The organism is Bradyrhizobium genosp. L, assembly GCF_015624485.1.
Classification (GTDB): Bacteria; Pseudomonadota; Alphaproteobacteria; order Rhizobiales; family Xanthobacteraceae; genus Bradyrhizobium.
Genome location: NZ_CP061378.1, coordinates 3,511,464 through 3,569,134 on the forward strand (window position 1 = coordinate 3,511,464; position 57,671 = coordinate 3,569,134).

A 57,671-nucleotide genomic window follows, 5' to 3' on the forward strand; every position below is an offset into this window, starting at 1 on the left:
GGCGAGCGCGATCAGGATCGGATATTCGGTGCTGTCAGAGAAAAGATGAGGCGCGAGAAGCCCGGCGAAGATGCCGCCGACGAGGCCGCCGAACGACGTGCAGAGGAAGAAGTCGGTCAGGCGCGCAGCTTCGGGCCGGCGGGCATAGAGCTCGCCGTGGCACAGCAAGGCAAGGGCAAAGAACGCCGCGAGATTGAGCGCCATCGCGGCGGCCCAGAACACCTTGTCGCCGCCGATGCTGATGACGAGCGGCGCAACCAGGATCGGCGCGATCCGCGCCACCGTCGCATGGCTGATCCAGGGGGACTCGCTGAAGACCGCGACGAAGGTCAGGAGATAGAGCGCGAGCGGCACGACCCAGAGAAACGGCGCCGCCGCGATGTCGGTGGTCAGATAGGCGGTCACCGCGATGACGAGGCCGGATGGAACCGCCGCAAGCGCGATCCAGCGCAGCCGCTCGGGAACACTGGGGCTGGCGGTGTCGGAACTGCGAACCGCCGGCGCGGCCGCGGGCGTGGTGCGGCCGATTTGCAGCGCGAGCGCGGTCATCAGCAGGCAGAGCACGGCAAATCCGCAGGCCCACAGCCGTGCCTGCATGTCGAGCGTCAGGAACGGTTCGACGATCGTGGGGTAGGCAAGCAGCGCCGCAAACGAGCCGAGGTTGGATGCGGCGTAGAGCACGTAAGGATTGATCTTCGGGAATTGACTGGCCGCGAACCAGCTTTGCAGCAGCGGCGCACTTGCCGACAGGGTGAAGAAGGGCAGGCCGATCGAGACGGCGAACAGGCCGAACAGCCAGAGCGCGGTGCCGTCGGCGGGCGGCGTTCCCCAGCCGGGCGCGATCGCGATCGGCAGCGATACCGCAGTGATGCCGAGCAACGCGAGGTGGATCATCGAGGTCAAGCGCGGCGGCAACATCCGCGACAGCAGATGCGCGTAGGTGTAGCCGGCGAGCAGCACGGTCTGGAAGAACACCATCGCGACCGACCACACCGCAGGCGCGCCGCCGAGCTTCGGCAGCACCAGTTTGGCGAACATCGGCTGGATCGAGAACAGCAGCAGCGCCGACACGAACAGCGTCATCGCGTAGAGCGGCCGCGCCAGCCGCGCATGTGCGATCCGCAAGGCGGGCGGGCTCGGCAGGTCGATCGATCTATTTTCCAGGAGGGACATGACAGCGGCCAGCCGGTGCAATTTGAGCGCGCAAGGTAGAAAATCTCCCCCTAAGCAAAGCTTAATGTGAACGGCGCGGGCCGTCCTGGCGCGAAATTGCCGTGCCCATGCTTACGCTGCGCTTAAGCATCCGGTTAAACGTTCGCGGGCCCTTCGTCGCATTCAGCGATCGATCCGATAGAGCTTGGCGAAATCGCCGTCATAGAGCGGCGACAGCTTGGCGATGGTCTGAAATCCGGGCTGCGGATCGATCAGCAGCACGTAGTCGAAGTTCGCGCGCCACTGCACGAGATAGCGGGCGAACTTCAGGGTTTCCGCCGAGAACGGCTCGTTAGCCAGCTTGCTCCAATCGATCGGCTCGGTCAGCGGATGCGAGAGCCGGTCGAATGGCGGCAGGATGGTGATCGGCTGCTGCGCCGGGTTGGCGAACAAGAGCGGCCAGAACGCCTTTCGCTCGATCGGCAGCAGGGCCGGCAGGTGATTGGTGAGCCGATAAATCCCCGGCAGCACCCGACGCCCAGGCGGCGCGAAGGTCATCTCGCCGGTCGAACCGGTCGCGACCAGCACGCGCGCACCGGGCTCGACGCCGGCCATCGCCGCGCGCAGGTCGGCGAGGTCGCTGCGGGTGTCGATCCAGGTTGCGCCGACATAGCCGGCGCGGATCACAACCAACGCTGCAAGCGCGACGCCGAAGGTCACCGCCTCGCGCCGCGGAATCTGCGGCCGCAGGCCTGCGAACAGCATGAGTGCAATCATCACCGCCGCTCGCATGTCGATGTAGGAGCCGCCCTTCATCCGCAAGGGGGCCGCGATGTAGACGATGGCCAGCACGCCAAGGACGAGCAGCAGCCCGGGCGCGAGCGCGAGCTGACGGCGCATGGCGATCAGCGCGACCAGCACTGCGACGCCGGTCACGATCGTCAAGGGCGTGCTCATCAGGGCGAACGGGCTGAACAGCCGCATCAGCTTGACGACGACGCGCCATGCGCCAAGCGAGGTGTCGACGTCGCCGAATGGACTGAGCCGGTAGAGCACGAGCGCCGGGATCAGGGCGATCAGGAGCGGGACCGCCGCCTTCATCCCATCGCGCAGCGTCAGCGCGCCGGACGACCAGCGCTTCCACAGCGTCGCCGCTTCGTCGGCACCGATCAGCAGGAGCAGGAATGCGAGCCCGAAGATGTGGGTGAAGAAGGTCGCGACCGCGGCGATCGCACCGACCAGCGCCTTCCATCCCGGACGATCCCGCCTGCGCAACGCGATCCAGGCGGCGGCGCCGGCCAGCGCCAGGCCGAGCGCGAGCAGGAAATTCATGAAGCCCATGAAGAAGGCGGCGTTATAGGCGATCAGCCCCGAGGCCAGCGGCCAGTAGGAACGGCCGCCGAACACGACCCGATGATAGACCACGGCGCCGGCCACCGGCACCAACAGGCTCAAGGCCAACAGGATCCGGCCGCCAATGTGTGGATCGGTGACGCGCAGCAGGGCGGAACCGATGATGTCCATGCCGAGATTGGGCAGGATCGTCCAATGTGGCGCATACATCCGCGAGAGAACGGCATCGTCGGGATGCGCCAGGATGAAGAACCGCGCGAGATGGTTTGGATAGTCCGTGATCGGTGGAACTTCGATGACGAAGAGCGGAGCGACCAGGACGAACGCGAGCACCGTGGCCGCGGCCGGCCACAGCCATGCCGGCTGTTGCACTGATTGGATTTGGTGGGCAGCAGGCGTCTTTGTCAGGGGCGCGTGCATGGGGAGGCGAATTCCAACTTCCAAGTTCCTCGATAGCCTGCGGCGTATGCGGCTACCGGTCCTGATCTGCGGGCGCCAACAATTTAGCGCCAGCAATGTTGCTGACACCTTAAGTTGTGTCTGATGAGGCAATTGTCTGCGGCGATAGGACGCACGGAACTCGCGCGCGTGCAGCGGTTCCATTGACGTGCGATCCGATCGGGTTGAATCGCCGTCGCGCTTTAGCTTTTAATTCAGCATGTCTGCGTGCACATGCGGCCGCGTTCGTCGCGAAGGGAAAAATGCTTTGCACTTCTCCGGAACATGCTAGCGCGCGATCGAGACCGTCATGCCCGGTTCCAGGCCTGCCAATTGGCCCTGCGGATCGAGGCGCAAGCGGAGTGTGCTGCGGTCGTGATCGCCGATCACGCGCTCGGCCTGCCAGGTGGCGAAGATGCCGAGCGGCTGCAATTCGGTGATGACGGCCCGGATCGCATCGGCTGCGCCGGCGCGCGTGACGCTCGCTGTGCTTCCGATCGAGAGGCCGTTGAGATGGTCTTCGCGCACATTGAATGAGAGCCATTGCTGGCCTGCGGCCTCGACCATCAGGATCGGCTGGCCGGCACGCACGTTCTCGCCGACCTCCGCGGCGACGACGCTGACGACGCCGTCGGCCGGTGCGCGCAACACCATCTTGTCGAGCCGGCGCTCGAGCACCGCCACGGCGGCCGCGGCAGCACCGACCTGCGCATCGGCGATGGCGCGTTCCTCTTTGGTCGGACCTGCCGCCGCGGCATCGTAGTTTGCCTGGGCCGCGGTCACGTCAGCGCGGGCGCCGGCAACGTCGTTCACGGCCTGGTCGAGCGCCTGCTGGGTTTCAAAGTTCTGACGGGCCAGCGTGGTGGCCCTGGTGAGCTGCAGCTGGACATATTCGAGCCGCGCATTGGCCTTGGCGATCGCTGCCTGCAAGGCGTCGACCCGTTCACGGCGAACGCCGGCATAGACATTGTTGCGGTTCGCGACCGTTGCAGCCAGCGCAGCGCGCGCCTGGTCGGCCTGCGCGGTCAGTTCCACCGCGGAGAGCCTGGCCAGCACATCGCCGGCGTGCACCTGCGCGCCCTTGCCGACCTCGATCGAAACGAGCTGGCCGTTGACCTCCGGCTCGATCCTGACTTCGGTCGACCGCACGACACCGGAGAGCTGAACCTGCGCATCCGGGCGGCGCTCGACATAGACCACGACGCCCGCGATCAGCGCGAGCACGATCACAACCATGATGGCCCGGCTAGCTCTGCGCATGTTGCGATCCTCTCCTGACTGATATCGCCGAGATCACGGCGAGCACGAAATAGCCCAGCGCCAGACACCACAGCGCGAGCCAGTCATGCGAAACTTCCCAGATGCTGGCGCCCAATTGGTTGATGCGCACCAGGCCGTCGATCGCGGAGTCCGCCGGGAACAGCCGTCCGAACCCGACGGCAATGTCGGGGATCGCCTCGCGCGGCCAGGCGAAGCCGGCGGTGAAGAATTGCGGCAGGCTGGTCGCCAGCAACAGGATGGTGGCGTTCTCCGGTCGCGTGAACCAGGCCCCGACCGCCTGTCCCAAGAAGCTCGTCGCCAGCAGGAACACGGTTCCGAGCGCGAAGATCTGCGGCAGATGGCCGAGCGTCGAGAAGCCGTAGAAGCGCGGCAGCACGATCACGTAGAGCGCAAGCGCCGGCAGATAGATGGTCAGATGGGCAATGCCGCGGCCGAGCACGCCGGACAACGCGCCACGGCCGCGCGCCAGCGCCGTGCCGGTCAGCATCGCAGCACCGATCAGCAGCGTCTGCTGCAGGATCAGGATGAACGCCGCCGGCACCACATAGCTCGCATAGCCGCCGACCGGGTTGAAGATCGGCTGCAGCAGCACGTCGGCTGGGCTCGCGCTCGCCAGCTTGGCCTTGATCAGGCTGCCGTCGGTGCGTGCGCCGCGCGAAACCAGCTCCGACGTCAAGGTGCCGATCGCGCTCGCGACCCCGCTTGCGGTCGAGCGGAAGATGAAGAGGTAGGTGCCGTCGGCGTAGACCGGGATGTGCGCGGTGATGCCCTTGAGCACGTCACGCTCGGTATTCGCGGGGATATCGACGGCGGCAAAGGCCTCGCCGCGATCGATGGCGGTGCGCGCCTCGGCCAGCGTGCGGGCACGCACCGTCACGCTCAGCGCGCCGCTCGCGTCCAGCGTCTCGACGATCCGGCGGCTGAGTTCGCTCAGATCGTTGTCGACGACCGCGATGGGGAGCTTGCGCAGGATCTGGTTCAGATAGGGCTGCGGATAATAGACGCCGTAGACCAGCGGAGCCAGGATCAGCAGGCTGAAGGCGCTCTTCGCACCGAGCACGCGCCGCCACTCCGCCACGAACGCGCCGCCAATGCCCGGCTGCGTTTGGTCGATGACGGTTTCCTCAGCGGCGCGCGCGGTCGCAAACCAGCCGCTGCGCATCAGGCTCGCCATGCGCAGCAGAGCAAGGCCAGCAAACAGCAAAGCAAGGCCCGCCAGCGCGGCAAAGGGAGCAGCCGACTCCGAGACCGGCAATCCTCGTGCCGCTTGGCCGAGCAGGACGGCCATGTACCAGCGCAGCGGCAGGATCGAACCCCAGACCTGGGCAAAGGTGTTCATGCCGACGGTGGGGAAGCCGACGCCGGCATAGCCGAAGGCAGGAGAGGCGATCAGGCCGGCCAGTCCGAGCCCCGATGCGAGATCGCGGACCAGGAGTTGCAGCAACGCGCCCAGCGAGAGGTAGGCGACGATCAGCAGGCAGCCGGCCGCGATCATCAGCGGCACGTCGCCCCTGAAGGGCACTTGCAGCAGGCCCTCCAGCACCAGCGGTTCGGCCAGCATGATCAGCACGAACAGGCAGAACAGCGGCGCAAGCTTGCCGGCCAGCGCGGCAACCGGATCGCCGCCGGCGCTTTCCAGCCACTCCCGCGCATTGCGCCGACGGAATTCGGAACCGACCGAATAGCCCGCGGCCAGCGTGATCACGACATGGATGATGGTCGGCAGCAGCGCGCGCAGCAGGAACTGGGCGTAGTTCTTTTGCGGATTGACCAGCGCGATCGTCTCCGTGGTCAACGTCCCGATCGCGCTTGGTGCCGGTGCTGCGCGCTTGGCCGGTGCGGCCACGTTGGCCGCTGCGGTCAACGCATCGCTGAGGCCCGACGATGCAATGCCCGCCGCCGTCAGATATTGCTGGTTATAGAAGCCGACGACCTGCGGCCTGCGGCTGGCCTTGAGGTCGCGTTCGAAATCCGGCGGGATGTAGACCGCCGAGATCGATTTGCCGGACCGGATATCCTGCACGGCGGTCGTCAGCGTTCCGGTGCCGTCGACGATCTTCAGGCTCGGAGACGCCGCGACATATTGCGTCAGCGCGCGCGAGGCATCCGATTTGTCCTCGTCGACGACGGTGACGCCGAGCCCCCTGATCACCGGGTGGCTGAACACGGTCGTCAGCACCACGAACGCAAACAGCGGCACGCCGAAGATCAGCAGCAGCGCGACCCGATCGCGCAACAGCCAGCGGCATTCGCGCAGCGCGACCCGCCAGAATCCCGGCTGCGATCCCAGGTTCATTGTCGCGACCGCCAGTCGAGATAGGCGCTCATGCCCGGCCGCAGCTCCGGCACCGGCTGCACCGGGTAGGCGCGGATCGAGAACGTCCGCAAATCGAAATCGCCGGTGGCACGCGTGGCGCGCCAGCTGGCATATTCGCCCTTGGTCGCGATCAGTCTGACCTCGACCGTGACGCGGCGGTCGTCGAGCGCGGGAATCCGGACGTCGAACTTGTCGCCGACCTTCAGGCCCTTGACCAGGTCCTCGCGCAGATCGAAGTGCACCCAGAGATCGCCGAGATCGATCAGGGTCACCAGCGGCACGCCCGGCGAGACATATTCGCCCGGTTCGACATTGCGCTGGTAGACCTGCGCGGCGACGGGGGCATAGACCGCGAGCTGGTCGATGACCGATTGGACGCTCTGGATGTCCGCTTCGGCCTTCTCCACATTGGCCTTGGCGATGGCGCGTTCTTCCTTGGTGTAGCCGTTGACCGCCTGCTCATAGGCCGATTTGGCCTGGTCGAGCCCGCGCTCGCTCTCGTGCAGCGCATCGGTGGTCTGGTCGAGCCGCGCTTGCGGCGCATTGCCTTGCTCGGTCAATGTCTTGGTGCGGTCATAGGTCTTCTGCGCCAGCACCTGCGCGGCCTCCGCGCGCTGCATCTCCGCCTTGCGCGCGGCAATGGTCTCGACCCGCGTTCCGACCATGACATTGGCGAGCTGGGCAGTGGCAACCGCCGTTGCCGCTTTCATCTGGTCGAGCTTGGCGAGGGTCTCGGGATTGTCGATCTGCACCAGCACGGCGCCTGCGGCGACATTCTGACCGCGCTCGACCGGGATGTTCTTGACCCGGCCATCAACACGCGCGGCGATATCCAGCCGCGTCGCGTCGACTTCGCCCTGCACCAGCAGCGGCTGGGGCCGCAGCAGATAGAACACGGAAAGCGCGATGACGCCGGCGGCGATGGTGCCGACGATGATGGAGGGCGTGCGCGCCGCGGAATGCGCAGGCGGCTCTTTCGGCATCTCTCCGGCATTCGGCATCTCGGACACAGTTTGATCTTCCTTGCTCGGGGGCGCGTCCATGGCTCGCTCCGCTTGGTCCGTCGTTGGTGCATCACCGTGAGATGCCGACGACTATGCCTTGGCTGACGCGTGACCTGCAACTCGAATGCATCGTTTCCCCGTGCGCAAATCCGTTGCCGGTTCAACGGGCTGGCCGAACTGTCCTGAACGGCAACGCTTCTGACCGATTGAGCTAGCCGCGCGTCACCACGCTCGACGCAGTCGTTGGCTGTTGGACGGGCAGCACGGATCATCTCGAGGTGACCACGATGAAACGTCCGCCGTCGTGAGGCAGGTTCATTGAGGACCAACGGATGGTGACGCGGGCCTATCTTATACAGACCGCTGAGCAGCCGTGATTGCGCAGAAAAGAAATCAAAATAATCCAATTGTCGTCCGGGCGTTGAGGACTATTGTTCAGGCGCTGTTAGCGGCACCGCGCGTGCGGTGGCTTGGAACTCATTGGATGGAATAGTGATGTCAAAGCAAGGCTCCATCGCTCTTTCCAAGCGTGTCGTTCCGAACGGGACGCGGCACGGCGAGCAGGGCTTCACGCTCGTCGAAATGCTCGTCGTCATCGCCATCATCGGCCTGATCATGGGATTGGTCGGTCCGCGCGTGCTGAGCTACCTCAGCGAGTCGAAGGTCAAGGCCGCCCGGATCCAGATGCAGAGCTTCGCGAGCGCGCTCGACCTCTTCAGCCTCGATGCCGGCCGCTACCCGTCGAGCTCGGAAGGGCTTGCGGCGCTGGTGCAGCGGACCTCGGGCGTAAGCAGCTGGAATGGCCCTTACCTCAAGGGCGGCGTCGTTCCGAATGATCCGTGGAGCCATCCTTATATCTACCGGGCACCCGGCGAACACGGTCCCTACGATATCGTCTCCCTTGGTTCGGATGGCCAGGAGGGCGGCAGCGGGACTGCGCAGGACATCTCCCTCGACAAGCTGACCAGTAACGCCAGCGCCAGCAACGAATGATGGCGCGCGGCACGGCGCCGCGCTGTCCGCTATTTTCTTTGTGGGTGCAACGAGGGTTTGCCGGCGTCCGCCGGCGATCGTTGATCGGTCTGCGGCGGCGTCGCCGTGTTCGAGTCCGATTGGGCGTCGAGCCCGGCAAGCCAGCGATCGTCGGGTGCTGCCGGCGGGGCGCGGCGTCCCGGTCGATCGGTCATGATCGCGCCCATGGCGCGCAAATCGTCAGGCGTAAGCCACGCGATGTCGTGGGCGTGCGTCGTCACCATCTGTGCGATGATGCGCGGTGGAACGCCGAACCTGCTGACGATGCGGGCCATGGCGATGGTCGCCTCGCTGGTCTGCGCGGTTTCGTGGCCGAATTTGTCGGACACGCCGTGAACCCCGATCGCGGCGTCGAAGCTTGCGAACTTCTCGTTTCCCGCCGCGAACACGATGAAGCAGGCCGAGGCGCAACGCGATCCGGCCGCGACGATGGTCGGCAGCTTGGCCCGGTGGATCAGATTGGCAAGCTGCACCGCCTCGGCAAGGCTGCCGCCCGGTGAATCGAGGCGCACGGCGGAGATCAGGCGGTCGTGGTCGTTGGCCGCCTTGATCAGCGCCTCGGCCGCCTCGGCGTCGCCTTCGGCGACGTCGCCGCTGAGCGCGATGATGGTGACGTCGCCCTTGAGCGTCACGCTCTTCAAATCGGCCGCGGTCGCGGTCGTGCTGACCATGGCCGCTCCCAGCAGCCTCAGCATGGATGACAGCATCGTCATCGGCGCATCCGCCCGTCTCACTTGCGCGCGGCGGGTGGCGTAGCCGCCGCCGGTGCCTCAACGATCGTCGGGGCCCGTCGCATGCTGTCGAGGCGCTCGCGGAACTCCTCGGCGACGACCTGGGCGTCGTGCGGATTCCGCACGATCTTGGTGGTGACGAAGACGATGATCTCCGAGCGGGTCTTGCTGTCGCTCTTCTGGCTGAGCAGGTCGCCGAGATATTTGATCTCGTTGAGGCCGGGCAGCCCCGACACCGTCCGCTCGTCGTCCTCCTTGATCAGGCCGCCCAGCAGCACGGTCTGGCCGCTGCTGGTGGCGACCGTCGAGTGGATGCGCCGCTGCGAGATCGTCGGCGTCAGGTTCTGCGCGCTGGCACCGGCGGGATTGACGACGTTGGAGACCTCCTGCTCGATCTCGAGCTCGACCGATCCGTTCGGATGCACATGCGGCAGCACCTTCAGGATGATGCCGGTGTTCTGCCGGCTGATGCTGCTCGTCACGTTGAGCCCGGTGACCGTGCTGCCGGTCGAGATCGGCACCTGGTCACCGACTTCGAGGATTGCCGGCTCGTTGTCGGCGACCACCAGCGACGGGGCCGAGAGCACCTTGACGGTGGTCAGGGTGGACAGCGCGTTCAGCACCAGCTTGGGATTGGCCTCGGCGCCAAGCACGGCGTTGAAGCCGGGCAGCACGCGCGAGAGCAGGGCGGTCTGCGTCGCGGTCTGCGCGGCGGAAAACAGGCCGACCGATCCCTTGTCCTGGCCGGCGCCGGCGTTGGCGCTGGTCAGGTAAGCCTGCACGCCAAACTGCAGCGCGTCGGTCAGCGTCACCTCGGCGACCATCGCGTCGACCGCGACCTGCAGCCGCGGCCGGTCGAGCTGCTCCAGCGCGCGCTCGATCACCAGGTAATCTTCCTGGTTGGAATAGACCATGATCGAGTTGGTCGACTTGTCGGCGGTGATGCGGACATTCTGGAACACGCCGCGCGGCAGGTTGCCGAGATTGGCTTGGCCGGATCCCGCCGTGTCCTGGTCGTCGTCCTTGCGGTCGCCAAATCCAACCTGGGTCTTGTTGGCGCTGCCCGAGGTGTCGGTGGTGCTGCCTGAACTGGTCGTGCCTGGACTGGTGTTGTTGTTATTGTTGTTGGTGAGCGTGCCGCTGCCGAGCGAGTCGAGCCGCGACGTCGCTCCGTTCTGACCGGGCGTTGTCGGGCTGGTCTGGCTGTCACTGCCCGACTGCGAGGAGCGGCCGACGAACATCTCGTTGAGGATGCGTGCGATGTTGCGCGCGTTGCCGAAGCGCAGGCTGTAGACCCGCACCGTGGTGCCGGTGGGATCGGAGCGGTCCAGCCGCCGCACCCATTGGGTGGCGCGTTCCAGCACCTTGCTGTTCTTGCTCACCGCCAGCACCGCGTTCATCCGGGTCACCGGCTGGAACTTGATCACGCCCTGACCCTGGCCGCCATCGGCGGTGTCGAAGACCTTGTCGAGCTCGCGGATCATGGTCTCGGGCGCGGTCGATTTCAGCGGGTAGAGCCCGACCGACTGGTTGCGCAGCCACTCGACGTCGAGCTCGCCGATGACGCCGACGGCCGCCTGGCGCTCGGAGGCGGTGCCCTGGATCAGCAGCACGTTGCGCGCCTGATCGACGCGCACGGCGCCAGGCCGCGACAGGAAGTTCTCCGCCGTCTTGGCGATCGCCGCGGCGGACACGAAGCGCAACGGCACGATCGAGACGCCGTAACCCGGTTGTCCCGCGCCGATGCTTGCGGTGCCGGCGCCCGCGGCTTCCGGCATCGGCACGATACGGATCAGGCTGCCTTCGCGCAGCACCGCCGCATTCAGCACCCGCAGTGTGTTCTCGAAGATCGGCAGCACGTCCTTGCGTGGGATCGGTTGCGTCGAGGCCAGCGTGATGGTGCCCTGGACGCGCGGATCGATCACGTAGTTCAGCCCGAGGCTGTCACCGATCACGGACTTCACCACCGTCGCGAGATCGGCGTTCTCGAAGTTCAGCTCGACGCCGCCGCTCTCGGCCATGACATCGCTGTCGGCTGCGGTCGCGACCCGCGTTGCGGTCGCGGTGCCGGCGTCGCGCTGGGTCGAGCCCGGCGCGACATCCTGGTCGGCGCCGGGAAACACCATCGGCTGCGCCGCACGGGACGAGGATGCCGTCGCACCGGGCGCGCCGCCAGACGGGCCGTTCCAGTGCGCGCGCAGGTCGGCGTCGCGGATCGGGTCGGTGACCTGGTCGCGACCGGGCAGGTCGATGGCCTTGTCCATCATGCAGCCGCCGAGCAAGCCGGCGAGCGTCAGCCATGTGGCGGCCGCGACGCCCCGCGACGCTGCGCGCGGACGACGGTAACCTTCGAGAAGCTGCACGACCATTCTCCCTTCTCTTCGCCGGGACGCGGCGCTGCCAACGGCGACCCTCTCGTCAACGCGCATCGTTCGCCGCCTTCCAGCGACGATCGGCAGGCGTCAGGCTGCTGCCGGCGATATTTTCCACCTCGTTGACCAGCGCTTCGGCGCGGCCGATCAGCGCGTGGGCATAGGCCGGGTTGATCGGCCGGTGCGCGAAGGCTGCGCCATCGAGCTGCGCGTCGATCTCGCGCGCCAATGCGTCGCGCCTCGAGGTGATGGTGCCGATGCTGTCGAGATAGCGCTCATAGCCGGCGTCGCCGCCCTTGATGGCCTGGGTCGCGAGAGCAAGGCTGTTGCGGGCGAGCTGCCCGAGCGGCTCATTGAGCGTCTTCAGTGCGTGCGCCAGCGCGCTGTAGCTGTCCGGGTCGCTTGCGAGTTCCGCCGGCAGCGCGCTTGGCGCGAGCGCATCCACCAGCACGGTCCCGTCATGGACATAACGGTCGGTCAGTCCCAGCAGCGCCAGCAAAGTGGGGCGCAGGTCGGCATGACTGGAGACGATGTCGGCGGTCTCGCCGCGCCGCGCGACGCCGGGGCCGGCGATGCCGAACCAGCTGCCACCGAGCAGCTGGGCAATGTCGCCGCGCAGCCAAACGATATCGGGATTATCAGCGACGCAGGCCGGCGGCGCCGCGCAATCGGCGCGGCTGGCCGAGGTTCGGATCAGGTAATCGGGATCGCCGAACATCACGACATGGGGCGTGCGCGCGGGGCTTGCCGTGACCATGTGCATCAGCTGCAGCTGCGCACGGTCCGCAAGCATCGACGTCAGCCGGTCGCTCTTCCCGGTCACCGGGTTGAGGGCACTGAGCTTGCCGATGTCCTGCGCCAGCGTCCGCGTCAGCGGATCGGCGGATTGCGGATTGCCGCGGATGTAGAATGGCGGCGCGTTGCCGGCCTGGACGTCGAACGCGGTGACATTGCGGCGCTCGGTCGCGAGCAACCGATCGATCGCAGTGTCGATCGCGCCGACCGGTCCGTAGCTGCAGGGCATGGTGAGCCCGTCACAGGCTTGCGGGCTCGGCGGTCCCCCGACGAAGCGGTCGTTGCCGGTGGGCACGACGACAAACAAAGTGTTGCGTGTGGTGATGCCGTTGGCAGCGAGCCGGTCGATGAAGCGCTTGAACGCCGCGTCGTCGGCCGCGAGCCTTGCGACATGGGCGCGCTCGCCGGGGCCGAAGGCGCGCTTGCGGGCCGCAGCAGCGGGCGGTCGATGCGCGTTGCCGATCCCGACATAGACCACCGGCACGCCGGCCTCCAGCATCGCAGCCGCGTAACCGAGCGACTGCGCGGCCGTGGCCGCATCGATGCCGGGAAAGCCCGCGCGGCCAGCCGCGTCGTCGATGGGGTTGCCGATGAGATCCTTCACCGGGCCGGCCGATGAGATCACGGGCTGCACATTGCGGTTGCCGAACAGCGCGCTGTAGCCGGCATAGCCGCCGGGCTCGTCCGGCAACAGATCGGGCCGTGCATGGGCGTTGCTGCACAGCGGACTGCCGCGTGCGCAGTGGATGGCGATGCCGAACAGATCCGTGCGGGCTTTGAGCGGATCGGCGGTCGCGGCGCGTGCCTCGGCGGCGCCGAGCGTCGCGGCGATGTCTGCGTTGCCTTGCAGCGTCAGGCCCGTGATCGCGAACGCGCCGACGTCGCAGCCCGTGCTGGTGAACGGCACCCAGGGGGCGGGCACGGTCTTGCCGGTGTCGGCCAGCATCAGCGGCTTGCCGTCGGCGCCATCGGCGGCCCAATAGGCGAAGGCACTGGCGAAGCCGACGCTGCCATCGCTGCGGAATACGGCGCTGCTGTCACCGATCGGCACGCCCATGCGGTCGCCGTACAGGCCCGTCAGGATGGTGAGGGCGTCGGGTGCCGTCTGCGCCAGCGGCGAGATCTGGTGATTGCTGCCGATCATCCCTTCGCGCGCGAGGAAGTCGCGCAGGTGCGGCATCTGCTCGAGATCGGAGGGAACGTTCGGGGTGTCGCGGCGCAGATGCACATTGTCGAGCTCGATCTGCACCACGCGTGTGATCACACCGCCGCGCGAATGCAGCTCGCACGCGGCCAGCGCCTGACCCGCGCCCGTGCTGCACGCCAAGATGCAATCGAGGACCAGGAACAGGCCGCCGCGCAGCAGCGGCGCGAGGCCGGCAGGGATGCAACTCGAACGCATGACGCCACGTGTTTGACAGCGAAGTGTTTCGTCTCGGAAGTGTTTCGTCTCGATGGTCTTTGGTGTCGATGCAGGCCGCAGCGTCGACACGCCGTCCACCGCACCGCGCGGACTGTGTGCGGCTTCGATGACGTCGTCGTAACAACCGTCGCGGCACGCCGCGCATGGCGACAATGCCGGGCTGTGATTCGTCTTCACAGATTTGACGCATACACGTTGCGGCGCGCGGCATTTTGCATCGCGCGCGACGAGGAGGCTTGCAACGCGCACGCGTCTGGCGCAATGAGATTGTGGCACGCAGCGATGACGATCAGTCGACGTTCGTGCAGCAGGACGCTTGGACGGCGGGCGCATGTCGATCGCATTGCAAATGTTGATGGTCGTTCTGCTCTGCCTGAGCGTGCCATCGGTGCACGCGGCGGAGACGCCGGCGAGCACCGAGGCCGCAGCGGGCAATCCGGTCGGGCTGCAGCCGTTGCAGCAGCTGAGCGCGACCAAGGACAAGCCGTTGTTCACGCCGGCGCGCCGGCCGCCGCCGAAACCGGTTGCGCCGGTGGCGCGGCAGGAACCGCCGCCACCACCTCCACCGCCGCCGACCGTGGTGGTGCTCGGTATCGTCAGCGAGGATGGTGACGGCCGCGCCGCCATCCGCGCATCGGGCGCCAGTGACAAGGTGGTGCGGGTGCGGACTGGCGACGACGTCAGCGGCTGGAAAGTCGAGCGGATCGAGCCGCGCCGGCTGGTCCTGACCCAGGGCGAGCGCTCGGTCGATTTCGCCCTGTTTGGCGGAAGCACCAAGGTCGCCAAGTCCGCAAAAGCTGCGGAACGCCGCATCCCACGGCCCAAGGTCGTCATGCCGAACTGAATTGCGGTTGCTTTTCAGTCGGTTGTTTCGACCTCGGCGCGCGTTTTGGCAAACCGCGAACTCTCGGAAAATTTGAAATTTTTATGCGCGGTCGCTGCGCGTTAGGCCTTGCCGAACTGTCTAGGGAGATAGGGGAGGTGTCCTGAGCTGTCGGGGTGTGCCCGCTTTGAGCAAGCGGTCGCGCTGGGCGGTGCTGTGCGCCTTCACATTGACCTTGTCGGCACCGCGCCAGGCTGGTTCCAGGCTGGCCGGTGCGTTGTTGCGTGACGTCGTTTCGCATCACCGCTCCTTTGGAAGGCCCGCATGCATTCGCTTCCCCGCTCTCGTTCGACCTCGCGCCGTGGCCTGCTGCTGGCAGGCGTCAGTTCGATCGCGATCGCAATGAGTTCACAGGCGGTCGCGCGCCCGTTTGGCAACTGGGGCAACGGCGGCACCGCGGCGGCGCAAGCGGCGATGAGCGCGGCGCAACAGGCCGCGCAGCAGGCGCAACAGGCGGCGCAAAACACGCAGGCGTCGATGATGCGCGCGACGCAGGCGATCCAGGCCTTGCGGGCGGCGCAGAGCGCGGCGCGCGGGATTGCGGCGAGCGCGCCGAGCACGGTCGCGAACGGACTCAACGTCGGCGGCCTGGTGCCCGATAGCGGACTGAAGGCGCCCGGTGTCGCCAATCCCGTCACCACCTGGGTCGGTGCCAACACGCCGACACAAACCTCGAGCGGCGGCCAGACCACGGTCAACATCGATCAGACCCAGTCCCAGGCGGTGCTGAACTGGCAGTCGTTCAACGTCGGCAGGGATACCACGGTCAATTTCAACCAGCAGGGCAATTCGAGCTGGGCCGCACTCAACAAGGTCGCGCCGAATGTCGCGCCGAGCCAGCTCCTGGGCGCGATCAGGGCCGACGGCGCGGTGTATGTCATCAACCAGAACGGCATCGTGTTCGGTGGCAACAGCCAGATCAACGTCCATACGCTGATTGCTTCGACATTGGATCTGCCGTCGAAGCTGAGCGCCAACAACTATCAGGGCTTCCTGCAGAACGGATTGTTCTCGCTGCTCGGCGACGTCCCGGCCAGCGCCGGTGTCACGGGCACAGGTGCGGCGATCTTCAATCAGGGCGCCAACGGCAAGATCATCGTTGAGCCGGGCGCCGTGATCGACACCACGGGCAAGCTCAACGCCACCGGCGACGGCGGCTTCGTGGCGTTGCTCGCCGACGGCGGCGTCAGCAATGCCGGCAGCATCACCACGCAGAACGGCCAGATCATCCTCGCCTCGAACAACTCGCTCACGCTGGTCACGCCGCTATCGACCGCTGTCGGAACCAAGACCGCGATCCAGGTGGTCGGCGCCGGCGGGGGCCTCGTGAACAACGAGGTCGGCGGCCTGCTCACAGCCAACGACGGCGCGGTGACGCTCTCCGGCGGCGCGATCAACCAGCTCGGCGGTATCTTCGCCACCACCAGCACCACCCGCACCGGTTCGATCACCCTGAGTACGGTCTGCCCGGTCGGCGGCTGCGCGCCTGGCGCCAACGGCAACATCGTGTTGGGGGCGGCGAGCCTCACGGCGATCCTGCCGGACGAAACCAGCAGCACGCTGCCGACCGCGACGGCCAACTCCACGGTCACGGTCAACGGCGCCAGCACCGCGGCCGCATATTTCCAGGCGGTGCTGCAACCGACGATCAATATCCAGGCGACGGGCAATGTCGACCTGCAGGGCAGCGGCGCCGGCGGCGACGGTGCGCTGATCAAGGCGCCGAGCGCCGCGCTCACGATCAACGCCGGCAGCACCGGGACGGTTATGCTCGAGAACGGCAGCGCGATCGACCTCTCCGGTATCGCCGGCGTGACCTTGCCGATGTCGATCAACGAGATCAGCATCCTCGTGACGTCAGCCGAGGTCGCCGACAATCCGCTGTCCAAGGGTCTGATCGGCAAGACCGTCACGATCGATGCGCGCGTCGGCTCGCCGATTCTCAATGTCAGCGGCTATACCGGGCTGATCCCCGAGAGCATCGACCAGATTCTGACCGTCGGCGGCAATTTCACGACATCGGGAATCAACGTCGTGCAAAAGCCCGGCGCGGTCATCAACGTTTCCGGCGGCTATGTGCAGTACACCGGCGGCGTGATCACCACCTCACGCGTGGTCGGCGCCGACGGACGCTCCTATGATATCGGCAGTGCCAACCCGAACATTGCCTATCTCGGCGTCGGCGGCGGCTTTACCGTCCTGCACAAGATCAACGGCAAGGTCGATACGAGCCTGACTGAAGTCTATATCAGTCCGTTCGGCCGGAGTACCGCACATTACCAGGCGGGTTACGTCGCGGGCGCCAATGCCGGCTCCGTCACCGTGTCCGCCATCAACCCGATCGTCAATGACATCATCGGCGATGCGGTGGCCGGCGACCGGCAGCGCACGATGGCTGGATCGTCGAATCTCGCGGCGTCCGACCAGATGCCGACCGGTGCCTCGCTGAGCATCAACTTCACCAATCCTTCGGCCAATCAAGCCAATCAGAATCACGTGGTGCTGTTGCCGCAGGCGGACGCCGGGTCCGATCCGTACGGCCTCGGCAGCCTGAGCCTGGCGAATGCCTCCACCTGGACGCCGACGCTCGCCAATGGCGTGTTCCCGATCTTTACCGACGTGCTGTCGAACCCGTCGCTCGGCGCCGTCTCGATCAAGGGGGCACTCCAGCTCGACATGGCGAGCAATGCCGTCCTGTCGGTGCGCGCCGGCGGCAGCATCACACTGGATGGTGTCGGCACCATCGACGGCACGCTCAGTGCGCCGGCCGGCAAGATCAGCCTGACCGGTTTCACTTACGCCGCCGGCACGCCGCAGCTGCCGTCGACGCCCGCCGTGGTGATCGGGCCGACCGCCGTGCTCGACGTGCGCGGCCGCTGGGTCAACGACACGGGCAAGCAGCCGGATCAGCTCGAGGGCCAGGCCTTCGTCAACGGCGGCACCGTGAGCATCTCGACGCTCGCCGCCAGCACACAGTCCAGTGACGGCAGCTTCGTCGATGTGACCCAGAGCATCGTGCTGTCGTCCGGCAGCACGATCGACGTGTCCGGTGGCGGCTATGTCGACACGACCGGGAAGCTCAAGACCGGCTCCGACGGTTTGCCGGTCGGCAAGGGCGGCAGCCTGGCGCTTCAGACATACATGCCCAAAGGGCAGGGCAATCGTTGGGCTGGGTTTGGATCGGGGACCGGCAGCGGAATAACCCCGTACAACGTCGTTCCGACGGGGACCAACCATCCCGATCAGGCCAACGTGCTGCTGGACGGCACCATCTATGCCGGGGGCTTCGACGGCGGCGGCACGCTGACGCTGCAGGCGTCGACGATCATCGTCGATGGTGCGGCGACGGATGTCACGTCCTATCTCCCGACGGCCAAGGCGGGCGCGATCGCCACGCAGAGCGGCCAGCCAGCCACAAGTCTCGCCGTGTCGGATACGAAGTCCGGCCAGCTAGTCTTGCCGACATCATTCTTCACTAGCGGCGGCTTCTCGCAATACACGCTGAGCGACGTCTATGGCGGCACCACGGTCACCGCGGGCACGCAGCTGGTGCTGCAACAGCCGACCGCCATGCTGCCCAATGTTGCTGTCAATCAGATCCCGACCGGTGCATTGGTGCGCGACTTCGCGTCCGCAGGCCTTCTGCCCGACGGTTTGCGCAAGCCGGTCAGCTTGACCCTGGACGGGACCAGCGTCCTGGTCGACCGTGGCGCCGCGATCCAGGCCGATCCGCGGGCCACCATCACGCTGGTTGGCGGCAATGCCATCGGCGTGACCAGCAGCACGGATCAGGCCGGCAATGTGATCATCACCGTCACGCCCGTGCTGGGCGAGGTGAGCGTACTCGGCAGTGTCGTTGCGCCGGCCGGCGCCATCAACGTGTTCGGCAATGTCTCGATCGGCTCTGGCGCCGTGCTCGATGTCGGCGGCGTATTCCTGCCCAATCCGGCGGTGGTCGCCTATTCCACCGGCACGGTGCTCGACGGCGGCACCATCACGCTCGGCGGCAGCACGGTCGTGGTGCAGCCGGGCGCGCAGTTCGACCTGCAGGGCGCCGCCGTGACGGCGGACAGCAACCTGATCCAGGTGCAGCAGGCCGGATTCGGGCCGAGCCTAGTCGGGCAGGCAGCGTGGAGCAATGGTGGCAGCCTGCAGCTCGTGGGCACCAGCATCTATTTCGCCGGCAGCGTCAATGCTGCCGGCGGTGCGCCGCTCGCGAGCGGCGGCAGCCTGGTCATCGGCGATGTCGCCACTCCGAGCGCGGTCGCCGGCCTGCCGGCAAATTCATTCAACAACCTGCCCGACGCCATCGTGATCGAGCCGGATGGCCACGTCGCGGCAAATCTGCCTGCCGCCGGTGCAACGCCCGCAAGCGGAGCGTTCATCGGCGCCGATGCGCTCAGCAACAGCGGTTTTGATTCCATCACCCTGAACGCCAACCTCGCCGTTGCGTTTGCCGGTTCGGTGAATGTGGCGATCCCCGGGGCCCTGACCCTGCGCGCGGATGCGGGGAATTTCGTGCTGCTGCCTGCGAGCACCGGGCTGTTGCCGCCGGGCATCGACTTCAACGACACGGCGACGTTTGCGCCCAGCTGCGGCGCGAATTGCATCCCCGGCACCGGCGCCGCCACCGTGAGTCTGAGCGCCGGTTACGTTCGCCTTGTGGGATCCGACCCACGCTTTACGCCCAAGCTTCCGACCCTCGCAGACGGCACATTGAACATTTCGGCGCAATGGATCGATTTGCAGCGCGGGATTACGCTCCATAACGTGGCCAATGCCAACTTCAGCAGCGCCTCCGCCATCCGGCTGCTGCCGGATGATTATGGCTTGGTTACAAGCACCGGGGGCAGTGGGCTCCCGGCCTTCGCCGGAGCGTTGTTGGTGCCAGGCAACCTGACGCTGCGGGCAGCCGAGGTCTATCCGGTCAGCAACACCGATTTTCTCTTGATGTCGACCGGCACGCTTCCCGCCGCCAGCACCATCACCGTCGCGCAGAACGGTGCGCCGACCGCGCCGCTCTCGGCCGGCGGCGGTATCGTGGTCAGCGCGCGGACCATCGAGCAGGGCGGCACGCTTTGGGCCCCGCTCGGCAGTATCATCCTCGGGGTTCGCACCAGCAGCGATGTCCCGACCGGGATCACGACTGCCTTGCTCGAGATCAGTCGCTTCCTGACTTCGGGGCCGTTCACCCCGACCCAGAGCGTGACGCTGGACGCTGGCAGCCTGACCTCGGTGTCGGCGGCGGGCCTCGTGATTCCCGATGGCTACACGGTCGACGGCACCACCTGGTATCAGGGCGCTCCGAACGGCGCGGCGATCGATCCAGCCAGCATCATACCGCCGGTGCTCACGGCGCCGCCCGCCAAGTCGATCAGCCTGTTCGGCACCAGCGTCACCACCAGCGCGGGAGCGACGCTCGATCTCAGCGGCGGCGGCGACATCTATGCCACCGAATTCGTCGCCGGCACCGGCGGCACCCGCAACGTGCTCACGACCTACCAGCGCGATCCGGCGACGGGCAATATCACGCCGACCTATGCCGACGGGCGGCAGGTCTATGCGCTGGTCCCGAGTTATCAGGCGCCAGTGGCGGCCTACGATCCCAACTTCGCCTATGCTCCCAATCTTTCCGGCGTAAGCGCATCGGCCAACGGTGCGTTCCCCAGTGCGATCGCACCGGGCCAGACCGTCACGATCGGTGCGGGTGCCGGCGTTCCGGCGGGCACCTATACGCTGTTGCCCGGCATGTACGCGACGCTGCCCGGCGCCTACCGCGTCGTTCAGGTGGCAAGCAACGTCAATCCCGGCACGACCAAGAGCGTGACCAGCCCCGACGGCTCGCAATATGTGCTCGGCGCGCTCGGCAATGCGCTGTCCGGTACGCGGTCGTCGCAGACCGCGGTGTTCCAGCTGCAGTCGCAGTCGGTGTGGTCGAAATATTCCGAGATCAACATCACCTCGGGCACCACCTTCTTCAGCAATCAGGCGTTGGCCGCGAACCAGGCGCCGCCTCCGCTGCCGATCGACGGCGGTGTGCTGGTGCTCGGTGCCATCAACTCGCTGAAGCTCGGCGGCACCAATCTGTTCGCACCAGGCACCAGCACGCTCGCACCGGGCCTCGTCGGCGCCGGCGGCCAGGTTCAGATCGGCGGCAGCGAGATCCTGATCGCGCATCTGGATTCCGCGCAGTCCGCGCCGGCGGGCTACCTCGTGCTCGATCCCGATCAGATCTCCAATCTCGGGGCCGCCTCGGTGTTGATCGGCGGCACTGCCAGCGTGGTGAACGGCGTCCAGCAGATCGCCGCAACGGCGCTCGATCTCGAAGTCATGACCGACGCGTCGCATCCGCTCACGGGGCCGGAGCTGCTGCTGGTCTCGCTCGGCGGCAACGGCCGCGGCGTCGTGGTCGATGCCGGCAGCGTGATCCGTGCGGCCGGCTCGGTGCCGAAGGGCACCGATCGCGACATCGCCTTCGGCATCGATCCTGTCGCCATCGTGGGGTCGGATGGATCTGTGACCGGATACACCGCAGGCGTGAGCGGCGACGGCGCGCTGCTGCGCGTCTCCAACGGCACCATCGTCGACGTGACGCGGAACTTCGTCCCCGGGCAATACAGCGGGCCCGGCACGCTGCCGAGCGGCTCGACCGCGCTCGGCAAGTTCTCGGTCGGCGCCGGCGCGATCATCGACGGCGGCAACGCTTTGACCCTCGATAGCAGCGGCGGCGGCACGCTGGCTTCGAGCGCCGTCCTGAACGCCGGGAATTACGACATCGCCGGCTCGGTCATCAATATCGGCGGCGGCTCGACCGGCGTGGTGCTGAGCGCGACCGTGCTGGCGAACTTCAACGACGCGGTCTCGGTCCGGCTGCGCAGCGGATCGGTGATCAATCTCTATGACGCCAATGGATTGGAGATCGGCGATGCCGCGCATCCGATCGGCAAGCTGACCTTCGACAGCGCCGGGCTGTACGGGCAGGGCGGCAGCACCACGGTCAATGCCACCAACATCGATCTTGCCAACAGCCGCGGCGTGACCGGCACCGGCATCAGCGGGGCCGGCGGCACGCTGACCTTGAATGCGTCCTCGACCATCACCGAAGACGTCGGCGCCAAGAGCCTTGGCGGTTTCAGCCAGGTCAATTTCAACGCCGGCCAGGCGATCGCCTTCAGCGGCAATGGCAGCCTGGATTCCGGGCCGGTTGGCGCGGCCTCACTGACGTTCGATGTCAGCGGGGTCACGCTTGTGAACGGCGGCAGCGGCTACACCAGCGTCCCCACGGTGACGATCGGCGGCACCGGCGGATCCGGCGCGCAGGCGACGGCCTCGCTCGGCGTCGCCAGCATCGCGGTGAGCGCAGGAGGTACGGGCTACAGCAATGGCGACCAGGTCACCGTCATCGGGCCTGACGGCACCGGCTTCACCGGCACCGCGATCGTTGACGCAAGCGGCGCCATCACCGGCGTCAAGGTCACCTCGGCTGGCTCCGGCTTCACCGGCGCGATCACGGAGGTCGATGTCGCGAGTGCCACGGGCACCGGCGCCACGCTCACGGCGTCGCTCGGCGTCGTCAGCGTATCGGTGACCAACGCCGGCTCGGGCTACGCCGGCATTCCGACATTCTCGTTCACCGGCGGCGGCGGGACCGGCGCGATCGCGCAGGGCCTCGCGGCGGTGACCGGCATCACGCTCACCAATCCCGGCGACGGCTATCAGGGCGCGCCGACCGTGACCATCAGTGGCGGCGGCGGCACGAGCAGCAGCGCCGTGGCGACCGCATCGGGCGGCGTCGTCACCGGGCTCACGCTCACCAATGCCGGCTCGGGTTATTCCAGCCTGCCGACGGTGACCTTCTCCGGCGGTGGCGGCGGCGGCGCCAACATGACGCTGTCCGCGCCGATCGTCGTGGTCAACGGCGGTGCCGGGCAGTCGCTCACCACCCGGGGCCAGGTCAGCCTGGTCACCGGCGCGGGGACCGCACCCGCAAGCGATCCGAGCAATATCGGCGGCTCGCTCGCCGTCACCGCCGCCTCGATCACCGACACCGCCACCATCCGTGCGCTGTCCGGCACCGTCAATCTGGCGGCATTTGCCGGCGACGTGGTGCTCGGGGCAGGGGCCGTCATCGACGCCTCCGGCTCGCGCATCCAGATCCTCGATCTCATCCAGGACACGCCGGGCGGCAATGTGCGGTTGATGTCGACATCAGGCAATGTCGTGATCGACCCCGGCGCCAGCGTGAGCGTGGCGGCGGCCGGCAACGGCTTTGCCGGGTCGCTGTCGATCCTGGCTTCCAACACGGCGGTGCTCAACGGCACGCTCGACGGCCGCGCCGCCTTCAAGAGCGTCGGCGGCGATTTCACGTTGCAGGCGGGCAGCATCGATCCGTCGAGCACCTTGCCGCTCGACGCCTTCGCCGGCAGCTTCACGGTCCGCCGCGCAACCGGCGACATCACCATCGACGGCACGCTGGTCTCCAATCAGGTTCTGCTGGTCGCCGACACCGGCAACGTCACTGTCAACGGCACCATCGATGCGAGCGGCGGCCGCGGCCAGATCGCGCTGTATGGCGGGACCGGCGTCACGGTCAACGGCGGCGCCGTGCTCGATGTGTCCTGGCAGCCCTACGCCGCGAACGACCCGGCCTATGGCGGCGGCACGTCGGGGCTGGTGCAGAAGGGCGGCACCATCACCCTCGGCACCACCGGCACGCCCGACGGCACGCTCAACGCCACCTACGGCTACCAGAACGTCACGACATCGGGCACGATCAACGTTGCCGACGGTGCCAGGTTCAACGTCAGCGGCGGCCCCGGCGGAAGCAACATCGACAACACCGGCGGCTCGGTGATCATCCGCGCGCCGATCCTGACCGGCGGCAATGTCAATGCCAGCTTCAGCGGCACCGTCATCACCAACGCCGATGCATCCGGCAACGCCAGCGGTGGCGGCGTCGTGTTGAATGCCTATGCGGTGTGGAGCACCACTGACGGCTGCACGCTGGTCGCCGGCGGCTGCGGCGCGGTCGCCACGGTTGCGGCCTACAACGCGCTGACGCCGGACCAGCAGAAGCAGCTCAACCAGCATTTCGACGGCGTGATCGATCCGGCCGGCTTCTTCGATGCCACGCTCACCAATGGCAAGCCGAGCCAGATCATCTTCGCCGACGGCAACGGCCTCTATCCGGTCTCGACGCCCGACGCGCCCGCGGCCGGGGCCTACATGCCGCACGTCGATTTCTACCAAAGCGTATTGCAAAGCTTCGTCAACACGCCGTTCGACACGGCGGCGGTGACGGCGAACTTCGCCGGCGCCAGGCTGCAGGTCGGCGGCGGCGCCGCGGCGGCGCTGCCGTCGTCGATGCTGCATCTGCGGCCCGAGATCGACCTCGTCAATCCGAGCACGACCATCAACAACGGCAATATCACGGTCGCCAGCAACTGGAATTTCGGTTCCGGCGCCACGGTCGGCGGCACCACCACGCTCTACTACCGCACCACGGACGGCGGCGAGCCCGGCACGCTGCTGTTGCGCGCGCTCAACAACGTGCAGATCAACGCCACGATCAGCGATGGCTTCTATCTGCCGAACAATCAACAGGCGCCTGGTCTCAGCGCGGCGCAAGCGTATCTCAATGAACAAGGAACGGATGCATACGCGAACTATATCGCAATGTTTCCGGTTGACGCGACAGAGATACACTATAGTGCGTCGGTCGATGCATTGGTTCTTCTTGGCGTCGACCCGTCCCCGCTGGTGAATGCGGCGTTCTTCACGATTCCGGGCGTCTACAACGCCGACGTCGTGTTCGATACGCCGGTGCCAATGCAGAATTTCCATCTGCAGGCGCCCATCACGATCACCAGCAACGACCCACAGGTGATCGATCAATACAACCAGTTCTACGCTCAATACGTGAACATGTATCACGCCTATATGATCGAGATCGTGCAGGGCAACACGAATGCTGGTTCCGCCATCTGGTCGGCTCTGGGAATCAGCGGAGCGTTTGGTGGCTACTACGCTTACAACGATGTGCTGACTGTCGTGGCTTCGCAAGGTGGTCCAGGACTCCTTCCGCCTATGCCCGTGGTGCCGCCAAGTGCAATGAGCCCATACCTCTACTACGACATCAAATCCGGAGCCCGACCTGGGAGCGGCACGGACTACGTGTCGCAATGGGAGAATTACTTCTTCGGCGTCCTCGATGTGAATATCCAGAATTACTATCCCCTTGCATCCAATTTCCTACCAAGCCCGCCCCCAAATTTGGCCGCGGCGGTGGGCGGGACGCCGACGCTTGCCAACGCGGCCGGGGTCGATATTCCGCTGTGCCTTGGCTGCTTCGCGGTTGCGCCGCCGTCCGCGCCGCCGGCCTATACGACGCTTTTCACGAGCACATACGCGCCGCCACCGCCGCCGTCGCCATCGACGGCGCCGCCCGCCAACCAGGTCGCCAACAATCCGGCGCTGTATCAGGGCACGCCGGCCTTCAACACCACCGCGGCGACGCCGCTGATGCAGGTTGGTCTCGGAGGAAGCAAGGGTTCGTTCTCCTACGACTTCGTCGCCGGCGCGTCGTTCCGCGCGGACAACACGCCGTCGGTCGATCCAAACGCGGTAATCCAGGTGTCGTCGCTTTCGTCGACGGTCACCGGCAACGTCACGATCGACGGGCACACGTCGTATCAGGACTCCTTAGCCAAGAGCCTGGCCATCAACATCCCCACTCTGGTGCGCACCGGCACCGGCTCGATCACCATCGCAGCCGCCGGCAATGTCGAACTGCTCGATCAGATCGCGCCAGGTGCGGTCTATACCGCGGGTGCGCCCGCGGCCACGCCCTCGGACTTCAACGGGCCGACGCTGCCGACGTCGTATGCCAGCAATCCGAATGGCCTGCTCGGCACTCCGACCTGGGCCACCGGCGGTGGCGCGGTGACGGTGACGGCCGGCGGGTCGATCATCGGCATCGAGATGCCAACTGACACCGACGGCAGCCAGACCGGTATCGCCGGCGCTCCGACCGGGCAGTTGTGGAGCGCGTGGTACATCCACTATGGCAAGTCGAACGGCAGTGCGACGCCGTTTGCGGCTTGCGTGGCCGCAGGCTCGGTCGCGTGCCAGACCGCGGCCTGGATCAACTACGCCACCTTCTTCCAGGGCTTCGGCGCGCTGGGCGGCGGCAACATCACGCTATCGGCCGGGGCCGATGTCGTCGATATCGGCGCCTCGCTGCCGGAGACGCTGGTGGTCGGCGGCGGCTTTACCGCAGCCGATCCGGCGAAGGCGACCTATTATGGCGGAGGCAATCTCAGCGTCACGGCTGGCGGAAATCTCCAGAGCAGCGATTTCCTGGTCGGCCGCGGCGCCGGCCTGATCCGGGTCGGCGGAGCGGTCGAGGCCACCACCAGCAATCCGCTCAACCAGGGCAAGCCGACCAAGGGCATTTCGGTTGACCCCAACGTGAGACAAGTCACCGGCTCCTATGCGCTGCCGCTGCTGCTCGCGGTGCAGGATGGTTTCATTACGCTGACTGCCAACGGCTCGGTGACGCTCGGTAACATATACGACCCTGCCTCATTGCCGCTGAATGCCTCCGCGCAGACGCCGGTCGGCTCTCTGCCCGGCGGGAGCAGCGGGATCTGGAGCAACTTCTTCACCAGCTATGGTCCGGATAGCGGCGTTTCGCTGACCAGCCTCACCGGCGATGTGAACGCCCTGACTGTTTCTTCGTCGTCGTCGATCGGCGGTCTATTTGCGGTCAGGAACCCGACCGAAACTATTCAATACACGAGTATCGGGCAGTTGCTTCCTGCCACGCTCGATCTGTCGGCGCTGGGCGGCAACATGACCGTCAACACCGCCTCGAACGGCAGCGGGGGTGTCGGAAACGCCAACTTGATGTCGTATCCCACCCAGACCGGAGACGATACCGGAACCCTCAACCTGATCGCCTCCGGCTCCCTCAATCTTGGGTCTGGCTTCGCCATGCCCGATCTATCCGCACAATATATCGGCAATGCGAGCGCCCTGAACCTCTACATCAGTCCGCTCGGGATGCCGGCTCCCAACCTGACCCTGGCACTGCACGCGAACGATCCCGACCCGGTCATCATTGCCGCCGGCAAGGATCTCCGTCTCGTCGATCTCACGGTGATCAAGCCGGCGCGGATCGAGGCCGGCAACAACATCAATGGCGTAGCAGCCGGGGGTGGTGGCGCGACATTCGTCGGCCAGAACAACAGCGTCTCCGACATCACCAGCATTGTCGCCGGCAACGATCTCGTAAACGGCTCCTACGTGCTCTATGGCCCCGGCACTTTCGTGTTGCAGGCGGGACACGACCTTGGGCCGTTTGCGCAGTCGCCTGCTGCGCTAACAGCGAACCAGAGCGCAACTGGGGGCGTGGCCACGCTCGGCAATGGCAGCGCGTTGGGCAACTCGTTCGTGGGCCTCTTCACCAAGCCCTATCTGCCGGCGCAAGGTGCCGAGGTCGATCTACAGTTCGGTGTCAAGCCGGGCATCGACTATGCGGCGGCGATTGCGCAATACGTCAATCCGGCGGTGGCCGGCACCGGGGGCATCGACTTCCTCAGCGACATCGCTGCGATCCTCGGACAATCGCGAGACCAGGCCTGGGCGACCTTCCAGGGCCTTTCGCAGGCGCGGCAGCAGCTTTTGGTCAACCGTGCCTTCCTCGACTTCGTCATCCAGGTGGGCAAGGACTACAAGAATTCGGCGAGCCCCTATTTCGGGCAGTATGCGCGCGCCTATACCGCGATCTCCACCCTGTTCCCGGCGGGCCTCGGCTACACTGACAACAGCCTGAGTGTCGACGGCAATGCCGCGCCGAAGGTCGCGACCGGCAAGCTCAACATTGCCGGCTCCGTGCTCGAGACCCAGATGGGCGGCGACATCAACGTCATCGGGCCCGGCGGCGGCATCAATGTCGGGCACACCTCGCTCGACAGGCTGGCGCCGAACCAGGAGGGCATCCTGACGGTTGCCGGGGGCGATATCCGTGCCTTCGCCGACGACTCGATTCTGATCAACCAGAGCCGCATCATGACCGAGCAGGGCGGCAATATCGGCCTGTTCGTTGCGAACGGCGACATCAATGCAGGCTCCGGGCCGAAGACCTACGTCTCCAGCCCCTCGGTCAGCGAAATCTGCACGGTCGGCGGCTACTGCTATACCAACCCGCAAGGTTTGGTCACCGGTGCCGGCATCGCGGCGCTGCTGACGCTGCCGGGGCAGGATCCGACCAGGAGCAACGTCACGCTGATCGCGCCGCGCGGCACCATCGACCTCGGCTCGGCGGGTGTTCGCGGCAATGACGTCGTGTTCGTGGCGCTGGTCGTTCTCAACGCGTTCAACGTCCAGGCGACCGGCAACGTGGCAGGCCTTGCCTTCACGCAGCCACCCAGCACCGCGCTGACGGCGGTCAACAACAACGCGACCGCCGCGACCCAGCAAGCCGGCCAGCCGACCCAGAGCAAGACCAACGATCAGCCGTCCATCATCATCGTCGAGGTGCTGGGCTATGGCGGCAGCGGGGGTGATGACGCGGCGCCGGACAACAGCGACGACGATCGCCGCAAGAAGAAGCAGTAAACGGTCGGAAAATGCCGTCCGTCATTGCGATCCAACGGGTCGGCGCAAAGCGCCGCCCGATGACAGGCTCAGCGAAGCAATCCATGCCACCAGGTGACGAGATATGGATTGCTTCGTCGCTACCGCTCCTCGCAATGACGGGGATGGAGGTCTCATGACGTCGTCCAAGTCGATGGCGACTGCGCCATCTGTTCCGACTGCAGAGAGCGATCCGCTGTGGGCGCTGCTGGCGCCCGAGCGTCTCACCACCATCGTGGATATCGGTGCCAACCCGATCGGCGCCGACCTGCCTTACAAGCCGATGCTGGAGAGGCGGCTCTGCCGCTTGTTCGGATTCGAGCCGCAGCGCGCGGCGCTGGCCGAGCTGAACGCCCGCAAGAGTGAGCTCGAGACTTATCTGCCCTATGTCGTCGGCAATGGCGAGCAGGCCCGCCTGCGCGAATGCGCCTCGCCGGGGATGACAAGCCTGCTCGAGCCCGATCGCAACATGCTCAAGCACTTTCCCGGATTTCTCGAATGGGGGCGCGTCGTCGCCGACAGCAGGATCGAGACCCGCAAGCTCGACGATATCGGCGAGATCGACGCGATGGATTACCTCAAGATCGACGTGCAGGGGTCGGAGCTCGCGATCTTCCAGGGCGGCCGTCGCCGCCTTGCCGACGCCGTCATCGTCCAGACCGAGGTTTCGTTCCTGCCGTTCTACAAGAAGCAACCGCCGTTCGGCGAGATCGACCTCGAGCTGCGCAGCCAGGGCTTCGTTCCCCACAGCCTGGCCTCGATCGACCGCCGGATGATCTGGCCGTTGGTCGGTCCCGACAAGTTCGCGGCGATCAATCAGCTGGTCGAGGCCGACGCGGTCTATGTGCGCGACTTCACCAGGGCCGACGACATCGGCACCGAGCAGCTCAAGCATCTCGCCTTGTCGGCCCATCACTGCTACGGATCGCACGACCTCGCGGCGCTTTGCGTCCAGCATCTGATCAATCGCAAGGCGGTCGTCCCCGAAGCGGGCAGCCGCTATCTCGATCTGGTCCGCGCCACGCGCGCCGGCGCCGAGCTTCGCGCCGTCATGCAGGTGCCGCCGGCGACGACGTGAAGGGCGTTGCTTGCGCGGCGTCGCGTCGGTGACGCACTGCCGTCATTCCGGGCGGCGCGAAGCGACGAGCCCGGAATCCATCGTTCCATTGATGCCGCGGCCTGATGGATTCCGGGCTCGCGACTTCGTCGCGCCCCGGAATGACGGTGGATGGACTTGGTCCGGTGATCATCGCCGATAAAAAAACGGCCGGGTCTCGATCGAGGCCCGGCCGCCGAAGTCTTGATCGTGATCCGAAATTCGGATCACGATCTCATGTGCGTTTGCTTCCGCGCTTACTTCGCGCCGCCGATGACACCTTGGCAGCCGTCGGTCTGCGCACCCGATGCATTGTACGCCGCGATCGCGGTCGGCAGGCCGCCCGCAGCACTCGGCCGCAGGTAGGCGCCGATGACATTGCTCGCCCAGCCGCCGTCGAGCTCGTGGAAGCCGTTGTTACGGATGACTTGTGCGACATCGGGATCATACCCGGGTGAAGTGGCATTCGACGTCGCCGGGTTGTAGGGCGGCAGCGCGCTGATCGATCCAGCGTAGAGCCAGGCCAGCCAGTTCTTCAGTGTCGGCACCCGGACGCCGCTGCCGTCGCTGTAACAGCTGTAGACGTTGGCGTAGCTCACGCCCGTGAGCGCATAGTCGTTGGGCGATACAATCGGGATGCCGATCACGGACAGGCCGCTGTAGTCGACGCCGCCGATCACGGTCCCTGCGGCGTAAAGCTGCCCGTAGATATTCCAGGCATTGTAGCTACCGCTCAGCGGCGGAGGCGTGAGGCCGCTGAAGGCTTGCGCGACATTGTCTGGTGTCGGCGGGACGAAGTTCTGACCGGTCTGGCCGGGATGATAGACGCCGAGCAGGCGAAGTACTTCGTTCTGGATGCTGGCCGAGAGCGGAGCCGCGGCCGAAACCGTGTTGCCCGCGATTTCCTCGGTCACGGTCTGCGCATAGGGCTGGGTGAAGTCGGCGCTGAGATAGCCGATCCGGCCGGCGAAGTTCGAGCCGGTTCCGATCTTCAGCGCTTCGTGGTTGCTGCCGGAGGCGCTGATCCAGCGCGGATCGGGTCGCTCGGCATCGTCGTCCACATCGTATGGATCGCTGTTGTCGGACGCCTTCACCGCCTTGATGTTGCCGAGCAGTTTGGAGAATTTGCTCGAGGGCAGGTTTGCGGTGGTGCTGCCGCCAACACCGACGCCGGTGAAGATCTTCTTGTAGTTGTAGGTGCCGGTCGGATCGAGCAGCGGGCACATGTTGGCGAGATAGTTGGTGAGGATGTAGCTCGCGCCGGCATCATCCGCACGATAGACCACCTTGATCGGCAGGCGGCCGCTGGTATAGGCGACCGGGGTCAGGCTGCCGTTGGTGTTGTCGTCATAGAAGTGCTGGAACTGCTGCACACCGTTCTGGTCCAGGTAGGGGATCAGCGTCGAGGTGTCGTGCCAGTCCGTCACGGTCGCGGAGAAGATCGCGCAGAGCTGCGCGGTCGAGAGCTGGATCGCGCCGCCGGCCTGGGTGTTCGGCGACAACGCCGACTGGTTGGTCCAGGTGACGCCCGAGGCGGAGTTCGCGGTGTTGACCGCGATCGCGACCGGGACCTCCATCGCGGGGATCTGGATCGGCGCGCCGACGGCAGTGGTGCTGAAGCTCGCGGCCGAGCTGTTCAGCGCGGCGATCAGCAGCGTGTTCTGCCAGTTGGTCGACGGCAGGAAATTGCTGAACGAGACGGTGGTCAGGCTCGCGATCGAGCTGGCGAGCGGCAGGTCGCTGGTGGCGAAATCGATCCGCGGATACGGATAGGTCTTGAAGTTCGCATTGGCGGTGTCGCGGAACGGCGGCTTGGCCGACGGCTTGCGCACCAGCGCCGGTGCGGAATCCGGGCTGCCGCGGAACAGCTGGTGCGGATCGTTGGCGATATAGGCGCGCTGGCCGTTGCCGGCGCCGACCGCGGCGAACATCCCCTCGACGGCGGTGGAGAACTGCGTGCAGCTCGTCGGCAGCAGGTTCGGGCTCGGCGGCGCGATGGTGAAGCCCGATGAGAAGGTCTGGCCGTCGTTGGCCACCGTGGTGCCGGCATAGCAGTCGAACAGCTGGCGCAGCGCCAGCGACGACAGCGTGCTGCCGCCGCCGTAGATGCCGTTGGAGATCGTGGTCTGCGCCGCAGCCGGCTGCTGCGTGCCGAGGATGGCCGCTGCCGACAGCACGACCAGCGAGGTCGAGCCCAGCAGGCGCCCGAAGGATGTCGTCTTCATGTTCTTAACTCCCTGTTTGACGATGTGATGCGGCGCCGCGCGACCTGCCTCGTGGTCCCGGGACCGAAAGATCTTGCTCGTTGCGATGACGTGGAAAGCGATGAAGAAGACCTTCGCGGAAGTCCGTAAAACATGGTGCAGCAAGACGCGCAGGGCAGAACCCTCCGCGCCGTGTCGACGTCGACGCCAGTGCAGTGCTCACACCTCTTAGACAATTTGAATCGAGGCGAAGCGCAGCGGTGTTCGCCTTATTTTCGCAACTGCCGGCATCACGCACGGCGTTCGCGGGATCGCATTCTTTGCGTGTTGTCGCGGATGATAGTTCGAGGCCGGCAATCGACGATTACGCGAGTCGTCGCTGCAAATTCGTACCGCGCACCGAAGTCGGCCTTTGCTGGTTCGTTCAGACGAGCTGAACGGGGGGACTAAGGTCTGCTCAGGTATTTCATGCCCGAAGCGTCATTTGCGGTGACGCCTTGCGTGGCTGTTGAAAAAAGCCGGGCGCCCCGATGGAGGCGCCCGGCCGTGTTGTCGTTCGACGTCAGTCGGTCAGCTTACAGCGCGCCGGTGGCGCTCGAGCATCCGGTGCTGGCGGTGCCTGCCGCCGTGATCTTCGTGCTCAGGAAGCCGAGATACTTGGTCCTGATGGCACTCGCATAGGTGCTCGGTACCGGATTGAAGCCGGCGTTCTGCATCACAGTCGTGGGCCGGGTGTCGGTGGCGCTGTACAGCCAGGTCAGGAAGTTGACGATGCTGGTGACGCGGTTGGCGTCCGGTGCGACGCCCGCCGTAGTGCTGTAGCAGCTATAGAGGTCGAGGAAGGTCGTGCCGCTGAGCGGATAGGCTCCCGACACGTTGGTGAGCGGCAGCACCGCTTGACCGAACAGCGTCACGCCGCCCTGTGTGGTCGTGGCGGTGAAGGTGTTGTTGTAGATGTTGTAGTCGGCCCAGGTCCAGGTCGACGTAGCGGTCTGGAGCCTATTATCGCTCCAGGCGTTGAGCGCAGCGCCCGGGGTCGGGGCGATGAACGTCAGCGTGCCAGTGGTGTCGTTCGGCACCGTGGTGCCGGCGATGCGGAGCTGTTCGTTCTGCAGGGCTGCCGACAGCGGCGCGGTCACGCCGGCAACGGTGGTGGTGTAGGGATAGGTGAAGTCGGCGCTGACGTAGCCGACCCGGCCGCCCTTGGTCGAGTCATTCGAGCTGACCGCTGATGCGACGGCGCCGCTTCCGTTGCCACCGATCCAGGTCGCCGTGATGGTCGAGCCGTTGGTGCGGAAGGTGTTGACGTTGCTGATCAGGTTGCTGAAGCTGGTGCTCGGCAGATTGGTGGCACCGAAGATCGACTTGTACTTGTTGCTGTCGTTGGGATCGAGCAACGGGCAGACGTTGTGCAGATAGTTGGTCAGGATGAAGCTGGTGCCGCTGCCGTCCGAGCGATACGCCACCACGATAGCCTTGGACGTGGATGCGTAGGCCTGCGATCCGGAGCCGGAGGTCAGCGTGTTCGCGTCGCTGAAGGCGCCGAGTGTCGCCGTGCCACCGCTGGTCAAATAGGGGACCTTGTTGGCGGTGGTGTCATCCCAATCGGTCACCAGGCCGGAGAAGATCGCGCAGAGCTGGCCCGCGGTGAGCTGAATGGCGGCGCCCTGGTTGCTCTGGGTGCCGGGCAGCGTACCCGTGCCGGTGACGGCCGAGTGGAGCTGGTTGAGACCGCCGGTGTTGACGGCGATCGCGACGTTGACCTCGAACGCCGGGATCTGGATGACCGGGCCGAAGGCGGTCGGGTTGTAGCTGACCGCCGACGTGGTGGCAGCGACCGTGATCGACGCCAGCGCGGCATAGGTGGTCGTCGGCGAGCCCGGGACCATCCAGCCTTGCGTCGGGGTGAGGCCGAGCGAGACCGTCGTCAGTGTGGTGGCTCCGGCGGCGATCGCCAGCGGCGAGTCCGAGAGGCCGGCATCGACGCGCGGATACGGGTAGCTGCCGAACACCGTCGAGGGCGAACCGGTGTTGGCGAGGTCGATCAGCGACGGCTGCAGCGCGGGCAGGAACGAGTTGGTGGTCGTGGTGCCCGACGCGGGCGGAGTGATCGTGCCGCCGTACCACTGCTGCGGATTGTTGGCGATGTAGCCGCGGACGCCGTTGCCGGAGCCGACGCCGGAGTACAGGCCGTTCACCTGGGTGGTCGTGATGGTGTTGCACGCGGTCGTGATCCAGCCCGGTCCGGTGGTGGCGCCGATCTGGAAGCCGTCGCTGTAGGCAGTGCCCGCACCGACGTTACCGTGCGAGTAGCAGTCGAACAGCTGGCGGAACGCTTCCGAGGCGAGGGTGCTGCCGCCGAAGTAGATCGGACGGGTGGCCGCGGAGGCGCCGGCCTGCGCCGGCAGGGTACCGCCCGCCGAGGCGAGCAGCGCGAGCACCGAAGCGGTGCCGAACAGATATTTGGACGAAGATTGCAGTTTCATCTCACTCATCCTGTGTGGGTTGGTCACCGGACGTGCGTTGTCATCCCGTCGTTACGAGACTGCAAAGTAATCTTCAGATTAGTTGAAGTTATTTTGCCAGACTCTTCATGAATCCTTGTTCGATTCCAAGAAGAAGACAAATATCTCGCATATCGACGTCATGTCGTTGCCGCCGGTGATGGTCTTCACACCTGATAGACAACTCGACCTTTGGCTAAACGCAGAGATTATTTTCAGCGGTCATCCGAAATAGTACTTGGCAATACGACGCGAGATGATCTATGGACTGCAGGTCTATCGACGTCTCGCTCAACGAGCGATCTGAGATAGATACAATCTGCGCGCGATCTTCTGCCAAGCGGGGCCTCCCACATGGAAGACAATTCGAGCGGGCGACTTGCGATTCGCGTGGAGCATAGCGGCCATGCAATTCTGGCGCGGCCAACGCCGCAACCATTCGCAATTGGACGCGAAGAGCTTCCATCGTCGAACCTGAGGCGGGCGCAGGACCTGCATCAGCAGGGTGTCGCGCATGCGCGGCAGGATCGCTGGCGCCCGGCACTGCGCGCATTCAATGAGGCGGTGCGGCTGGCGCCCGAGCAAGCCGGCTTCAACTACTGCAAGGGCGTGGCGCTGTGCCGGTTCGACCGCTTCGACGATGCGCGCGAGGCGTTCATGGCGGAACTCAGGGTGACGCCGACCCATGCGCCGGCGCTCGCCGAGATCGGCACCTGCCTGGCACGCACCGGGCGCACGCGTGACGGCATCCCCTATCTCCAGGAAGGCCTGCGGCTGATGCCCAACATGCCGCTGGCCCGGCACAGCCTCGGCATTGCATTGCTCACCGAGAACCGGCGCAGCGAGGCGATCGAGGCGCTCGACAAATTGATCGCGCTCGATGCCGCCTATGTGGAGGCCTACCGCACCCGCGGCCTGGCCTATGTGATGGACGGCAAGTTCGACCTGGCGGTCGACGACCTCCGTGCCGCCTCCACCCTCGACAGCCAGAACTACAAGGCGATCCTCGAGCTCGGCATGAATTTCGGCGCGGCCGCGCGCGAGCAGCAGGCGGCGCGGCTGTTCGAGCTCGCCGCCGACAGCGCACCCGGCGTCGCCCTGCCGCAATATCTCTACGGCCACTTCCTGATCAATCACCGCCAGTTCGAGCGCGGGCTCGGCTATGTCGACCGTGCGCTCGCCATCGATCCGCTGCGCGCCGAACATCACGTGGCGCGGGGCTTCGGGGTGCTCGGGCAGGGGCGCGTCGAGGATGCCGTCGCCGCCTATCGGCGCGCCGGCGAGCTCGATCCTGCAAACGCCGCGATCGCCGGGACGCTGCTGTTCGCGCTCCAGCACAAGCCCGGCGTCACCCGCGAGGAGCTGTTGCGCGAGCACAGGCGCTGGGCGACGCTCTATCGTCCCGACGCGCCGATGGATCGGCTGGCCTTTCCGAACCTGCCGGATCCGACACGCAGGCCGCGGCTTGGCCTGGTGTCGGCCGACCTGCATCGCCACGCGGTGTCGTTCCTGGTGCTGCGTGCGTTCGAAGCGCTTGCTCCGCTTGGGTATGAGATCTGCTGCTACAAGACCGACAGCAAGCGGCTCGATGACGATTTCAGCGAACGCTACAAGGAAATTTCGCTCTCCTGGCGCGACGTGTCCGGAATGGACGATCTGGCGCTGGGGCGGCAGATCCGCGACGATCGCATCGATGTGCTGTTCGATCTCTCGGGCCACACCGCGGGCGGCCGGCTCTCTTTGTTTGCCGCGCGCACGGCGCCGATCCAGCTCGGCTGGGCCGGCTATGTCGGCACCGTCGGGCTCGACACCTATGACGGCCTGATCGCCGACCCCGTGGAGATCCCACCGGAGCACGATGCGACCTATGTCGAGCGGCCGATCCGCTTGCCGGATTGCTACGTCTGTTATCAGCCGCCCGAGAAGGCCCCCGAGGTGCCGCCGCTGCCGAGCTTGAATGGCGGCCGCTTCACCTTCGGCTGCTTCAACCGCCCCGCCAAGCTCAACGGCGAAGTCGGCAAGGCCTGGGCTCGCATTCTCGCGCAGGTCCCGAATTCGCGCATTCTGATGGTCTATGGCGGTCTCGGCGAGGCAAGCACGCGCGAGGCGATCTATCGCGTGCTCGGCGAGGGCGGCGTGCCGGCCGAGCGCGTCGAACTGGTGGGTGAAGCCGAGCAGCCGAAGCTGCTTCAGGCCTATGGCGAGGTCGACATTGCGCTGGATCCATTTCCCTATTCGGCGGGCGTGACCACGCTCGAGGCGATGTGGATGGGCGTCCCGACCGTGACCTTCGTCGGCGACACCTTCGCCGGCCGTCACTCGGCGGCCCATCTGACGGCTGCCGGGTTGGGCGGCTTCTGCACGCACAGCATCGACGATTATGTCGCGATGGCCGTCGGCTGGACGCATCGCCGCGAGGAGCTCGCTGAGCTGCGCGGCGGCCTGCGCGATCGCATCGCTGCCTCGCCGCTGTGCGATCCGCCGCGCTTCGCCGATAATTTGTCGCGCGAATTGATGCGGCTGTGGACCGAATGGTGCGCGGCGCGCACCGCGCGCGACGCGGCGTAGACGAGATCAGCGCCGCGACGGCCGAAGCAGGCGTGGACAAGCCAGGGGCAAGGACCGCATCGATGTCGAAAGCAGCGATCAGCGAGGCGCAGGCGGTGCGCGCCGGCCTGTCCATGTTGAACCAGGCTCCGTCGGAACGGCGCGTGGAGTTCGTCCAGACCATCGTCAACCGTGCGCTGGCGCTGCTGCGCGAAGGCCAGCTCGACAGCGCCGAGGTGTTGCTCGAAACCATGGAAGGCGAGCCTTTGGTGCGGCAGCGTGTGCTGCACCTTCGCGGCTTGATCGCCCTGCACCGCGACGAGGACGAGCGGGCGCTGGACCTGCTCGAGGAGGCGATCCAGCTCGATCCTTCGGACGGTGAGGCGCACGCCAATCTTGGCGTCCTCCTGCTCAAGGCGCGCCAGCATCCGCAGGCGCTGGCTGCCTATGCGGCCGCCCTGACGCTGCAGCCGGACAATGCGACGGCGCAGCTCGGGATGGCCCGCGCGCTGACGGCAGTGGATCTGACCGATTTCGCCGATGACGCATTCCGCGACCTGCGGGCAAGCGCGCCCGACGACATCAGGTCGGTGGTCGATTTCGCCACCTTGCTGAACGACATGGACCGCAACGACGAGGCCCTGGCGCTGTTGCGCGATGTCCTTGCACGGCATCCGGAACATGCGAACCTGCACACGATGCTGGCGATCTGCCTGTTCACGCGCGGCGACTGGCTGGCGGCCTGGGAAGAATTCGAATGGCGGCTGAAGGAGCCGCAGGTCAGCAAGCATCTGCTGCCGACCGATCGTCCGCAGTGGAAGGGCGAAGATCTCGCCGACAAGACGATCCTGCTGCAATTCGAGCAGGGTTTCGGCGATACCCTGCAATTCGTGCGCTACGCGCCGATGGTCAAGGCGCGCGGTGGTCGCGTGATCCTGCGCGCGCCGGCGTCATTGTTGTCGTTGCTGCGGACCGTCGCCGGCATCGACGCGGTGTTCGATGCAAAGGACGAGACGCCGGCATTCGACGTGCATGCGCCGCTGATGTCGCTTCCGCTGATCTTCGGAACGCAAAGCGAGACGGTTCCCGCCGCGGCTCCCTATGTCACTCCGGATCCGGCGCGCGTCGATCGATGGCGCGAGCGCCTGGGCGTCCACGCCGGGGCGTCCGTCGGCCTCGTCTGGCAAGGCAATCCGTCACACGCCTACGACTGGCGCCGCTCGCTTCCGCTTGATCGGCTGCGGCCTTTGCTCGATTGCCCGGGCGCGCGCTTCGTCAGCTTGCAAGTCGGCGCCGGACAGAATCAGGTGACGGAATTCGACGATGGCATCCTCAATGTCGGGCCGGAGATCGACACCGCGACCTTCGCCGATGCCGCGGCGATCATCGCCAACCTCGATCTCGTGATCACCATCGACAGCGCGATCGCGCACCTGGCCGGCGCGATGGGCAAGCCGGTCTGGATCCTGCTCGCCAGGGGCAACGATTGGCGCTGGCTCAAGGGCCGCGACGACACCCCCTGGTATCCGCAGGCACGGCTATTCCGGCAACGCAATCCGGGCGACTGGTCCGAAGTGATCCGGCAGCTTTGCTCGGCGCTGTGGTCGTTCGTCAGCGCCGCTGCGTCGCCGGAGCAGGAGAAGAAGGCCGCCGATCCTGTGCTCGCCGCGGCAACGGCAATGGCGACGCCGCGGTCCGTCGTGGAACCGGTGCTCTGCGACGCGCTATTCGTCGAGGCTTGCCGTCATCACAGAGCAGGCAATCTCGATCGCGCGCGGAAGATGTTCGAGCAGATTCTCGTGTTCGATCCCCGACACGTCAACACGCTGTGCAATCTCGGCGCGCTCGAGCTCGACACAGGCCATGGCGCGCGCGCGCTCCAACGGCTGCGGATCGCCGTGGAACTGGCGCCCGACCTGGTCCCGGTGCGGATCGGGCTTGCCGAGGCATTGATGGACGCCGGACGAACCGAACAGGCGCTCGCTCAGTACGCCAAGGCGATCGAACTCGCACCGCAGAATACCGGCGTGCATGTGGCCTACGCGACGGCGTTGCGAAAGCTCGGCGTCAACGGGCCGACAGGCATGCATGCCGACATGGTGAGGCGTCTGATCCATCAACATTACCGCAAGGCACTCGAACTCGCGCCCCGCGACGACGCGGCGCATGCCCAGTATGCACTTGCGCTGTGCGCGTTCGGCGATCTCGACGACGCCATGAACCACTTCATGGTGGCGACCAAGATCAATCAGCAGCAATCGTCGGAATTCTACGAAGCGCTCGGCCGCGCTTGTGCGACGCGCGGCAACGCGCAGGGCGCGGAGATCAGCCTGAAGCACGCCGTTTCGCTCGATCCGCAGCGCGCGACCGCGCATTGCGCGCTCGGCGATCTCTATCTCTCGGTCGAGCGTCCCGACGATGCGGAAACCAGTTTTCGCAAGGCGCTGACCATCGACGCAGAAAGTGCGGCAGCTCGGCAGGGAATCGAACGTGCGCAAACCTCGCTGCGAACCATGGCCGTCAGCGGAATGGCGTGACATGCGTGGCGTCGCGAGCGATCGCAGTCATGCTCGCGCAGAACGTTGCGCTGACGACGGAACTCGCCGGGCTGCGATCGTCGCGACGATCAGCGCAGTGTCATCACCGCTCGCCAAGTGCAGCAGAAATCAAATGTGTGTCATCGGTTGGTGCGAGGTGTGTCCCGAAGTAAGCACGCGTTGTGGTTTCATTGCTGTGTCATTAACAGCAGCTAGAAACGCCGCGACCGGATGGAAGCGTTTCAGATGCTGCGGTTGGGGATGGGGTCCCTGCAATGAGCGACACCACTCGAGCGGCGTTGCTCACGCTCCTCGTCGCAAGCTACGACGATCTCAAACAACGTTTGACGCGGCGGACCGGATCCGCCGATCTCGCCAACGAAGCCCTGCAGGATACCTTTCTGCGCTTGAGCAATGCGGATGGCATCGGACCGGTTCGCGATCTCCAGGCATATCTGTTCCGCGTCGCGATGAGCGCGATCAGCAACCGCCGCGTCGCAGAGCGGCGTCGTCGCACGGTGCGCGAGCCGGATCCGCTGTTCGATTTTCCGGACGAGACGCCCGGCCCGGACAGGATCATCGAGGCGCGATCGGAGATCGACGCGCTCAAGCGTTCGATCCAGGAATTGCCGACCCGTCGCCGGGAGATCTTCATGGCGATATGCGTTGACGAGGCGCCACTCAGAAACGTCGCGGAGCGCTTCGGCGTCAGCGTGCGCACGGTGCAGGTCGAGCTCAAGCAGGCGCTGGCGCATTGTGCGGTCTATCTCGATCGCAATGGGCGGATGTCCGGAGTTGCATTCCGCCGCAGAAGCCCGTTCGGCCAGCGCGATCTCGCAACGCGCGTTCGGTCGGGCGACGAGGATACGGTGCTGGCGCATCGAGTGCCGTTGAGCGACGGCAGGTGAGATGCGATGGAAGCGTACGCACACACCGCCGGAACTGTCGAGACGACCCGGCCGCGCCGCGCGCGCGAGCGGCGCCGCGTGCATCAGGCGCGTTCAGTACCAGGCCGTCTGCAGTCGCACGACGTAGTCGACCAGCCAGAGGGCCGGACACAGGAAGGCGCCGAACGGCAGCCTCGTCGTCCGCTCGACGGAATGGTCGCGCAGCCGGGCGAGCAGCACGGCGACCAGGGCCGCGCAACTGGCCAATCCGAAACACAAGGGAACAGCGTCGAGCGGGAGCCAGGCACCGATCGCGGCTGCGAGCTTGACGTCGCCGAGACCGATTCCTTCGCGCTGTCGCAGCCATTGGTAAATCCAGCGCAGCAGCCAGAGCCCTGCACCGACCAGGATGGAACCAGTCAATGCGGTGACGAACGCGCTCCAGCGATCGAACGGGTCGAGCACCGTCGCCGCAATCAGTCCGGCGAGCACGGCGCCTCCGGTGACGGCGTCCGGAAGCAAATAGTGGCGCGCATCGATATCGGCGCCCGCAACCATCAATGTGCCGAGAACGGTCGAGGCCAGGGCCTGCGGCCATGGCAACGTCGCCGCGCACAGCAGCGCGATGGTCGCAAACCCGCAAGCCAGCACGATGCGGTTGGGAAACAGCGTGTCCGGCATTGCATCGTCATCGGCGGGTCCGTCGATCGTCATTCTCGTCTCATATCACTTCGCGCTGTGGGCGGGCCATCGATGCCGCCCGTGTCGAGCGGGACTCTGCCATGGTAGCGCGGGAAAGCAATATGGCTGCGACGTCGGCCGTGCCGCCGATCGATTTCATGGCATATCTCGCCGGCAAGGGCGCGTTGCGCGACGGCAAGGACGACGGTGCCGGTCGTGGTCGCAACGCGGACGGATCGGCCGGCAGCGTCGATTGGAGCGCGGTCACGAAGCTCACGCCGTCCGCGCTGGCTGACGAACTGGCCAGTTTCTACCGGTGCGACCGGGTCCGCCGCGACGATCTGGTGGATGGACGCTTCGCTGGCAGCGAGATGTCGACGCGGTTCCTCAAGGAAGAGCGGCTGTTTCCCTACGAGAGCACGGCTGGAGCGTTGCATCTTGCCGTGGCCGCGCCGGTGGACCGTGAAACGTTGCGGGCGGTCGAGCTCGTGCTGCGCCGATCGATCGCACTCGCGGTGGCGACCGTCGATGATCTGGAGGCCGCACTTTCGCTGCGGCTGGAGCCCGATCGGCAGACCGACGCCGCGCCTGAAGCCGGCACCGGGGCGGGGGAGGACAACCTCGACAATCTGCGCGATCTCGCGCGCGGTGCGCCGGTGGTGCGGGCGCTCGACGATCTCCTGCGCCTGGCGGTGGAGCAGCGCGCGACCGATCTGCATATCGAGCCGGCCGGCAATGTGTTGCAGGTTCGGCTGCGCGTCGACGGCATGCTCAAGCACGTGCCGGCCCCGGCGATGAGCATGGCCAAGGGAATTCTCTCGCGCCTCAAGATCATGGCCGGTCTCAACATCACCGAGCGCCGTTTGGCGCAGGACGGGCGCGCGCACATCGTGGTCGGCGGCAACGAGATCGATCTCCGCGTCGCGACGATGCCGACGATGTACGGTGAATGCGCCGTCATCAGGCTGTTGCGCAAAGGCGCCGGCCTGGTGTCGCTCGACCAGATCGGCCTCAGCGCACGCGACGAGGCGATCCTGCGCAAGGCGTTGCAGGCCCCCTATGGAATGGTCATCGTCACCGGGCCGACCGGGTCGGGCAAGACGACGACGCTCGCGGCGTCGCTTGCGGTGATCAACGAGCCCACCCGCAAGATCCTGACCATCGAGGACCCCGTCGAGTATCAGATTCCGGGCATCACCCAGGCCCAGGTGCATCCGGGCATCGGACTGACGTTCGCATCCGCCCTGCGTTCGTTCATGCGGCTCGATCCCGACGTCATCATGGTGGGCGAAATGCGGGACTCCGAGACCGCCCATATCGGCGTTCATGCGGCGCTGACCGGCCATCTGGTGCTGACGACGCTGCACACCAACACCGCCGCCGGCGCCATCACGCGCATGATCGACATGGGGATCGAGAGCTTCCTGCTGGCGTCGTGCGCGCGGGTGATCGTGGCGCAGCGGCTGGTGCGGATTCTGTGCGACCACTGCAAGGAAAGCTACCGCTTGTCGGCTGCCGATATCGCGGCCGACGACCGCTACACTGCGCTCGGCATCGAGGCGGGGGAGGTGGTCTGCCGGCCCAAGGGGTGTGACTGGTGCAACGTCACCGGCTTCCGCGGCCGCAAGGGCGTGTTCGAGATCATGGAGATCGGCCCGGCGCTGCGACGCTCGATCGGCCCGAAGACCGATGCCTCGGAGCTCGAGGCCGCGGCCCGACGCGAGGGCATGATCTCGATGACCGAGGACGGTGTCACGAAACTGCGCGCCGGGCAGACCACGCTCGACGAAATCTTCCGCCTGACCATGAGCCTGTAGGGCGATCATGCCGCATTATCGCTATCGCGCGTTGACCAAGGCCGGAGAGGTCATTCTCGGCGACGTCGAGGCGCCCTCGCGCGAGGAGGTGCTGCGGCGGATCGAGTATCTCGGCCATCTGCCGGTCGAAGCCGAGATCGCGGGCCGCAAGGCGCTCAGTGCCGGCGTCTCGAGCGGGGGAGCTCCCCGGCAGCGCGAGCTGACGACCTTTCTTCGCCTGCTGGCGCTATTGCTGCGCTCCGGATTGACGCTGGAGGCGGCGCTGCAGACCTTGGAGGAGGACACCAACAAGGCGGTCGCTCGCTTTGCCGGCGGATTGCGCTCGGCGGTTTCGGGCGGCGACGGCTTTGCCGAGGCGCTGGAGCGATACAATCAGATCATCGAGCCGATCTACATCGCGATGGTGCGTGCCGGTGAGGCGTCAGGCAAGCTGGAAGTGGTGTTGCGGGCAATCGTCGAGGACCGGACGCGGCGCGAGCAGCTCTCGCAGCGGATCTCGGGCGCGATCCGCTATCCCATGTTCCTGGTCGGATCGGCCCTGGTCATCCTGTTCTTCTTCCTGCTCTATGTGGTGCCGCAGTTTGAATCGGTGTTCTCCGAGCTGCGCGGAAAACTCAATTCCGGCGCCGCATTCGCGCTCACGATGTCGACCTGGCTGCGCGCCCATCTCAACACCTTCCTCGGCAGCTGCGGCGCGGCGCTGTTGCTGGGTTGGTTGATCCTGCGCCAGCCGGCCGCGCGGGCGTCGCTGATGGCCGTGCTCGGCGCCATCCCCGGCGTGTCCGGGCCGATGCACGACCGCCGGACGGCCCGGTTCATCGGCACGCTCGGGCTTCTGGTCGAGAACGGCGTCGCATTGCCAGCCGCGCTGAAGATCCTGCGCGACATCATGACCGAGCCCCGCTATGCGGCGGCGGTCGAACAGGTGCACGAGCAGGTGCGGAATGGGCGCCGTTTCATCGAGGCGCTCGCCGAGAGCGACCTGGTGCCGCCGCTCGCGGTGCGCATGCTGCGCGTCGGCGACGAGACCGGCGATTTGTCGGCGATCGCGCATCACGCCGCGGAGCTTTATGAGCAACGGCTCGCCATCGGCCTCGACCGGCTGATGGGCGCGATCGGGCCGATCACCATCATCGCGGTCAGCATCGGCATCGGGACGCTGATCGTGTCGATCATGAGCGCGCTGCTCAGCATCACCGAGCTTGCGATGTAGGTGGGCCGATGACGCGAGCGAACGGCAGAGGTTGGTGCGCAGGGTTCACCCTGATCGAGATGATGGCGGTGATGCTGATCATCTCGATGCTGGCGTCGCTGGTGCTGGCCATGATTCCGGGCACCGGGCGCGGTCAGCTGAAGGCATTGACGCTGGAGAGCGCCGCGCTGCTGCGGCGCGAACGGCTCGCCGCGATCCTCTCCGGCGAAAGCCGCCGGGTGTCGCTCGACGGCAGTGCGCGGACGCTGGTCGGGCGCAGCGGGGTGATCGCCATTCCGCGCGACGTCGTGCTCGACGTGGTCGGGGTGGACGAAGTGTGGTCGGGACGCCAGGCGGTCGTCCGGTTCGAACCGGATGGCGCCTCCAGCGGCGCGGTGTTGAAGTTCTCGTGGGAGAATGTGCGCTATGAGGTCGACGTCAACTGGTATAACGGCCGCGTTGCGGTCGACCTGCCGTGAGCCGCGCGCGACGCGCGCCGGGTTCACCCTGATCGAGGCGCTGGTGGCGTTGGCGCTGCTGCTGGCGTTCGTGTCCGTGCTCGGTCCGCATCTGTTTTACGCGCGCCGCATCGCGGACAATATCGATGGTCGCGTCGCGGCCCAGACCTTGCTGCGCACGTTGCTCGATGCGCCGGTCGACCGGTCGCTCGTCGGAGACGGATCGCGTGACGGCGAGACCGGCGGCCTGCGCTGGTCGATCACGGCCGAGCCGATGTTCATCGATGCCATGGTGCCGCCGCCGCAACGCGACGTGCCGGCGGCGGCTGCGGCGGCTGCGGCGGACAAGAAGGCCGAGCCGAACGCCAAGCCTGAGAACTGGATCGCCTTCCATCTGGTCGCGACGGTGTCATGGGCGCCCGGACAGACGATCAGCGCCGATACGCTGCGGCTCGGATCGGGAGCCGAGCAATGACCGCACGCTTTCGCTTCGGGCTGCGTGCGGCGCCCGGTTTCACCTTGATCGAGGTGCTTGCCGCGGTCGCCATCGGCTCCGCCGTGATTGCCGCGACCGCGGCGCTGATCAACAATGTTGCGCTGAATTTCGATCGCAGGACCGGGCTTGCGGGACGGACGGACCAGTTGCTGCTCGCTGTCGACCGCCTCGCGGCGGACCTTGGATCGGCGCGTCAGGTGCAGCAGTCCAGCGCCGGCAGCGATGCGACGGCAGCCTTCAACGGCGATGCCACCGAGGTGAAGTTCATCACCGGCAGCGGCGCAACCGGTGGGAGCCTGGGCGAGGAGGTGGTCAGCCTGCAGGTCGAGGAGACCGACGGTGTCAACTGCCTGGTCCGGCGCCGCGCGAAATGGCGCGGGCAACGCACGCCGTTTGCGAGCGTCGCGCTGCAGGACCCGGTCCGCCTGATCGAAGGGCAGGTCGATATCGGCTTTGCATTTGCAAGCCCGGGTCCAGACGGGACGATGGCGTGGAGCGAGACGTGGAGCGGGAAGCCGTCCCTGCCGCGGCTGGTGCGACTGACGATCCGGGATCGCGCGAGCGGGGCTGATCTCCTGCCCGGCCTTCAGTTCGCCGTGCGCGCCGACGCACCGATCGCCTGCGCGCAGCCGGGCGCCAATGCCAAATGCGTCACCGGAGGCAAGTCCGACCCGTCGCCGCAGACCGCAGCGGCAAAGGACGCACCGGCAAAGGATGCGGCGGCAACGGACACGGCTGAAGGAGCACGCCAATGAGCAGCCGACGTACGCAACGTGGAATGGTTCTGCTCGCCGTGCTGTGGGCGATTGCGCTGTGCTCCGCGCTCGCCATGGCGACGTCGACGACGTTTCGCAGCCTCGCGGGGATCGTGCGGATCGATCGCGACCGGGTGCAGGCCGATGGGCTGACGACTGCGGGGATCGAGGCCGCCGCCGGCATTGTCGCGTCGCTGCATGACGCGCCGCTGACCGAGCGTGGCACCACCCTGACATTTCCGACCGGCTCGGTCCGTATCACCGTGAGCGACGAGGGCGGCCGCATCGACATCGGCCGGGCGCCGGTCGAGCTGTTGGCGTCACTGCTGCGCGATGTCGGTGCTGATGACGACGGTGCCGGCACGATGGCGCAGCGGATCGTCGCGCTCCGCGAAAAGGAAGGGCAGCCGCGGCCCGGTGATGCGCAGCAGAAGCCGAACGATGCGCAAGCGCAGCCGAACGATGCGGCGAAGTCGCAGGCCTCGGCGGACAAGCCTGACCAGCAGGCCGCGCCGGCGGCGTCGCCGTTCACCGACATCGCGCAGCTTGCGAGCGTTCCCGGCATGCAGCCGGAATGGATGGCCGCGATGGCGCCGATGATCACGGTGTTCGGCAGCGAGACCGTCAATCCGCTCACCGCGCCGGTTGCGGTGCTGCGGGCGTTGCCGTCCTTCGATGCCGCGCGGCTCGACAGCTTCCTCGAGATGCGCAGCGCGCGGCTGGCCGATCCCGAACGTCTCGGCTTCGTCCTTGGCGCGGCGCAGAAATATCTGAAGGTTCAAGCGCGACATGTCGTTGCAGTCGACCTCGTCGCCAGCACCACCGATGGCTACACCGCCGCCGCCAAGGCCTTCATCGTGCTGCTGCCCGAGGACAAGCAGCCGTATCGGGTCGTGGCCTGGACCCCGGTCTCGCCATTCGTCAGGGCAGGCGCCATGGCCTCGCTGGAGGCGCGCTAGTGAATATCGATGTGATCATGCGGCGTTGGATCGAGATCCTGGCTCAGCTGTGGTTGGGTTGGCAGGAGCGGCGCCGCGCCCGGCAGTGGATGAGGATCCGCAGCGACGGCGACGAATGGATCGTCGAGGACGCCAAGGGGGCGGTCAGGACGACGCCCGGTGCCGGCGCCGCGTTGCCGGATGAGATCCTCCGCGCCGCGCAGAAATCCTTCGTCGTTCTGCAGCTTCCCGCCGCCGATATCGTCTCGCGGGCGATGACCGTTCCGGCGCAGGCGCGGGACCTGCTCTCCGGCATCGTGCGCAATCAGTTCGAGCGGCTGTATCCGTGGCGGGCGAGCCAGGCCGCTTATGGCTTCGATGCCGTGGCCGGCGACGACCCGAACGTCCTCAATGTGCAGGTCCTTGCCACCTCGCGCGCCACGCTCGACGAGGCGTGCGGCGCGCTCGGCGTGCTGGGCTTGCGGGTCGACCGTGTCGTGGCGTGCGGCGGCCGCGCGGATGCAGCGCCTGAGATCACGCTGTGGTCCCGCCTTGCGGATGCGACCGACACCAGCCTGTCGCGGACACGCAGGACGATCGGCGGCCTGATGGCCGCGGCGGTCGGCGTGACCATCGTCGTGAACGTCTGGGCTTTCATGAGCGCGGCGTCCGCGGACAGCGAAAGCGACGAGGTCGGTGCGCGCATTGCGGCCCTGCAACGTCAGATCAAGGGCGCCTCCTCGCGCGCGCAGATCGCAGCGCTCCCCCCCGCCGAACGGGCGCAGGCCATGAAGGAAACCTCGCCGGTCGCGGTGGTCGTGGTCGAGGCACTGTCGCGCGCGCTTCCCGAGACGTCCTACCTGACGGAGCTGAACATGGATGGCCCGACCTTGCGCCTCGTCGGCCTGGCCGGCGACGCGCCGGCGCTGATCGCGCCGCTCGAACAGTCCGGGCACTTCAAGGATGTGCATTTCTTCGCGCCCACGACGCGCAATGCCGATGGCGGCCATTTCGTGTTTCACATCGAGGCGCGCGTCGAGCCGCACCTTGCGATCGATGGAGAGTGACCGGTGCTGAAAACGAAGCTCAATTTCATTCTCAAGCTCGATTTCGACCGCGATCAGGGCCTCGCGGTCGGGGCGTTCTGCGCGCTGCTGCTCGTCTGCGTGATCGCGATCGCGGGCGCGTTGCAGGCGAGGTCCAGTGCGGTCGCGCACCTCGCCGAGCAGCATGATGAGTTGGCGGCGCTGCAGGCGCGATCGCACCCGGCCGCCAATCGCGGCGCGCAGGCGCAAAACCGCGCCGCGCCGGCGACCGCCTTCCTGGATGCGCCGACCAGCGGCCTCGCCGCCGCGCAATTCCAGACCTACCTGTCCGACCTCGCCACCGGGCAGCACGCCGTCGTGGTCTCCTCCGGGGCTCCGGCTGATCGCGACGACAAGAGCGACGCGATCAAGCTGCAGATCTCGCTGAACGCCACGCTGCCGGCGCTGCAAGCCTTGCTCTATCGCCTCGAAAGCGGCGCGCCCTACGTCTTCGTCGACGCGTTGTTGATGCAGATGGGGGGATCCGGCGATCGCGCCGCCGCCGATCCGGTCCTGAAAGTCAATCTCACCGTGCACGCCTTCTGGCGTCGCAAGACCGCATGAGGCACGCCGTGCAGCCGATCACCTCGCGTCCCCGACGGGACAATCACAACGAGCAACGCCACAAAACTGCAAGACGCCGATGCTATGCTTTGCCGGCGGCAGAGACTGCGATGAAGCCAAGCAGCGCGTCACCCCACATGCACAGATCCTGTCGAAGGCTCGTTGCGATCGTGATGGCGGCGATGCTGTCCACGGCAGCGCACGCCGCCGAATTCACCATCGTCAATGCGTCCAACACGCCGCTCGAGCATCTCTACGTGTCGCCGTGCGGGGCCGGGCATTGGGGACCGGACCAGTTCGCAGGCGCCTTGCCGCCTTCGCGGTTCTTCACGGTCTCGAGCTTGGTTCCGGGCTGCTACGACATTCAATTTGTGGTTGCTCCCTGGAATAATTGTGTCATCGCCGGCGCCTCGCTCCGCCGCAACAGCGTCTGGAAGGTCACGCAGTGGACGGTGTTCGGCTCGCAGAGCGGCGATTGCTCGCACATCGCAGGCTACGTGCCCGCCGGTCGGCACCCCTGGATCTGGCAACCAAGCTCAGACATGAAGAGAGAGTGACGTGGCAAAAGTGTTGGTGACCGGCGGCGCCGGCTTTCTTGGCTCGCATCTGTGCGAGCGGCTGATGGATCAGGGCCACGACGTGCTGTGCGTGGACAATTACTTCACCGGCAGCAGGGCCAATATCGCGCACCTGATCGGCAGCTCCCGGTTCGAGATGATGCGTCACGACGTGACGTTTCCGCTCTATGTCGAGGTCGACCAGATCTACAATCTGGCGTGCCCGGCCTCGCCGATCCATTACCAGTTCGATCCGGTGCAGACCACCAAGACCAGCGTGCACGGCGCCATCAACATGCTCGGGCTCGCCAAGCGCGTGAAGGCGCGGATCCTGCAGGCGTCGACATCGGAAGTGTACGGCGATCCCGAAGTCCATCCGCAGGTCGAATCCTATTGGGGCCACGTCAATCCGGTCGGACGGCGGTCCTGCTACGACGAAGGCAAGCGCTGCGCCGAGACGCTGTTCTTCGACTATTGGCGCCAGCACGGCCTGAAGATCAAGGTGGTCAGGATCTTCAACACCTACGGCCCGCGCATGCATCCCAATGACGGCCGCGTGGTGTCGAACTTCATCGTGCAGGCATTGGCGGGGCAGGACATCACCATCTACGGCGATGGCCGCCAGACCCGCAGCTTCTGCTATGTCGACGACCTGATCGAGGCCATGATCCGGACCATGAACACGCCGGACGATTTCACCGGCCCGATCAACATCGGCAATCCCCGCGAATTCACCATCCGCGAGCTCGCCGAGCAGGTGATCGCGCTGACGGGAGCGCGCAGCAGGCTGGTGTTCGAGCCGTTGCCGTCGGACGATCCGCGGCAGCGCCAGCCGGATATCTCGCTGGCGCGCGCGGTGCTCGGCTGGGAGCCGACCATTCAGCTCGGCGAGGGGCTGGAGCGGACGATCGACTATTTCCGCGGCCAGTTGCGGGCCGCGGCGGAATAGCGGATCAGGCCGCGATCCCGGCGGCGCCGGCGATCAGCTCGAACGATCGCAGCCGCTTCTGGTGATCGTAGACGTCCGACACCACCATCAGCTCGTCGGCGCCGGTCTCCGTAACAAGCGCATCGATGCCGGCGCGAACCGTCTCGGGCGAACCGACGATGGAGCGCGCGAGCATCCGCATCGCCTGGGCCTTTTCTTGCGGCGACCAGTAGGTCTCGATGTCGTCGATCGGCGGCTGGCTCAGGCCGCGCGCGCCGCGGAAGATATTCGCAAACGACATCTGCTGCGTCGTCGCCAACCGGCGCGCTTCGTCGTCGGTCTCGGCGGCGACGATGTTGACGCCGACCATCGTGGTGGGACGATCGAGCTGCTCCGAGGGCTTGAAGCGCGCGCGATAGATCTGCAGCGCCTGGATCAGCAGCTCGGGCGCGAAATGCGAGGCGAAGGCGTAGGGCAGCCCGAGCTCGGCGGCGAGCATCGCGCCGAAGTTGCTCGATCCGAGAATCCACAGCGGCACGTCGGTGCCGGCGGCCGGCACCGCCTGGATGCGCTGGTTGGGACCGGCCGCCGCCAGGAAGGCCTGCACCTCGAGCACGTCCTGCGGAAAATTCTCGGCCGCTTCGGGCGTGCGGCGGAGCGCGCGCAGCGTGAGCTGATCCGTCCCCGGCGCGCGGCCGAGCCCGAGGTCGATGCGATCCGGGAACAGCCGCGCCAGCGTGCCGAACTGTTCGGCGATGACATAGGGCGCATGGTTCGGCAGCATGATGCCGCCGGCGCCGACGCGGATGGTCTTGGTGCCGGCTGCGATATGCCCGATCACGACCGCCGTCGCGGCGCTGGCGATGCCGGCCATGTTGTGGTGCTCCGCCACCCAGATGCGGCGATAGCCGAGGCGCTCGGCATGAACGGCGACGTCGCGCGCATTGTAGAGCGCGCCGCGCGCATCGGTATCCTGGGTGACGCGGACGAGATCGAGGATGGAGAGTGCGGGCACGGGGGCTTCCGGATCGGGAGGGGCGAAGACGTCAGCCCGATATGGATACGCCCGTGGTTCGGCTCAATGGGCCGTGGTGCTCGGGGCCGCGTTCAGCGGCGCGCCGCCGGTCGAAATCGGACCCGATGGCTTGGGCGCCCGAATCGGCGGCCGTCGCGGCGGCCTCGGCGCGGCTTGCGCGACCGGCGCACGCGGCGGCTCGGCCGCAGCCGCAGCTGGCGGTGGTGCGGCAGCCGGAGCGGGGCCCTGCATCGCGTCGACCTTCGACGTCAGGGCCGCCAATTGGTCGACGATGGTCTTCAGCTGCTCCTGCTGGTCGGCCACTGACCGACTAAGCGCGCCGAGGTCGTCCTCGAGCTTCTGCTGCGAGGCGAGCAGGTCCGGCAACGCCTCCTTGTCGCCCGCGACCGCCTTGTCGCCGGACACCGTGTTGCCCAGAGCCGGCACCAGCGGCGCGATCTGGGGCCATGCATAGACGCCCCCGGCGCCGAGGAGGGCCAGAATCACGATCAGCAGGAACCACGGCCAGCGGCGGCGGCGGGCAGGAATCGGGCTTGACGGCGGATGGCCGTACCATGCCTGGTCGGAATCGTTGCTCACCCCTGCTTCCTAATCCGCTTCGGCAGCTGTTGCAATCGATGCCGAGTTTGACCAATTTGCGAGCATGTCCCCTTCGTCCGGAGCCCCATTGGCGCCCAAATCCAGCTCAAGCGCCACCTCCCAACTGCTCGAGGAACTCGTCGCGCAAGCACCGGATGGTCCCGTCGATCTCGAATGGCTGCTCAGCAACCTGGACAGGCGCTCGTTCGGCCTGCTCCTGCTGCTGCTTGGGCTCCTGGTGATCATTCCCGGCGTCGCCACGATCGCGACCGTTGCGCTGCTGTTTCCGGCGGTCGAGATGATGCTCGGCCGCAGCGCGCCGTGGTTTCCGCGCTTCGTGGCGAAGCGGCAGTTCGACTTCAAGCGCTTCAAGCGATTCACCGTCCTGGTCCGCCCGATGCTGCAGGCGATCGAGCGCATCAGCCGGCCGCGCTGGGACGCGCGCCGCGACATGATCGACCGCCTGGTCGGCCTCGTCGTCTTCCTGCTGGCGTTCTCGGCCGGCTGGCCGTTCCCCCTGATCAACGTCATTCCGGGCATGGTGGTGGTGCTGATCGCGATCGCCTATTTGCAGGAGGACGGCCTGCTGCTGGCAATCGGAATGGCGGCGGCGCTCCTCTGCCTGCTCGGACTCGGCTGGACACTCTGGGCATCGGCCGGCGCGGTGATGAGCTGGATGGGGCTGTGAGGGAATTGTTGCCGCGAAGCGACGTGCCGCATGGTACGATGCGCCGCAGATGGGTTCCGTGAATGAAGCAGTTGGAATGACCGAAATTCAGAGCGTGGCGCCGGGCAACGGCGCGGACCGCAAAATGCCCCCGGGTGTCGTCGTTGAAGGTCCGCTGGTCGACGCCAAGTTTCTCGATTCCTACATCGCGTTCCCGATTCTGGTCGTGGGCTCGATCGCGGCGCTGGTCTGGGCCTTCACGCAAGGCATCGGCTGGATCGAGATCTCCGTCTTCCTCGGCACGTTCGCGTTGAGCACGGCCGGCATCGGCTTCATGCATCGCTACTTCGTCCACCGCAGCTTCCGCTGCGGTCCTGTGATGCGGACGTTGCTCGCCATGAATGCCACCATGACGGTGCAGGGCTCGATCCTCAAATGGGTCTCCAATCACCGCCGGCACCATCTTCACGCCGACAGGCCCGGCGACGTCCACAGCCCGTACTATGACGGCGCCGGCAACGATCATCCGAGCTTCCTGAAGGGGATGATGCATGCGCATGGCGGCTGGGTGTGGGACCGGCAGACCACCGATCCCGCCTACTACGCCAGGGATATCCTGGCCGACCCGATCGCGATGTTCTTCACCAGGACCCGCTGGTACTGGGTCGCGGCGTCGGCGGTGCTGATTCCGGGCGCGATCGGCTACGCGCTCGGCGGCGTGCACGCGATGATCGGCTGCGTCCTGTTCTCCGGCCTGCTGCGCAGCTACCTCATGACCATGGCGACCTCGCTGGTCAACTCGGTCTGCCACAGCGACGGCCGCTACGGCTACCGCCGCTTCGAGACCAACGACGGCACGACCAACGAGCTGGTGACCACGTTCCTCACTTTCGGCGAGGGGCTGCACAACAACCATCACCGCTTTCCGCGCGACGCCTATTTGTCGCGCGCCTGGTACGAGATCGACATCAACGGCCTGATCATTCTCGCGCTCGGCAAACTCGGGCTCGTGCACGACATCTTCCTGAGCCCGGTATCTGCCACCGAAGCCGTCGCCGTCGAGGACCCGCGCGAGGCCGCAGCCGACGACCTCGGCCCGTCCGGCGCAAGGTAGATTTGCCGGTCTATCCGGCGCCGCCGCGACTCGACATCTCCCGCCGGCCTGATCATGATCCCGCCCGACGTCGCGGCAAACAGCGGCGCTACGGGAGAGAGACATCATGCGTTGCATCACGCTCGCGGCGATCGCCGCGCTCGGCCTTGTTTCGGCCACGGCCGCATCAGCCGCCGACAAGAAGTACGACACCGGCGCCAGCGATACCGAAATCAAGATCGGGCAGACCATGCCCTACAGCGGCCCGGCCTCGGCCTATGGCACGCAGGGCAGGGCGGAGGCCGCTTACTGGAAGATGATCAACAGCCAGGGCGGCATCAACGGCCGCAAGATCACCTTCCTCAGCATGGACGACGGCTATAGCCCGCCGAAGACGGTGGAGCAGACCCGCAAGCTGGTCGAGCAGGACGAGGTGCTCGCCGATATCGGCTCACTGGGCACGCCGACCAACTCGTCGATCCAGAAATACCTCAACGGCAAGAAGATCCCGCATCTTCTGATCTCCACCGGCGCCTCGAAGTGGAACGATCCGAAGGAATTCCCCTGGACCACGCCGTTCTATCCGCCCTATGCGCAGGAAGCCAAGATCTACGGCAAGTATGTCGTCAAGGAGCTGCCCAACGCGAAGATCGGCGTGATCTATCAGAACGACGATTTCGGCAAGGACTACCTCAAGGGATTCAAGGAGGGCCTCGGCGACAAGGCCAACCTCATCGTCAAGGAGCTGAGCTACGAGGTCACCGATCCCACCATCGATTCCCAGATCGTCAACCTGAAGGCCGCCGGCGCCGACGTGCTGATGACGATCACGACGCCGAAGTTCGGCGCGCAGGCGATCCGCAAGGTCGCCGACCTCGGCTGGAAGCCGACGCATTTCATCGTCTCGGTCGCAAGCTCGATCGGCGGCGTGCTCGAGCCCGCAGGCCTGGATGCCTCCACCGGCCTGATCACGGCGCTGGCGACCAAGGTGGTCGGCGATCCCGCATGGGACGACGACCAGGGCGTCAAGGACTATCTCGCCTTCATGAAGCAGTGGTACCCCGAAGGCAACCCGATCGATGGCAGCAACCAGATCGGCTACCTCTCGGCGCAGTTCACCGCCATCATCCTGAAGAACTGCGGCGACGTGCTGACCCGCGAGAACCTGCTGAAGCAGGCAACCTCCATCAGCAAGGTCTCGCTGCCGCTCTTGCTGCCCGGCATCACGGTCTCGGTGTCGCCGACCAACTACTCGACGTTCGACACGTTCAAGCTCGCGAAGTTCGACGGCAAGACGTGGAAATTCTTCGGCGACAATATCAGCACGGCGGAACGGTGAGGGGCGCGCATTAGCCCCGCTCGTCATGCCCGGGCTTGTCCCGGGCATCCACGTCTTTGGTTCCCTCAGAAAAGAGGACGTGGATGGCCGGGACAAGCCCGGCCATGGCGCGCGGAAGCGTCACCGACGCGGGAGGCGAGGGTTAAGACATTGGTCATCTCTTTGCTTTCATTTTCACGGCCTCATCAAGCAGAGAGGCACCATGTCCGACATCACCATTCCCGGCGGAAAAATTCGTTCCTTCGTCGAGCGGATCGAGAACATCGACGGCGAATTGCAGGAACTGAACGAGCAGAAGAAGGAAGTTTTTTCCGAGGCGAAGGGCGAAGGTTTTGACGTGAAGATCCTCAAGGAGATCATCAAGCTACGCAAACAGGACCAGGATGAGCGCGACGAGCGGGAGTCATTGCTCGATCTCTACATGCGCGCGATGGAGACGGCGCCGGTGGACAAGGCCGCGAAAGCGGCGTGATATTCTTAGTGCGCTTGCTCGCAGGTGAAACGTAGTGCGGGTTAGCGAAGCCTAACCCGCAAGATTGAGAGTGGTGGATTACGCCTGCGGCTAGATCAAGCTGCGCGAGGAGAAAGATCGATGAAATGACCGCGAAGCCATGATTGAAGGTACTCCGTCAGCCGAGGAATGGCTCGGACTTGCCACATGACGGTGAGCAATATCTGGCGATAATCCCGCGTTCGCTCACGGACGAGATGATCGAGCAGCATGCCTGTTGCACGTTCCCGGTACGGTAGCGCCGAGTCATCGCTCCACAGGAGGTGGAGGAATTCGACCGCAACGCGAACATGTGACTCCGGCTCTGCCGCTGCCCCTCCAAGCATCTTGACGGTTTGCTTCAAGAAATAACCTGGACACTCGCCCGACCGAGCATCAATCGTAGCGGCGCGGACCAGCGTTTGCCCAGATACGCAGACATAGTTGTGCCCGGCACCGATTAGATGCGCCGACCATTTCACGTAGGTCTCGAAATCGAGCTTGCCACGGTTGTTTGCGATCATGAAGATCGGTTGCAGCCAACTGCTCCGAGTGACCCCGAGTTGCCTGCCGAAATCGCGGGTAGGCATGTCGTCCGTGACGAGCAGCAGACTTTTTTGCATCGATAGGATGACACTGTCGAAAATTTCCAGAGCGCTGTCGCGTCGGAATTCTCGCAGCGACTGGGGAGCCGTTTCGGGCACGATCAACGGGCAGATGATCGCGTGAGTCTTCGCCCATTCGATCGCCTGGTCGACGTCGGCCAGAAGTCCTTGGATATATTCGGGCGTCACCTCGGTAATGGCCATTTTGCCGTCGTCGTAGCGTGCGGTCTTGCTTCCGGTCTGGGCCGATTTGCTGATGCGCTCGCGTCGAGCTTGGAGACGGTCCATCGTGCTTTGGACTAGGTGGACGTTCCCGCAGAGCTCCATGACGGTGCTGAGCGCGCCGAGCCGCCAGCAGGTCCAATACGAATTGAGATCGAGAACGCAGCCCGAAGTCCCGTTCTCGAAGATGCTCGCGGTGGCGTTTCTCCTCTCTGGCTGTGTGCCGGCAGCGACTTTCAAGCGGATATCCTGCGAGGCCAAGCCTTCCGCCACGTCGATAGTGTCGCAACCGGTGCGATGTGCTAGAAGGGTCAGCGGCCACGGCCCTCTGACGTAGCTTTCCTGTTCTTGCTCGATCCAGTCGTGCTTGGCTTTGAGTTCGTCGAGCAGGGGCGCGAGACCTTCAGGCGTCGAGGCGTCGACGGAAATCGAGCGGATCGCGTTGATGCTCGGAAAGCGCGCTTCGTGGTTCGCCAACACGAAGTGATGCTTTGCCACGTATTTGTGGCGGATTCCCTTGATCGTGCCGGTCTTGCCGTTGACGGGGTTGGTGAACGATGCGCCCGCGGCCAGTCCTGTGACCGCCCTCACTAGCGGATGGTCGGGCTCCCAAGATTCGTCGTCGAGGCGCCGCAACTTGGCGTCGGTTTCGACGATGACGAACTGCTTCTCGCCGTCGTCGTATTCGATATCCACGGCGGCATCGTTGCCGACCACTTTCATATCCCAGGGACCATGCGCTTCCCCGATATTGCTCCCTTCCTGCAGCACCAATCCGTGGAAGCATAGCCAGGCCTGTGAGACTTCCCGATTTTCGAGGAAAAGCCTGTAAGCGTAGGCGACGGCGCGCTCGATGGGCACGAAATGGCCAAGCAGGGATGCGACGCGGAATTTGTCCGTCAATCGGGTGAATGGCAGTTTCTCGATCGGTCGTTCGAGTTCCTTGGTGACACCGTCGACCTGGTCGGAGCGCAGGAGAATCTCGACTTTCAGCAGTCGCGCTGGCGCGTTATCGGGATGACCACGGAGGAGTACGTCAATGGCGTTGCCGGCTTCCGGCAGATCGCCGATGTTCCACGAGTGAGTCGCACGCAACCATAGTATCTCGGCGTCCACGCGGACATCGGCCGAAGCGTTTGCAAGGGAAGTCCGGAAGGCCTCGTCGCGGCGGGCTTCAGCAAGGCAACTGAGATACAGACGCGTTATGGGGCTGAGAACCTGCAGGTCGACGATTGGTTCGAGGAGTCTAGCGGCTTCGTCGGGTAGATCCTGGTTGCTCATCTCGTCGGCGACGAGGTACCGTGAGAGGTTGCTTGAAAGTGTGAGTTCGCTCGCACCGAGCTCGGTCAGGTGGGCATGCCGCTGCGTTTCTTCGACCCCCTTGCGGGCGTCGCGTCGCAATCCGAGCAGTTCGGACAGCAGTTTTCCATCCGGCAGATCGGCCAGCCCCGCGATGGCGGCTTCGATACGGTCGTTGTCGCCTGTGCGAAGGCCAATTTCTCCAAGGATTCGCCATTTCAGTTCGATCAGGTCTTCGCGATCCTGCGGATCGACCGACTCCGCGATCCTGATCGCCTCGCCGGTGTCATGCCGCGACGTCAGTTCGGCGAACAGGAGTCGGCTTTCAGCTTCCGATTCATCCCGAAGAGTGGCCTCGGCCTCGCCGAACCGGTCTAGAGCGGCCTGGCACAAAGCCAGCAGTCTCCGCAGATGTGGATGACCGGGAAGCGTCGGCAGCGAGCGGATCAGAAGAGCTTCGGCTTCGGTTTGGCGACCCGTAAGTCTAAGCAGCACGGCCGCGTTGTTCACGGAAGCCATGAGATCGTGCTTGTCCGCGTAACCGTCGTTGAGACACATGTTGGCCATCGCCAACATTTCGCTGGCTGCACGATCGATATCTGCGCGGGTCACGACGCCGGGCCTGCCAAAGAACGCACCCGGACCCAGTGCCAGTTCGAGGACGGCGAGGGCGTCG

The 57,671-nt window shown here is 65.9% G+C and carries 35 protein-coding genes (2 of these 35 cut by a window edge); 21 read left to right on the top strand and 14 right to left on the bottom strand.

Annotated elements, in window-relative coordinates:
* The 5 genes from IC762_RS16465 to IC762_RS16485 form a co-directional block, all read right to left on the bottom strand.
* Positions 1-1,173, bottom strand: partial view of a fused MFS/spermidine synthase gene (locus IC762_RS16465; protein ID WP_195789812.1) — the 5' portion only. The gene continues 1,089 nt to the left of window position 1, outside the view; 1,173 of the gene's 2,262 nt are visible here — the first part of the coding sequence; the start codon lies at positions 1,171-1,173; its stop codon lies off the left edge, out of view.
* Between the two features lie 162 nt (positions 1,174-1,335).
* Positions 1,336-2,877 carry a hypothetical protein gene (locus tag IC762_RS16470; protein ID WP_246801589.1) on the bottom strand — a complete coding sequence of 514 codons (1,542 nt, stop codon included), beginning with the start codon at positions 2,875-2,877 and terminating at the stop codon, positions 1,336-1,338.
* A 354-nt stretch (positions 2,878-3,231) separates the two neighbouring features.
* A complete protein-coding gene (locus IC762_RS16475; protein WP_246801591.1) occupies positions 3,232-4,203 on the bottom strand; it encodes an HlyD family secretion protein in 972 nt (323 codons plus the stop codon).
* Positions 4,190-6,520: an ABC transporter permease gene (locus IC762_RS16480; protein ID WP_195789813.1), complete on the bottom strand. Its 2,331-nt coding sequence runs from the start codon at positions 6,518-6,520 to the stop codon at positions 4,190-4,192. The genes IC762_RS16475 and IC762_RS16480 overlap by 14 nt, the downstream gene beginning before the upstream one ends.
* Complete coding sequence (locus tag IC762_RS16485) at positions 6,517-7,584, bottom strand: HlyD family secretion protein (protein WP_195789814.1); 1,068 nt, start codon at positions 7,582-7,584, stop codon at positions 6,517-6,519. Before IC762_RS16485 ends, IC762_RS16480 begins: the two co-directional genes overlap by 4 nt.
* A 456-nt stretch (positions 7,585-8,040) precedes the next feature.
* Here IC762_RS16485 and gspG point away from each other — a divergent pair, with 456 nt between their 5' ends.
* The gene (gene gspG / locus IC762_RS16490; RefSeq protein ID WP_195789815.1) at positions 8,041-8,538 is read left to right on the top strand and encodes a type II secretion system major pseudopilin GspG; all 498 of its coding nucleotides are present in this window, start codon (positions 8,041-8,043) and stop codon (positions 8,536-8,538) included.
* Between the two features lie 29 nt (positions 8,539-8,567).
* Here the strand turns inward: gspG and IC762_RS16495 are convergent, their stop codons facing one another.
* From IC762_RS16495 to IC762_RS16505, 3 genes are read right to left on the bottom strand one after another with little or no spacing between them, the layout of a single operon-like run.
* Positions 8,568-9,248 carry an ATP-dependent Clp protease proteolytic subunit gene (locus IC762_RS16495; RefSeq protein ID WP_195789816.1) on the bottom strand — a complete coding sequence of 227 codons (681 nt, stop codon included), beginning with the start codon at positions 9,246-9,248 and terminating at the stop codon, positions 8,568-8,570.
* Positions 9,249-9,307: 59 nt separating this feature from the next.
* Positions 9,308-11,671: a type II secretion system secretin GspD gene (gspD, locus tag IC762_RS16500; protein WP_246801592.1), complete on the bottom strand. Its 2,364-nt coding sequence runs from the start codon at positions 11,669-11,671 to the stop codon at positions 9,308-9,310.
* A gap of 55 nt (positions 11,672-11,726) precedes the next feature.
* Positions 11,727-14,147, bottom strand: a complete 2,421-nt coding sequence (locus IC762_RS16505; RefSeq protein WP_195789818.1) for a hypothetical protein — start codon at positions 14,145-14,147, stop codon at positions 11,727-11,729.
* 100 nt (positions 14,148-14,247) lie between these two features.
* Here IC762_RS16505 and IC762_RS16510 point away from each other — a divergent pair, with 100 nt between their 5' ends.
* From IC762_RS16510 to IC762_RS16520, 3 genes are all read left to right on the top strand, one after another.
* Positions 14,248-14,742 carry a hypothetical protein gene (locus IC762_RS16510; RefSeq protein WP_195789819.1) on the top strand — a complete coding sequence of 165 codons (495 nt, stop codon included), beginning with the start codon at positions 14,248-14,250 and terminating at the stop codon, positions 14,740-14,742.
* Positions 14,743-15,045: 303 nt separating this feature from the next.
* Entirely contained in the window at positions 15,046-28,401 is a 13,356-nt protein-coding gene (locus IC762_RS16515; RefSeq protein ID WP_195789820.1) for a filamentous haemagglutinin family protein, read from the top strand.
* 154 nt (positions 28,402-28,555) lie between these two features.
* Positions 28,556-29,497, top strand: a complete 942-nt coding sequence (locus tag IC762_RS16520; RefSeq protein WP_210338452.1) for an FkbM family methyltransferase — start codon at positions 28,556-28,558, stop codon at positions 29,495-29,497.
* Positions 29,498-29,772: 275 nt separating this feature from the next.
* Here IC762_RS16520 and IC762_RS16525 read toward each other — a convergent pair whose 3' ends face one another.
* Both IC762_RS16525 and IC762_RS16530 read right to left on the bottom strand, forming a co-directional pair.
* Positions 29,773-31,740 (bottom strand): substrate-binding domain-containing protein, encoded by a 1,968-nt coding sequence (locus tag IC762_RS16525; protein WP_195789821.1) that lies wholly within the window; start codon positions 31,738-31,740, stop codon positions 29,773-29,775.
* A 554-nt stretch (positions 31,741-32,294) separates the two neighbouring features.
* Positions 32,295-34,205: a substrate-binding domain-containing protein gene (locus IC762_RS16530; RefSeq protein ID WP_195789822.1), complete on the bottom strand. Its 1,911-nt coding sequence runs from the start codon at positions 34,203-34,205 to the stop codon at positions 32,295-32,297.
* 372 nt (positions 34,206-34,577) lie between these two features.
* On the opposite strand from IC762_RS16530, the gene IC762_RS16535 reads away from it, so the two are divergent.
* From IC762_RS16535 to IC762_RS16545, 3 genes are all read left to right on the top strand, one after another.
* A complete protein-coding gene (locus IC762_RS16535; RefSeq protein WP_195789823.1) occupies positions 34,578-36,791 on the top strand; it encodes a tetratricopeptide repeat protein in 2,214 nt (737 codons plus the stop codon).
* Between the two features lie 62 nt (positions 36,792-36,853).
* A complete protein-coding gene (locus tag IC762_RS16540) occupies positions 36,854-39,307 on the top strand; it encodes a tetratricopeptide repeat protein (RefSeq protein ID WP_195789824.1) in 2,454 nt (817 codons plus the stop codon).
* A 275-nt stretch (positions 39,308-39,582) separates the two neighbouring features.
* Complete coding sequence (locus tag IC762_RS16545) at positions 39,583-40,215, top strand: RNA polymerase sigma factor (RefSeq protein WP_195789825.1); 633 nt, start codon at positions 39,583-39,585, stop codon at positions 40,213-40,215.
* Positions 40,216-40,308: 93 nt separating this feature from the next.
* Here the strand turns inward: IC762_RS16545 and IC762_RS16550 are convergent, their stop codons facing one another.
* Positions 40,309-40,875 carry a prepilin peptidase gene (locus IC762_RS16550; protein WP_246801593.1) on the bottom strand — a complete coding sequence of 189 codons (567 nt, stop codon included), beginning with the start codon at positions 40,873-40,875 and terminating at the stop codon, positions 40,309-40,311.
* Positions 40,876-40,997: 122 nt separating this feature from the next.
* On the opposite strand from IC762_RS16550, the gene IC762_RS16555 reads away from it, so the two are divergent.
* From IC762_RS16555 to IC762_RS16600, 10 genes are all read left to right on the top strand, one after another.
* A complete protein-coding gene (locus tag IC762_RS16555) occupies positions 40,998-42,692 on the top strand; it encodes a GspE/PulE family protein (protein ID WP_195789827.1) in 1,695 nt (564 codons plus the stop codon).
* A gap of 7 nt (positions 42,693-42,699) precedes the next feature.
* The gene (locus IC762_RS16560) at positions 42,700-43,905 is read left to right on the top strand and encodes a type II secretion system F family protein (RefSeq protein WP_195789828.1); all 1,206 of its coding nucleotides are present in this window, start codon (positions 42,700-42,702) and stop codon (positions 43,903-43,905) included.
* An 8-nt stretch (positions 43,906-43,913) separates the two neighbouring features.
* On the top strand, positions 43,914-44,363 hold the full coding sequence (locus IC762_RS16565; protein WP_195789829.1) for a prepilin-type N-terminal cleavage/methylation domain-containing protein: 450 nt from the start codon (positions 43,914-43,916) through the stop codon (positions 44,361-44,363).
* Positions 44,344-44,817, top strand: a complete 474-nt coding sequence (locus tag IC762_RS16570) for a prepilin-type N-terminal cleavage/methylation domain-containing protein (protein ID WP_195789830.1) — start codon at positions 44,344-44,346, stop codon at positions 44,815-44,817. The genes IC762_RS16565 and IC762_RS16570 overlap by 20 nt, the downstream gene beginning before the upstream one ends.
* Entirely contained in the window at positions 44,814-45,593 is a 780-nt protein-coding gene (locus tag IC762_RS16575) for a PulJ/GspJ family protein (RefSeq protein WP_195789831.1), read from the top strand. Before IC762_RS16570 ends, IC762_RS16575 begins: the two co-directional genes overlap by 4 nt.
* On the top strand, positions 45,590-46,552 hold the full coding sequence (locus IC762_RS16580; RefSeq protein ID WP_195789832.1) for a general secretion pathway protein GspK: 963 nt from the start codon (positions 45,590-45,592) through the stop codon (positions 46,550-46,552). Before IC762_RS16575 ends, IC762_RS16580 begins: the two co-directional genes overlap by 4 nt.
* Positions 46,552-47,598, top strand: coding sequence for a PilN domain-containing protein (locus IC762_RS16585; RefSeq protein ID WP_195789833.1), 1,047 nt, complete (start codon positions 46,552-46,554; stop codon positions 47,596-47,598). Before IC762_RS16580 ends, IC762_RS16585 begins: the two co-directional genes overlap by 1 nt.
* A 3-nt stretch (positions 47,599-47,601) precedes the next feature.
* Positions 47,602-48,180 carry a type II secretion system protein GspM gene (gspM, locus tag IC762_RS16590; RefSeq protein WP_195789834.1) on the top strand — a complete coding sequence of 193 codons (579 nt, stop codon included), beginning with the start codon at positions 47,602-47,604 and terminating at the stop codon, positions 48,178-48,180.
* A gap of 173 nt (positions 48,181-48,353) precedes the next feature.
* Positions 48,354-48,737: a hypothetical protein gene (locus IC762_RS16595; protein WP_195789835.1), complete on the top strand. Its 384-nt coding sequence runs from the start codon at positions 48,354-48,356 to the stop codon at positions 48,735-48,737.
* Position 48,738: 1 nt separating this feature from the next.
* Positions 48,739-49,686 (top strand): UDP-glucuronic acid decarboxylase family protein, encoded by a 948-nt coding sequence (locus IC762_RS16600; RefSeq protein ID WP_195789836.1) that lies wholly within the window; start codon positions 48,739-48,741, stop codon positions 49,684-49,686.
* Between the two features lie 4 nt (positions 49,687-49,690).
* Here the strand turns inward: IC762_RS16600 and IC762_RS16605 are convergent, their stop codons facing one another.
* Positions 49,691-50,680: an LLM class flavin-dependent oxidoreductase gene (locus IC762_RS16605; protein WP_195789837.1), complete on the bottom strand. Its 990-nt coding sequence runs from the start codon at positions 50,678-50,680 to the stop codon at positions 49,691-49,693.
* Between the two features lie 63 nt (positions 50,681-50,743).
* Positions 50,744-51,280 (bottom strand): hypothetical protein, encoded by a 537-nt coding sequence (locus IC762_RS16610; protein ID WP_195789838.1) that lies wholly within the window; start codon positions 51,278-51,280, stop codon positions 50,744-50,746.
* A gap of 88 nt (positions 51,281-51,368) precedes the next feature.
* Between IC762_RS16610 and IC762_RS16615 the strand changes: the two genes are divergently transcribed.
* The 4 genes from IC762_RS16615 to IC762_RS16630 all read left to right on the top strand — a co-directional run bounded on the left by IC762_RS16615 (position 51,369) and on the right by IC762_RS16630 (position 54,851).
* On the top strand, positions 51,369-51,968 hold the full coding sequence (locus IC762_RS16615; RefSeq protein ID WP_195789839.1) for an exopolysaccharide biosynthesis protein: 600 nt from the start codon (positions 51,369-51,371) through the stop codon (positions 51,966-51,968).
* A 76-nt stretch (positions 51,969-52,044) separates the two neighbouring features.
* Complete coding sequence (locus IC762_RS16620; RefSeq protein WP_195789840.1) at positions 52,045-53,061, top strand: acyl-CoA desaturase; 1,017 nt, start codon at positions 52,045-52,047, stop codon at positions 53,059-53,061.
* Positions 53,062-53,167: 106 nt separating this feature from the next.
* The gene (locus tag IC762_RS16625; protein ID WP_195789841.1) at positions 53,168-54,379 is read left to right on the top strand and encodes an ABC transporter substrate-binding protein; all 1,212 of its coding nucleotides are present in this window, start codon (positions 53,168-53,170) and stop codon (positions 54,377-54,379) included.
* A gap of 202 nt (positions 54,380-54,581) precedes the next feature.
* On the top strand, positions 54,582-54,851 hold the full coding sequence (locus IC762_RS16630; protein WP_195789842.1) for a DUF2312 domain-containing protein: 270 nt from the start codon (positions 54,582-54,584) through the stop codon (positions 54,849-54,851).
* 95 nt (positions 54,852-54,946) lie between these two features.
* Here IC762_RS16630 and IC762_RS16635 read toward each other — a convergent pair whose 3' ends face one another.
* Positions 54,947-57,671: the 3' portion of a PIN domain-containing protein gene (locus IC762_RS16635; protein ID WP_195789843.1), read on the bottom strand. 1,208 nt of this gene lie beyond the right edge of the window; only the last 2,725 of its 3,933 coding nucleotides appear in the window; the start codon falls outside the window, past its right edge; its stop codon occupies positions 54,947-54,949.

Coding starts and splice junctions, on each gene's coding strand:
- IC762_RS16510 (WP_195789819.1), top strand. CDS start 14,248: ATGTTGATGGTCGTTCTGCTCTGCCTGAGCGTGCCATCGGTGCACGCG.
- IC762_RS16480 (WP_195789813.1), bottom strand. CDS start 6,520: ATGAACCTGGGATCGCAGCCGGGATTCTGGCGGGTCGCGCTGCGCGAA.
- gspG (WP_195789815.1), top strand. CDS start 8,041: ATGTCAAAGCAAGGCTCCATCGCTCTTTCCAAGCGTGTCGTTCCGAAC.
- IC762_RS16515 (WP_195789820.1), top strand. CDS start 15,046: ATGCATTCGCTTCCCCGCTCTCGTTCGACCTCGCGCCGTGGCCTGCTG.
- IC762_RS16520 (WP_210338452.1), top strand. CDS start 28,556: ATGACGTCGTCCAAGTCGATGGCGACTGCGCCATCTGTTCCGACTGCA.
- IC762_RS16555 (WP_195789827.1), top strand. CDS start 40,998: ATGGCTGCGACGTCGGCCGTGCCGCCGATCGATTTCATGGCATATCTC.
- IC762_RS16575 (WP_195789831.1), top strand. CDS start 44,814: ATGACCGCACGCTTTCGCTTCGGGCTGCGTGCGGCGCCCGGTTTCACC.
- IC762_RS16550 (WP_246801593.1), bottom strand. CDS start 40,875: ATGCCGGACACGCTGTTTCCCAACCGCATCGTGCTGGCTTGCGGGTTT.
- IC762_RS16630 (WP_195789842.1), top strand. CDS start 54,582: ATGTCCGACATCACCATTCCCGGCGGAAAAATTCGTTCCTTCGTCGAG.
- IC762_RS16495 (WP_195789816.1), bottom strand. CDS start 9,248: ATGGTCAGCACGACCGCGACCGCGGCCGATTTGAAGAGCGTGACGCTC.
- IC762_RS16530 (WP_195789822.1), bottom strand. CDS start 34,205: ATGAAACTGCAATCTTCGTCCAAATATCTGTTCGGCACCGCTTCGGTG.
- IC762_RS16580 (WP_195789832.1), top strand. CDS start 45,590: ATGAGCAGCCGACGTACGCAACGTGGAATGGTTCTGCTCGCCGTGCTG.
- IC762_RS16485 (WP_195789814.1), bottom strand. CDS start 7,584: ATGGACGCGCCCCCGAGCAAGGAAGATCAAACTGTGTCCGAGATGCCG.
- IC762_RS16595 (WP_195789835.1), top strand. CDS start 48,354: ATGGCGGCGATGCTGTCCACGGCAGCGCACGCCGCCGAATTCACCATC.
- IC762_RS16560 (WP_195789828.1), top strand. CDS start 42,700: ATGCCGCATTATCGCTATCGCGCGTTGACCAAGGCCGGAGAGGTCATT.
- IC762_RS16535 (WP_195789823.1), top strand. CDS start 34,578: ATGGAAGACAATTCGAGCGGGCGACTTGCGATTCGCGTGGAGCATAGC.
- IC762_RS16565 (WP_195789829.1), top strand. CDS start 43,914: ATGACGCGAGCGAACGGCAGAGGTTGGTGCGCAGGGTTCACCCTGATC.
- IC762_RS16620 (WP_195789840.1), top strand. CDS start 52,045: ATGACCGAAATTCAGAGCGTGGCGCCGGGCAACGGCGCGGACCGCAAA.
- IC762_RS16540 (WP_195789824.1), top strand. CDS start 36,854: ATGTCGAAAGCAGCGATCAGCGAGGCGCAGGCGGTGCGCGCCGGCCTG.
- IC762_RS16525 (WP_195789821.1), bottom strand. CDS start 31,740: ATGAAGACGACATCCTTCGGGCGCCTGCTGGGCTCGACCTCGCTGGTC.
- IC762_RS16475 (WP_246801591.1), bottom strand. CDS start 4,203: ATGCGCAGAGCTAGCCGGGCCATCATGGTTGTGATCGTGCTCGCGCTG.
- IC762_RS16545 (WP_195789825.1), top strand. CDS start 39,583: ATGAGCGACACCACTCGAGCGGCGTTGCTCACGCTCCTCGTCGCAAGC.
- IC762_RS16625 (WP_195789841.1), top strand. CDS start 53,168: ATGCGTTGCATCACGCTCGCGGCGATCGCCGCGCTCGGCCTTGTTTCG.